The organism is Sphingomonas sp. Leaf230, assembly GCF_001421745.1.
Classification (GTDB): Bacteria; Pseudomonadota; Alphaproteobacteria; order Sphingomonadales; family Sphingomonadaceae; genus Sphingomonas.
Window position 1 is genome coordinate 285,295 of record NZ_LMKW01000001.1, and the last position, 56,807, is coordinate 342,101.

Consider the following 56,807-nt stretch of genomic DNA (forward strand, 5'->3'; position numbering starts at 1 on the left):
CGCGCCGACCGTTCCGAGCCAGCGCTTGGCGATGTCCTTCGCGAGCGCCGGTTCACCATTCCGCTCCAGCCCGGCGATCGCCACCCATTGCAACGGCGCCCAGCCATTGGGCTCGTCCCATTGCTGCCCCGTGTTCAGCGTCGTCGTCCGCAAGCCGCCCTCAGCCACCAGCGATTTGCGTACCGTCGCCGCGACCGCCTTCGCTTGCACCGGAGAGGCGAGGCCTACGAATAGCGGGTGCAGCATCGCCGCGTTGACGCTCGCGGTGGGCTGACGCGTCGACAGGTCCCAGTCAGCATAACGGGCGGTCGTCGCCTGCCAGAGATAGCGGTCGATCGCCGTCTTGCGCTTGGCCGCCAACGTCGTGAACGCATCCGCGCAGGGTGCGTCGTCGGCCACACGACAGCCGTCCGCGATGCGGCGTTCCATCGCCCACAACAGGCTGTTGAGATCGACGGGCACGATGTCGGTGGTGTGGACCGTCGCGAGCGACTGCGGATCACGCAGCCAGCGTGAACTGAAATCCCACCCGCTTTCCGCACCCGCCCGCAGGTTGCGCTGCGTGTCGGCAACGGGTCGGGGCGCCGCCTTTGCCGCGGTCGCAACGTCCTCGGCATAGGATTCGTCACGCGGCGTATCGCGGTCGTCGTAATAGCGGTTGAGCACGCTCCCGTCGGGCATCCGCACCACGCGCAGGCACGCGGGCTTGCCGTCGATGCAGCCCGTGCCCTTCATCCAGAACGCGTGCTCGACCCGCAGCGCCGCCAGTCGACGCTTCGCAACCACGGGGTCGGTGTTGGTCGAAAGGTCGAGCATCAGCGTATAATAAGGCGGCTGTGACCGGCTGAGATAATAGGTCCGCGTCCCGTTCGGGATATGCCCATACCGCTCGATCAGGCTGGTGAAATCCTCGAGCATCGACTCCACCAGCGGCTGCTGGCCATCGACCTTCAGCCCGAGCATCGTGAAATAGCTGTCCCAGTAATAGATTTCGCGGAAGCGCCCGCCGGGCACGACATAGGGAGCAGGGAGCGGCAGCGCGGAACTGCCGGCGACCGGCGCGACCGGCTGGCGCACGAGTTGCGGCCAGAGCGTCCGGACGTGCGTCCTGAGATCGCCCGAGCCGCGATCATTCTCCCCCGGCACCACGAAATTGGCGAGCACGAATGCTTTCAGCGCCGGGCCGGCAGGCTTGGTCCGCACATAGTCGGCCATGATCGCCTCCGCCGACCGCTTCGGCACCGCATCGACGAACGTCTTTCCGTCCGCGAACACATGGCCCTGCTGCACGGCCCGAAACAGCGGCCCGTAAACGTCGGCCGGAGACTGGACCGCTTTGAGTGAGGGGGCAGTCTGCGCCGGTGCCATCGCGGCGACCGAGGCCATAGCGGCAAAACGGCAAAGGGTCCTGATCACGTACGAATTCCCCGATCCGGTGGGCGACCCGAATGCAATGGAAGGATCGCCCGCACGAGGCAAGTGTCACGCGCCCCGTCCATTCCGGTTGGCGCAGGGCTTTGCACCACTCGTCGCTGGCAGCGCCCATCATCAGCAGGCTATGACGTACTGCATTCTCCAAGGCAGCCGATCCGAACCCATGAAAAATCTCCCCTCCCGTTTCCGACGTCTCGACGGTGCGCTCGCCGATCTTCCGCTCGAGGAGCCGATGCTGCTCACCGAACTCGACGGTTTCCTGACGGCCCTGGTGGTCGGGCCCGACACGATCCCGCAGGCCGAGTGGCTCCAGAGCATCTGGGGCTCGGACGACAGCGTCGACCCGCCGTTCGACGATCCCGCCGACGTCCAGTGGTTCGTCGATGCGGTGATGGCACGCTACGCCGAGATCGTTCGCGACCTGACCCGCGGCAAGCCTCAGCCGATCTTCGACACCGACGACCGCAATGGCGATGTCCTTTGGGAAGCCTGGATCGACGGTTTCGCCGAAGCGGTGGCGCTCAGGCCGGAAAGCTGGACGGCATTGGGTGACAGCACCGATCCCGATACCGCCGACGCCATGGCGCAGATCATGTCCCTGATCGCGATCGTCACCAACGAAACCGAGCTCGACAGCATCGAGGTCAACGCGCTCGACGCGCACGCTCCGGCGCAGATCGTCGCCGCCGTCCTGAAACTCCATGCCGCGCATACCCAGAACGCAGGCGCATCATCAGCGACGCCGCCCGCCGCGACGAAGGTCGGTAGAAACGATCCCTGCCCATGCGGTTCTGGAAAAAAATCCAAACGCTGCTGCGGATGAAAGTGCCGTCTGCCGGGCGTTGCGACACCATTAAAAAGCGGCAGCGGCATGCTGCGGAAAAGCTGGTGCCCCCGGCGAGATTTGAACACGCGGCCTACGGTTTAGGAAACCGTCGCTCTATCCGGCTGAGCTACGGGGGCATCGGCTGGCGCATTACGCCGGTCGGGTGGGACGATCAAGCTCTGGGCTAGCGTCCGGTCGCGCAGTGTAATGTTCGGGCGACGACGATATTCTCGGTACGGCGAACCCTCGACGAGGTTCGATCAAGGGGCGACGGGTATCGCTTACGATGCCCCGTCGCCGCTTGCCGTGCAGTGCGGGCGGTTAGGCCTTGACGTGCTGCGAGATGTACTTGTTCATCTCGAACATCGTGCACTTGTCACGCCCGAAGACCTTCTTCAGCTTCTCGTCAGCCAGAATCTCGCGCTTGTTCTCGGGGTTCTGAAGGTTGTGGGCCTTGATGTAGACCCACACCTTGCTGATCACTTCGCTGCGCGGCAGCTTGTCGTTGCCGACGATCTCGCCGAGCTCGGGAGAGGGCTGGACGGGGGCGTGGATGCCGCCGGTCTTGGGAGCTGTAGCCATAAGCATTCCTTCCTGTTGCGCGCGTGCGTTGGGCACTGCGCGCGTGGTCACGCCTTGGTGAGCGCGTCCGCCTTGTGCGCTGCCTTGCCGCCCTTGTCACTCCTTACGATGAACTGCGGCTCCTCCTTGGACGCCTTGACGGTGTGGCTCTTGATCTTCGTATCGGTGGTCTGCTTCTTCTCTACCGTGCCGTGCGCCTCGCCGCCGTGCGATTTCCAGGTGACCTCGTTGCCCTTCTTCGGATCCTTCATCGCGCCATCTCCTTGATTTGAAAGGATCAAGCGCGGCAACGCGGCATTGGTTGCATCGCGTATGGGTTGCAGACGCAGGGCACGGGGGCCATCAAGGCGGCAATCAAGGAGACCCACCCATGAAGACCCGCGCCGCCGTAGCCTTCGAGGCAAAAAAACCGCTCGAGATCGTCGAACTCGACCTCGAAGGGCCGAAATTCGGCGAAGTCCTCGTCGAAATCATGGCGACGGGCATCTGCCACACCGACGCGTACACGCTCGACGGGCTTGATTCGGAAGGGTTGTTTCCGAGCGTGCTCGGCCATGAGGGTGCCGGCATCGTCCGCGAAGTGGGCGCAGGCGTGACCAGCGTCGCGGTCGGCGATCACGTCATCCCGCTCTATACCCCCGAGTGTCGCCAGTGTAAGTCGTGCCTCAGCCAGAAGACCAATTTGTGCACCGCGATCCGCGCCACGCAGGGCAAGGGGCTGATGCCGGACGGGACGACGCGGTTCAGCTACAAGGGCCAGCCGATCTTCCATTACATGGGCTGCTCGACCTTCTCGAACTTCACCGTGCTGCCGGAGATCGCGGTCGCGAAGATCCGCGAGGACGCGCCGTTCGATACGTCGTGCTATGTCGGCTGCGGCGTCACGACCGGCGTCGGCGCGGTCGTCCACACGGCGAAGGTCCAGCCGGGCGACACGGTCGTCGTGTTCGGGCTCGGCGGGATCGGGCTGAACGTGATCCAGGGCGCGCGGCTTGCGGGCGCGGGGATGATCGTCGGCGTCGACATCAACCCCGACCGGGAGGAATGGGGGCGTCGCTTCGGCATGACGCACTTCGCCAATCCCAAGGATGTCGGTGACATCGTCCAGCACATCGTCGCGCTGACCGATGGCGGCGCGGATTATACCTTCGACGCGACCGGCAACACGACCGTGATGCGGCAGGCGCTCGAGGCGTGCCATCGCGGCTGGGGCACCTCGATCGTGATCGGCGTGGCCGAGGCGGGCAAGGAGATCTCCACGCGACCCTTCCAGCTCGTCACCGGGCGCAACTGGCGCGGCACCGCGTTCGGTGGCGCGCGCGGACGGACCGATACGCCGAAGATCGTCGACTGGTACATGAACGGGATGATCGAGATCGACCCGATGATCACGCACCGCCTGACGCTCGACGAGATCAACAGGGGCTTCGACCTGATGCACGCCGGCGAGAGCATCCGCTCCGTCGTGATCTACTGAGGACACACAGATGTTCAGTCATATCATGCTCGGCGCCGACGACATTGCGGCGTCGAAGGCGTTCTACGACGCGGCTTTGGGTGCGCTCGGCGTGCCCGAGGGCGTCGTCGATGAATGGGGGCGGGTGGTCTATGCGCACGCCGGCGGACGTTTCCTGCTGACGAAGCCGATCGACGGGCAGCCGGCGAGCCACGGCAACGGTAGCACGATGGGCTTCGTCGCCGCGTCGCCCAAGGCCGCCGATGCGTGGCACGCCGCGGGGCTCGCGAACGGCGGGACCGCGTGCGAGGACCCGCCCGGGATTCGCCAGGGTACCGCGGGTCGCACGCTGTATCTCGCCTATCTGCGAGATCCGGCGGGCAACAAGCTCTGCGCCGCGCATCGGGTCGCGTGATGGAAACCGTTTCCACCAGCAAGGCGTATGGCGGCACGCAGGGCGTCTACCGCCACGCGTCGACCGCAGTTGCGACCTAATGCCGCGATTTAAGTTTTTGCCAGTTGCGATGGGCAGTGGGTGGACTAGCGGGCATGTCGCTGTCGATGAGTACCATTCGTTCCCGAGCACGCGCGATCAGAATGGAAAACCATTGCATATTTGCCTAACCCAAGACGCTCAGAACTTTTCAGAGTTTTCACGTGAGATCGACATTTTGATTCAAGAGCTGGAGGCGGTCCGCCTCATAGGCAAACGCAAGTTTGAAAAGTTGGGCTGATGGAAACCGTATCCACCAGCAAGGCGTATGGCGGCACGCAGGGCGTCTACCGCCACGCCTCGACCGCGACCGGTACCGACATGACCTTCGCGGTCTATGTGCCGCCGCATGACGACGGCGCGCGGTTGCCGGTGCTGTGGTTCCTGTCGGGGCTCACCTGCACGCACGCCAACGTCATGGACAAGGGCGAGTATCGCCGCGCGTGTTCAGAACTTGGCGTGATCCTGGTCGCACCGGATACCTCGCCTCGTGGCGACGACGTGCCGGATGACGAGGCGTACGACTTCGGCAAGGGCGCAGGCTTCTACGTCGATGCGACTGAGCAGCCTTGGGCGAAGAATTTCCGGATGCGGACCTATGTCGAGGACGAACTGCCGGCGCTGATCGGCGCGGAATTTCCGATGGCGGATATGGCGCGGCAGGGGATCTTCGGACACTCGATGGGCGGTCATGGTGCGCTGACGATCGCGTTGCGCAATCCTGAGCGGTTCCGGAGCGTGTCGGCGTTCGCACCGATCGTGTCGCCGTTGCAGTGCCCCTGGGGTGACAAGGCGCTTGGCGGGTATCTCGGGCCGGACCGGACGGCGTGGCGGGCGTATGACGCGTGTGCGTTGATCGAAGATGGCGCGCGGGTGAAGGACATCCTGGTCGATCAGGGCGATGCAGACGGTTTCTTGGTCGAGCAGCTGAAGCCGGAGTTGCTGGCTGAGGCTTGCAAGGTTGCGGGGATCGACCTGACGCTACGGATGCAGCCGGGGTATGACCACAGCTACAACTTCATCTCGACTTTCATGGCGGATCATGTGGCGTGGCACGCCAAGCGCCTGAAGTGATCGTCTCTCCTCTCCGGTGAGGAGGGGCACCTGCTATCTTCCCCCCTCCCTGAAAGGGAGGGGCCGGGGGTGGGTAGGCTGCTTGGTATACACCGCGGCCGATCCAGACCGACCCACCCCCAACCCCTCCCTTTCAGGGAGGGGAGCAAGTCGATGGCTAGCCCTTCGAAAGCTCAAGTTTGTGCAGTAAGGCACCATACCCCGTTTCTGTCACGAAGCCGGGAGACCGGTTAGCGTCCCCGCCCTCACGAGGAGACAGGGCGCCCTGAAATCCTCCCCCGCAAGGGGGAGGTGGCTGGCACTTGCCAGACGGAGGGGGTGGCACGCGCCCACATCTGCTCCGTCTCCTCCCCTCCGTCACCTTCGGCGCCACCTCCCCCATGCGGGGGAGGATCGTTTGCGTCCCCCCTCAGAACTTGAACCCAGCCGCAATCCCATACCGCCGCGGGTCGATCGTAAAGATATTCGTGAACAGCCCCGACGACTGGTCGCCGACCGCCTGACCCGTGATCGAGTCATTGTTCGTCAAATTCTGCACGAAGCCGCGCAGGAACCAGCGGTCTTCGGCGCCGTTCAGCTGCACCTGCGCGTTGATCACCTCATAACCCCGCACGCGGTCGACCAGCTGGTTGAAGATCGATGCGGTGAAGCCGCCGGTGTAGTTAAGGTCCACGCGCGGCACGAACGACATGCCGTTGCCGAACGCGATGGTGTACTGAGCGCCTGCCGAGAATTTGTAGGTCGGTGCCTGGGGCAGCTTGCCGCCGCGGATGTTGACGCCGACGCCGTCGATAACACTGTACGGCAGCGCACCGGTCGGCACGCCGAACAGCGCACGCAAGGCGGCCGGGGGATTGGCTGCGGTGGAAGCCAGCACGGAACACAGGCTGTACGCGCCGGTAGTGTTGGTCGTCGGGATCGCCACGGGTGCGCGCAGGCCGAGACCTGAGTTCACCGCGCCGACATAGGTGTTCACCCCGACGATATTGCCCGCGGTGGTCGGCACGACCGCACAGTTGGCGGCGCTCTGCAGGTCCTTGATGATCACCGCGTCGGAGCGGCCGCCCGACGGATCGCGTGGATTGACCAGAAACTTGTCCGCCGACACCTCGCTGTGAAGGTAGCTCGCGTTCATGTTGACGACGAACGCCGGGATCGGGCTGAGGATCGCTTCCGCCTCGACGCCGTAGACATTGGCGTCGACATTGTCGTTGACCGCGGTCCGCGCGACGATCCGGCTCAGCTGCAACTGCTTGTACTTGTAGTAGAAGCCCGTGACGTTGAGCCGCAACGCGCCGTTACCGAAGGTATTCTTCGAACCGATCTCGAACGAGTCGATCTTCTCGGGCGTGAAGGTGGTCGGCACCGAGAAGGTCGCGGGCAAGGGCGGATTGATACCGCCCGACTTGTAGCCGCGCGAATAGGACGCGTAGATCAGATTGTCCGGCGAGATCTTGTAGTCGATCACCGCACGGCCGGTGAGCCGCGAGAAGCTGACCTTGTCGAGCGCATATTCCTGCACCCCGGCGCGCGTGGAGTCGAAGTCGGTGGTGGTGTAGTTCAGCCCCTGCGTCATGTTCGACGCGCCGATCGGGGTCAGCACGTTCAGCGTGATGTTGCGCGCCTTCACGTCCTTCTCGTCGTGGTTGTAGCGCAGGCCGAGCGTCAGCTTCAGCTTGTCGTTGAACTCGAAATAGGTCTCGCCGAAGATCCCGTAGGATTTCAGGCGGAAATCGTCGCCGTCGTTGCGGTAGAACGGCGTGGCGAGGAACGCGTTGCCGTTGACGCCCGGGATCGCCGCCGAGCTGGCCGCGCCGAGCACGCCCGATGCGTAATCAAGCCCGAACGCGTTGACAAAATAGTCGGTGTTCTGGCTGCGCGAGTCGACATAGATGCCGCCGAGCAGGAAGTTGAACATGCCATCGAACGAGCTGTCGATATGCGCTTCAGCGGAATATTGCCTGTTCACCTGGCGCGAGCGATCGACGTCGAGGCTCTGCGCGTAACAGCCGATGCCGTTGCCGCCGAACACGCCGACATTGTTCGTATCGGCGCCCGACTGGCATGCGCCGCCGGCGGGGCCATTGGGGATCAGTACGGAACGGACGCCATTGAGATAGCCGGTATTGACCAGCGCGCCGCCGGGCAGCGGGATCACCACGCCGGGCCGGCCGATCGCATTCAACGTGTTCAGGCCGACATTGCCCGCGAGGGGATTCTCGACCGCAAGGTTGAAGTCGGTCGTGCTGTCGACCGTGTTGCGTGAGAACCCGCCGGTGAAGTTGAACGAAACCGGACCGAAATCATGGAAGATCTTGGCGGTGTACTGCTCTTCCTCGGCGAAATAGGTCGGGTTTGAGTCGATCCGGACGGTGCGGACGTCGCCGGGATTGACCACCCCGGCATAGGTGTCGGTCGCATACAGGTTCTGCAGGCCGATCGCGGCAATCTCCGGATGCCCCAGCTGCGTGCCGGCGATCCCGAAATATTGGGTGGAGGCGAGCGTCGCGGCCAGCGTCGAGTTGCCGTTCGGCGTCTCGTTGGCGAGCCGATCGGGAAGGCAGCCCAGGATGCCGGTCGGATCGCGGTGGCAGAGCTGCTTCTGGATACGGCTGCGGTTGTCCTTCTCGCGGAAATAATAGCCGATCAGGTCGACGCGGGTATCGCTGGTCGGCTCCCACGACAACGTGCCACGGATCGAATACAGGTCGCGCCCGTCGATCTTCGAATTGTCATAGGTGTTCTTGGTATAGCCGTCGCGATTGAGATACGTGCCCGCGACGCGGATGCCGAGGGTGTCGGTGAAGGGCAGGTTGATCATCGCGCGCGCGCGCTTCGAATCATAATTGCCGTACTCGGCCTCGGCGGCGGCGTGGATGCCCGACAGGTCCGGCTTGGCGGTGATGAAGTTGACCACGCCCGACGTCGCGTTACGACCGAACAGCGTACCCTGCGGTCCGCGCAACACCTCGATCCGCTCCAGATCGAAGAACTCGCTTTCGAACAATCGCGTGGTGACGAGCGGCATGTCGTTGACGTGGATCGCGGTCGCCTGGTCGCAGGTCGCGCCGACGCACAGATCGCCGATGCCGCGGATCGTGAAGCTCGACGTGGTGAAATTGGTCTTGGTGAAGGTGACGTTGGGCAACGTCTGCTGGAGCGCACTCGGGTTAACGATCTGCTGCTTCGAGATCGTGTCCGCGGTAAAAGCGCTGACTGCAATCGGAACATCCTGCAAACGTTGCGATTGGCGTTGCGCGGTAACCACGATATCCTGCGACGCGTAGGCGCTGGCCGCGGTATCGGCGGGGGCGGTCTGCGTCGAAGTGCCGGGCGTGGACGGCGCGTCTTGCCCCGGTCCGTTGGTGGGGCCGACGTTTCCAGCCGATGTGGTGGCCGTCTGGGCCATTGCCGGCGCAATCGACAGGAGTATCATCGCCGAGGCGGCGAGCAATTCGAACTTGGCCATGTCAGTCCTCTCCCCGATCGTGCCGGTCTGTGCCGATTCACGATTTAGTTTTTCAGGTATGGCGAAGTAACGACGAAAACGATCTAGCGTCAACGCATTTTGAGCCCCGGATTACTGGGATTTACGGCGCGTTGCTGAAATGAAACAGTTGCAAAAGAGGACCCATGTTCCGATGTTTGGGTATGCTGACAAAGGGTGTTGCGATGCGGGATGAACTGAACGGGTCCGATGGGCGGCCGGTTGAAGACGATGTGCTTGGTCCCGACGGCAAGGTAATTGTGCCCGATGACGTAGCGTCGGCGATCCGTACGCTGATCCGCTGGGCGGGTGACGATCCGACCCGCGAGGGCCTGATCGATACGCCGCGTCGTGTTGCACGTGCGTGGAAGGAATATTGCGCGGGCTATGGCGACGATCCGGCGAAACATCTCGAACGCGTGTTCGAGGAAGTCGGCGGGTATGACGAGATCGTGCTGCTCAAGGACATCCCGTTCCAGTCGCATTGCGAGCATCACATGGCGCCGATCATCGGCAAGGCGCACATCGCGTACCTGCCGCGCGACCATGTCGTCGGCATCTCGAAGCTTGCGCGCGTGCTGCACGGCTTCGCACGGCGGTTGCAGGTGCAGGAGCGGCTGACCGCGGAAGTGGCGGACTGCATCTGGGACAACCTCAAGCCGCAGGGCGTCGCGGTGGTGATCGAGGCGAGCCATGCCTGCATGACCGCGCGCGGTGTCCGCACGCCGGGGGTGACGATGGTCACGAGCCGGATGATGGGCGTGTTCCGCGACGACGAGCGCAGCCGCAAGGAAGTGCTGGCCTTGATGGGGCGCGGCGTTTGATGCGAACCGTCCTGGTGACGGGCGGGGCGAAGCGGCTGGGTGCGGCGATCGTCCGGCGGCTGGCTGCGGACGGGCATGCCGTGGTCGTGCATCAGGGGCACTCGCCCGACGAAGCGGCGGCGTTAGTTGCGGAGATCGTCGACGGGGGAGGGCGTGCTGCTTCGATAGCGGGTGACCTGAGCGATCTGGGCACGATCGGTGACCTGTTCGCGGCGGCACGCTCGGCGATTGGCGGGCCGATCGACGGACTGGTGAACTGCGCGTCGAAGTTCGAATTCGACCGACCACCGACCGTCGATCCTGTGCTGTTCGCCGAACTTGGCGCGATCAATTGCGGGGCGCCGGTGCTGCTCGCGTCGGCGCTCGCGTCGCAGGACGACGTCGCGGACGGCGCGGTGGTCAATGTGCTCGACCAGAAGGTCGCGAACCTCAACCCGGACTTCTTCTCGTACAGCTGCGGCAAGATCGCGCTGGAGGGGGCGACGACGATGCTGGCACAGGCGCTCGGCCCACGCATCTCGGTCAACGCGATTTCGCCAGGGCTGACCTTGCCGAGCGGAGACCAGAGCGAGGAGGAGTTCGCGGCGGTAGCGAGCGACAATCTGCTCAGGCGGCCGGTCGGCGCCGAAGCGGTCGCGGATGCGGTCGCGTGGCTGCTGATCGCAAAAGGCGTGACGGGGCAGAATGTGTTCGTGGATTGCGGACAACGGTTTCTGACGCGAGACGGTGACGTGATGTTCGAGAGGCGAAATGGCTGAATTCACGACGATCCTGGACGGACTCGAGGTGATGATGCGGCTGGGCATCCACCCGCACGAAGTCGCGCCACAACGCGTGGTCGTCTCTGTCGAGATGACGGTCGTGTATCCAGGCCCGCTCGGCGACGATGCGATCGAGGAAGTGCTCGATTACGATTTCGTCCGCGCAGGCATCCTGGCGATGGTAGCGGAGCGCCCGTTCGCGCTGCAGGAGACGCTGTGCGAGGCGATTGCTGCGCTGTGCCTGAGTGACGAACGGGTGAGGCGGGTCGAGATCGAGACGATGAAGACCGACGTCTACCCTGACGCGGCCATCGGATGCCGCATCGTCCGGGAGCGCCAAATCTAGCGAGAGGTCGATCCAGCGTCCGGGAAAGATTTGTTTCCCCGCGAAGGCGGGGATCCAGACTGGGCTCCCGCCTTCGCGGGAGAACAAGAAGGGGTAAGGCGTCGTATGATTGCCGACCGGCCGCGCCCAGGGCAATAGTCCCACGACCGGACGCATTTGGTTTCACGGTCGGAAGGCGCCGATCCTAGAGCCGGTTCGTTCTCTCCCCACGAACCCGATCCGGAGACCAAAGTTGAAAATTCTCGTCGTTCTCACCTCGCATGCCGACCTCGGCGATACCGGCCGCAAGACCGGCTTCTGGCTCGAGGAACTCGCAGCGCCCTATTACGTGTTCAAGGACGCCGGCGTGGACATCACGCTCGCATCGCCGGCGGGTGGCCAGCCGCCGCTCGATCCAAGCAGCGCCAAGCCCGACGCACAGACCGACGCGACACGCCGGTTCGAGGCCGATGCCGAGGCGACCGCCGCACTCGCCGATACGCGCAAACTGTCGGAGATGCGGATCGCCGACTATGACGCAGTGTTCTATCCGGGCGGGCACGGACCGCTCTGGGACCTCGCCAACGATCCTACCTCGATCGCGTTGATCCAGGACACGCTCGGCGCAGGCAAGCCCGTCGCGCTGGTCTGTCACGCACCCGGCGTGCTGCGCGACGTAAAGGCCGCTGACGGTACGCCACTCGTGAAGGGCAAGACGGTCACCGGTTTCACCAACAGCGAAGAAGCCGCGGTTGGGCTCAGCGATGTCGTGCCGTTCCTGGTCGAGGACATGCTGCAACAGAAGGGCGGCACCTATTCGAAGACCACCGACTGGGGCGTGTACGTAGTCGAGGACGGCCTGCTGATCACCGGCCAGAACCCCGCCTCGTCGGCAAAGGCGGCACAGGCGTTGCTCGCGAAGCTGGCGTAAGGAGAAACGGCCACCGGTTCAGCCGGTGGCCGTCTTTTACGAGGTCAGGCGCGGTTGGCGGCGCTCAGGACCGCACGCACCGAGGCAGTGGCAATGTCGGTATCCATGCCGACGCCGAACACTGTCCGACCCTCGGCGGTCCGGCATTCGACATACGCCGCCGCCTGCGCATCCGCGCCGTGGCCGATCGCGTGCTCGTTGTAGTCCACCACGTCGAGCGTCGGCCCGGTCGACTCCGCGATCGCCGCGATCACGCCGGAGATCAGCCCGTTGCCGCGCCCGGAGATCGATCGCTCCTCGCCATCGATCGCCACCCGGCCGATGAAGACTCGCTGCCCCGAGGCGCCGCTCTCCTCGTAATCGCGCAGTTCCACCCGGTCGTCCGCCTGCGGCATGTACGTCCGCTCGAACAGGCTCCAGATATCCGCGGCGTTCAGCTCGCGGCTGGTCTCGTCGGCATAGGCCTGGACGTGGCGGCTGAAGTCGGCCTGCAACCGCTTGGGCAGCTTCAGCCCCTTGTCCTGCTCGATCACCCAGGCGACGCCGCCCTTGCCCGACTGCGAGTTGACGCGGATAACCGCCTCGTAGCTGCGGCCGAGATCGGCGGGGTCGATCGGCAGATACGGGACCTCCCACAGCGTGTCGTTCTTCGCCTCCTGCGCCGCGAAGCCCTTCTTGATCGCGTCCTGATGCGAGCCCGAGAAGGCGGTGAAGACCAGGTCGCCAGCATAGGGCGTGCGCGGGTGGACGGGGATGTTGGTGCAGTAATTGACCGTGTTCACGACCCCGTCGATGTCCGACAGGTCGAGCTTCGGATCGACGCCCTGCGTGTACATGTTGAGCGCGACGGTCACGAGATCGCAATTGCCGGTGCGCTCGCCATTGCCGAGCAGGCAGCCCTCGACGCGGTCCGCGCCCGCCATCATCCCGAGCTCCGCCGCCGCGACGCCGGTGCCGCGGTCGTTATGCGTGTGCAGCGATATCGCCACCGCCTCACGGTTGCGAATGTTGCGGCCGAACCATTCGATCTGGTCGGCATAGATGTTCGGCGTCGCGCACTCGACGGTCGCGGGCAGGTTGAAGATGATCGGATTGTCGGACGTTGGCATCAGCACGTCCATTACCGCCTCGCAAACTTCCAGCGAGAAATCGAGTTCGGCGGTCGAGAAGGTTTCCGGCGAATATTCGAACTGCCAGCGGACGTTAGGCTGTTTGGCGGCTTCGTCGCGCAGTACCTTGGCACCGTCGATCGCGATCTGCTTAACCTGCGCACGGTCCATGCCGAACACGATCTTGCGCCATGCCGGCGACACCGCGTTGTAGAGGTGGACGATCGCGGTCTTCGCACCGACGAGGCTGGCGAAGCTCGTCTCGATCAGGTCGCGGCGCGACTGGGTCAGCACCTGGATCGATACGTCGTCGGGGATACGTCCGGTCTTCACCAGCCCCGAGATGAAGTCGAACTCGGTCGCGCCCGCGCTCGGGAAGCCGACTTCGATCTCCTTCAGCCCGACCTTGCAGAGCAGGTCGAAGAACCGCGTCTTCTTCTCCGCGTCCATCGGATCGATCAGCGCTTGGTTGCCGTCGCGCAGATCGGTCGACAGCCAGCGCGGTGGTTTGACGATCGTCTTCGACGGCCATTGGCGGTCGGGCAGGTCGACTTGCGGGAAGGGTCGGTATTTGGTCGATGGGTCGCGCAGCATGGCCAGTCTCTCGTGTCGTCGGGAGCGTTCGGGTCAGCCCTTAGGCGCGAGGCGCGGGGCATGGCCACCGCGCAAACGATCGGCGCGCCTAAGGGCGCGTAAGTCGAAGCAGCAGGAGGCGGCCATACGTCATTAAAGTCGTCCTATCGCGCGGACACAGTCCGTGTCCAGCGCGATAGAAAATTCGACAGATTATTGCGCGGAGAAGGCGGCGTTGATCGTCAGGTCGACCTTGTCCGACACGACCGGAGCATAGGCACCGATATTGAAGTCGCTGCGCTTGATCGAGGTCGTCGCGCGGAAGCCGAAGTTCAGCTTCTTGTTCATAGGGTTTGCGCCCGCGCCGATGAAGGTCGCCTGCAGCACGACCGGCTTGGTGACGCCCTTGAGCGTGAGGTCGCCGGTAATCGTCGCCTTGTCGCCGGTCGCGACGACCTTGGTCGAGACGAACTTGGCGGTCGGATAGGTCGCGGTGTCGAAGAAGTCCTTCGACTTCAGATGGCCGGCGAACGGCGCTGCGGTGACCGAGAGCTGGTCGATTGCCAAGTTCACCTCGACCTTGGTCGCGTTCGGCTTGGCGGGATCGATCGTGATGCTGCCCCCCGATGCGCCGAGCTGCCCTTCGAGCATCGAGAAGCCCATGTGATTGACGGCCCACGTGACCTGCGTGTGGTTGGGATCGACCGCATAGGTGCCCGCGGTGACGCGTGCCTTGACGGGGGCGCCGGGGACGCCTGCGGTCTGTGCGAGAACGGGCGCGGCGGTGAGGGCGAGGATCGTGGCTAGGACTAGGCGCATGGGTATCTCCTGTTGAACGCGCGATGCTGGCCGACGGGAGGGGGCGCGTCAAACGACGTTATGCCAACGCTGTGTTTCGGAATTGGGTCGGGGGGCGTCGCGCTCGCGCTCCCGGTGGAGTGCACCACCAGCGCTCGTTCCCCCGCGGACGCGGGGGCCCAGCTAAACCACGATCACCGCCCGAGATCCTGGCCCCCCGCGTTCGCGGGAAAACGGGAGGGAGAACGGCCTTCACCTCACACTACCACCCCGGCGAAGGCCGGGGCCCAATTGGGGGACGTCGCTAACGGAAGACAGCGTTCCGTTACTCGAACCTTCCCAATTGGGCCCCGGCTTTCGCCGGGGTGGTGTGGAGTGCGCGGGAACGCCCGCCCGTCGGACCTGGCGAAGCCGTGCCCTGTGGGCAGGCTTCGTCGGGCCGGCCGCGCTCACGCGCTAACGCGCGCTCGTCAGTTCTTGGCCTTATCGACGAGAGCATTCTTCCCGATCCAAGGCATCATCCCACGCAGTTCCGACCCGATCTTCTCGATCGGATGCGCCAGCGCCTGCTTGCGCGCCGCCTTCAGCTCGGGCTGCCCCGCGCGGTTGTCGAGGATGAAGTTCTTCACGAACCGGCCCGACTGGATGTCGGCGAGGACGCGCTTCATCTCGGCCTTGGTCTCCGACGTGATGATCCGCGGGCCCGTCGTGATGTCGCCATACTCGGCGGTGTTCGAGATCGAATAGCGCATGTTGGCGATGCCGCCCTCATACAGCAGGTCGACGATCAGCTTGGTCTCGTGCAGGCACTCGAAATACGCCATCTCGGGGGCGTAGCCGGCTTCGACCAGCGTCTCGAACCCGGCCTGGATCAGGTGGGTGATGCCGCCGCACAGTACGGCCTGCTCGCCGAACAGGTCGGTCTCGCACTCCTCGCGGAAGTTGGTCTCGATAATCCCCGAGCGACCGCCGCCGACGCCGCTGGCATAAGCGAGCGCGATGTCATGCGCGTTGCCCGACTTGTCCTGGTCGATCGCGATCAGGCAGGGGACGCCGCCGCCGCGGACATATTCGCTGCGCACGGTATGACCGGGGCCCTTGGGCGCGATCATGATGACGTCGAGATCGGCGCGCGGCTCGATCAGGCCGAAATGCACGTTGAGGCCGTGCGCGAACGCAATCGTCGCGCCCTGCTTGAGGTTGTCATGCAGGTCGGCAGAGTAGATCGCCGCCTGATGCTCGTCGGGCGCGAGGATCATGACGATGTCGGCCCAGGCGGCAGCTTCCTTGTTCGACTTGACTGCAAAGCCGGCCTCGATCGCCTTCTTGGCGGTGGCCGAGCCTTCGCGCAGCGCGATCGCGACGTCCTTGACGCCCGAATCGCGGAGGTTTTGCGCGTGCGCATGGCCCTGCGAGCCGTAACCGACGATCGCGATCTTCTTGTCGGTGATGAGGTTCAGGTCGGCGTCGCGATCGTAATAGACACGCATTGGAATGGTCCTTTCGATAAGGGTGTCCCTCCGCAAAGGCGGAGGTCCAGGCTGGGCTCCCGCCTTCGGACGCCCTTCAAAGTATTACTTTGAAGGAAAGCCCTTCGCGGGAGAACAAAACTTTAAAAGCGGAGAAGTGTTAAGCCGGCTCTTTGCCGCGGGCGATCGCGACGATTCCGGTTCGGGCGACTTCGATCAGGCCGACTTCGCCCATGAGTTCGACGAACTTGTCGATCTTGTCGATCCCGCCGGTGACCTCGAACACGAAGCTCGACGTCGTCGCATCGACCACGCGCGCGCGGTAGACGTCGGCGAGGCGCAACGCCTCGATCCGGTGGTCGCCGGTGCCACGGACCTTCACCAGCGCCAGTTCGCGTTCGACGTGTGCGCCCTGTGCCGTCAGGTCGGTGACCTTGTGCACCGGCACCAGCCGGTCGAGCTGCGCCAGGATCTGCTCCATCGTCGCCGGCGACGCGCTGGTGACGATGGTGATCCGGCTGACCGACTTGTCCGCGGTGATCTCGCTCACCGTCAGGCTCTCGATATTATAGCCGCGCGCTGTGAACAGGCCGGCGATCCGGGCGAGGATGCCCGGTTCGTTATCGACGATGACGGCGAGCGTATGCCGCTCGGCCTTTTCCTGGGAAATGTGCATCTTAAACCAGCGCCTTCGCTTCGTCGTCCATCGTGCCGGACACTTCGTTCGCCTGCAGGATCATGTCGGTATGCGCCGCGCCCGACGGGATCATCGGGAAGCAATTCGTCAGCTGCGACACGCGGCAGTCGACGATCACCGGGCCGTCATACGCCAGCATTTCAGCGATGCCGCTGTCGAGCTGGTCGTGCATCTCGATCAGGATGCCCTTCCAGCCATACGCCTCGCCGAGCTTGACGAAATCGGGCAGCGAATCCGAATAGCTCTCCGCATAGCGGCTCTCGTAGGTGAGCTCCTGCCACTGGCGGACCATGCCCATATACCGGTTGTTGAGGATGAAGATCTTCACCGGCAACCGGTATTGCGACGCGGTCGCCAGCTCCTGGATGTTCATCTGGATCGACGCTTCGCCGGCGATGTCGATGACCAGCGCGTTCGGATTGCCGAGCTGCGCACCGATCGCGGCGGGCAGGCCATAGCCCATCGTGCCGAGACCACCGCTGGTCAGCCACTTGTTCGGCTTCTCGAACCCGAAATGCTGCGCCGCCCACATCTGGTGCTGGCCGACCTCGGTCGTGATGATCGGCGACCGCGCGTGCGTGGCGTCGAACAGCGCCCGGATCGCACGCTGCGGCATGATCTCGTTCGGGTCGTTCTCGGGGAAATCGAGACACTTCACCGCGCGCCAGCCGGCGATGCGACGCTGCCAGTCGGTCGTGTCGGGCTTCGGATGCTGGCGGCTCTTCCAGATCCGCACCATGTCCTCGAGCGCATGGCCGACATCCGCGATGATCCCAAGATCGACGCGCACGGTCTTGTTCACCGACGAGCGATCGATGTCGATATGCACCTTCCGCGAGTTCGGGCTGAACGCATCAAGCCGCCCGGTCACGCGGTCGTCGAAGCGCGAGCCGAGCGCGACGACGAGGTCGGCCTGGTTCATCGCCATGTTGGCCTCGTACGTGCCGTGCATCCCGAGCATGCCGAGCCACTGCGGGCCGGACGCGGGATAGGCGCCGAGACCCATCAGCGTCGACGTCACCGGCGCGCCGGTGATGCGGACGAGTTCGCACAGCAGCTGGCTCGCCGCCGGACCCGAGTTGATGATGCCGCCGCCGGTATACAGGATCGGGCGTTCGGCCGCGGCGAGCATGTCGACGAGCTGCTCGATCTGCGACTGGTCGGCCTTCACCTGCGGGCGATAAGTCTTGTGCTGGATCGGCCCCGGCTTCTTGTACCGAGCCGTCGCGACCTGCACGTCCTTGGGAATGTCCACGACCACCGGCCCCGGACGACCCGAGGTGGCGATGTGGAACGCCTCGTGGATCACGTCGCCAAGCTTGGCGGGATCCTTCACGAGGTAGTTGTGCTTCGAGCAATGGCGCGTGATGCCGACGGTATCGGCCTCCTGGAACGCGTCGGTGCCGATCAGCGCGGTCGGCACCTGGCCGGTGATCACGACCATCGGGATCGAATCCATCAGCGCGTCGGTGATCCCGGTGACCGCGTTGGTCGCGCCCGGACCCGAGGTAACGAGCACCACGCCGGGCTTGCCGGTCGAGCGCGCGTAACCCTCGGCCGCATGCGTCGCAGCCTGTTCGTGGCGCACGAGGATGTGCTTGATCCGACCGCCGTTCGAATTGTGGCGAAACAGCGCGTCGTAGATCGGCAGCACGGCGCCACCCGGATAGCCGAAGACGACCTCCACGCCGAGATCGCACAGCGCCTCGATCAGGATATCGGCTCCACTCTTCTCGGTCATTTCATATCATCCTTTGCGAGAACGCTGCCTTTAGCGTCTCGTGGTGGGGCCGGCTACCGATATAAAAGATGCGTGTCAAACATCATCTGAGCAATATAGTTTCAAATTGCTGCAGGCGCGTTGGGAGATCGATGGCTTCGCTGCGGGCCCAGTCGGGCGGCTGCTGATGTCGAAGCCACGTATATTGGCGCTTGGCATAGCGCCGTGTGGCGAGCGATCCGGCGGCGATGGTGTCGGGTTTCGAGGTTTCGCCGCGAACGAGCGCGGCGATCTCGGGCACACCGATCGCGCGGCGGATCGGCGCGTCCTGCGGGATGTCGGTGCGGGCGAGCAGCGCAGTGATTTCCTCGCGGCTGGTATCGGCCATCTCGGCGAAGCGCTGGTCGATGCGCGCGTTGAGCCAGTCGCGGTCGGGGATCAGGATCAGCGCGCGGACGCCGATCGTATCGCCGATCCCGCCGATCTTTTCCGTCTGCCAGTCGGCAAGCGTCCGGCCGGTACCGCGGACGACTTCTAGCGCTCGGGCGACGCGGGTTGTGTCGGCTGCGTTGAGCTTGGCGGCGGCTTGTGGGTCAAGTTGCGCGAGCGCGGCGTGCGCTTCGGCGACGGGGAGGGCGCGGACTTGCTCGCGAAGGGCCGGGTCGATCTCGGGAACAGGCGCGATGCCGTCGAGCAAGGTGCGGATATAGAGCCCGGTCCCGCCAACCAGGATCGGCAGCTTCCCCTCCGCAAGCGTGTCTCGGATCGCCAGCGTTGCCTCGGCGGCCCAGCGCGCGGTGGAGTAGGTGGCGTCGGCGGCGTCGACATGGCCGAACAGGCAGTGCGGAGCACTAGCCTCCTCTTCGCTCGACGGGCGAGCGGTGACGATACGGAGGTCGGCATAGACCTGCGCGGAGTCGGCGTTGATGATCACGCCGTCGTGGGCGTTGGCGACGGCAAGCGCGAGCGCGGACTTGCCGCTAGCGGTCGGCCCTGCGATGAGCGCCACCTTCGGGAGCGCGCCCGTTGATTGGGAGATGGGTATGTTCACGGCAACGCTTATAGCCTCGGGCACGCTGACCGCAGGCGATATTTCGACCGCGATGGACCGCCTGCGCGACGCCGGGTGCGCGCCCGGCGCGAGTGGCTGGATCGACGTGGGCGACGCCGCCGACCTGATCTTCGGGATGGCGCCGGACGCGGCTCGGGTCGCGCTGGAGGGTGCGTTCGTCGATACCGACGTGGTCGTTCAATCGAGCGTGACGCGTACCAAGACGCTGCTGGTCGCCGACATGGACTCGACGATGATCACCGTCGAATGCATCGACGAACTCGCCGACTACGCCGGCATCAAGCCGCAGATCGCCGAAATCACCGAACGCGCGATGCGCGGCGAACTGGATTTCGAGGCAGCACTCGATGCCCGCGTGGCGCTGCTGGAGGGGTTGGCCGAGAGCGACATCGAACGCTGTCTTGCCGAACGCGTCAAGATCATGCCCGGCGCGAAGGCTCTCGTGCGGACGATGCGGTCGCGGGGCGCTCTGGCGGTGCTGGTTTCGGGTGGCTTCACGCGGTTCGCGGAGCCGGTAGCGAAGGAGATCGGCTTCGACCGCGCGATCGCCAACGTGCTGGAGATCGAGAGTGGCGTGCTGACGGGGACGGTGACCAAGCCGATCGTCGGCTCGGACACTAAGCTCACGACGCTACGGGCCGCGATCACCGAGCGGGGGATTGCGGTGGAGGAATCGCTCGCGGTCGGTGACGGCGCGAACGACCTGGCGATGATCGAGGCGGCCGGGCTGGGGGTAGCGTATCACGCTAAGCCTATCGTCGCGGTGGCTGCGGCTGCGCGGATCGATCATGGGGATCTGACGGCGCTTCTCTATGCGCAGGGTATCGCGAAGCAGCACTGGGTGCTGGACTAGCCGCCCTTGCGATCCTCCCCCGCCAGGGGGAGGTGGCGCCGAAGGAGACGGAGGGGGAGGACACCGAACGCTGGTTTCCCTTACCTCCCCCTCCGTCTGGCAAGGGCCAGCCACCTCCCCCTGGCGGGGGAGGATGCAAATCGCTTTACCCCTTCGCCAACGGCGTACCGCTCGCGTTGCACACATACGTCGCGAGTTCCTCACGCAACGGCAAACCCTTGATCGGTCGCAACGGGCCATCATGCGCCACGTTGGTCTCGACCAGCGCGCGGTTCGGACCAACGCCCAGCACATGGAACAGCCGCTTGCCGCAATCCGTCTCGGTGCGCGCATAGGCGACCTTGCCATCATGCTCCTGCCGCAGGATCGCGATGATCGTGCCGCTTGCCGCCTTCCGCTCCCGCAACAGGAAGTGGCGTGACGTCGGATCGGAGGGGGTCGGGATCAATCGCCCCTTCACCGTCAGTTGCTCAGGCTTGGGTACCGCTACTTCGGTCTCGGCCAGATTGCGCAACGACACGCCGTTATCCACCATCGCGTCGGTAGTATTAGTCGCAGGCTGCTCGCCAGAACACGCGGCCAACAGCGTCGCGCCGGCAACTGCCAGCGCCAAGGTCTTCGAAATCATGCATCTAGCTCCCGGTCGATGTCGAAACGAAACGACCGGTCCGGCTATTTGATCCCTGCCGCACACGATCGCTCATCCGCCGGGCAAAGGCACGATCGCTCAGCGCGCCTTCTTGTCAGCCACCCGGTCCGTCCGCGCGACGGACTTCGGAGGGACGGCAGGGTCGCAGATGCGACGCGTCGGCTGGCACGCAATCCCGACCGTAGAACACCCTTTGACGCTAGGCGCGGTAGGACACGCGCGGCATTGCTGCTTGATCTCGGTGCAAGTCGATGGCGCTGACAACAACGCCAGGGTCAGGAAGAACATTCGCACATCCTCGTCATGAGTATCGCCGCAGACCCGCACATCCGCTCAGGGCGCGACGATCACGCACGCCACGCCAGACGCCGAGCAAGCCCGCGTCGCATCCGCCTTCGAAGCAAAACCACCCGCCTGAAGCCGCGTTACGCCGCCCGCCTTCGCGTAGAAGGGCTGTGCACCGCGCAGCTTGCCGCGAACCTTGTTCCACTGCGTCTCGGCATTGCCCTGATCGCGGAACGCGCCAAGCTGGACGCGCCAATTGCCCGTCGCACGCACCGGCGCGGGCTTGGCCGCAACAGCTTTTGCTGGAGCAGGTTTTGCCGGCACAGGCTTGGGCGGCTTCACCTGCGCCTGCCTGACCGGTGCCGGCTCGCGCGTCGGCGTCGGTGTCGGTTCCCGCGTAGGGGCCGGTTCGCGTGTCGGCCCGGGAACGCGCGCAGGAAGCGAACTCGGCGGCAGCTTCGACGGACGCGGCGCGCTGGCGGTACGCGGCGGCGCCACCGGCGTTTGCCCGACCGTAGCACGCGAAGGCCCCGGCGGCGGGGATTGCAACGCATATTGCTGCGCCAGCGCGGTGCCCTTCTCGCGGTCGGTGGGCGAGATATACTGGTCCATCTGCGCGAGCGTCTGCGAGGCCGACTGCAAGCCCGACGCCGACGCGCGCGTCATCAGCGCATAGGCTCGCGGGAAATCGCGCGGTATGCCGTCGCCGTTGAACAACATCGTCCCGAGCACCAGCTGCGCCCGCGGTTCACCATGCGCGACCGATTTCTGCAGCCACGGCAGCGCATCCGTCTTTTTTCCGGCCTGGAACAACGCGAGCCCGTAATTGTCGGCGGCCTGCACATGCCCCTGCATCGCCGCCTTCCGGAACCAGCTCTCGGCCAGCACCGGATCCAGCGGTACGCCGCGCCCCAGCTTGTACGCCTGCGCCAGGTTGAACTGCGCGTCCGCATCGCCCGCCACCGCCAGCGGGCGCCACTCGGTGATCGCACGCGGATAATCGCCCTTCGCCCAGGCATCGACGCCGGCCTTCACATCGGCAAACGCAGGGACGGCGGCCAGCATTCCGCTCAACGCGATCGCACCCACCAAAAGCTTACGCCGAACCGTCATCGCCATCCCTCATACCGTCTCGCCGCCACCATGCCGCCGTTCGTCGCGCAAGGCAAAGGGCGACCGTTCCCGATGCCCAACATCGCGCGTCGGTAAGTCATTATGAAGTCGCGTTAACCGCTTCTTTAAACCGACATGGCACTCCGTACGCGAATACCGGGAGTGGGAACTATGTGCGGTCTAGCGTTTGCCATGAAACAGGGATTGCCCCGATGACCACGCGCGCTCTCCTCCTCGGCGGCATCTCCGCCCTCCTGCTCGGCGGCACGATGGTCGGCTGTGCCGCGAACGGGGGCGGCATCGCCTCGGCCAGTGATCGCAACGCGGCGCTCGCGGCAAAGGGCGCGGCTGGCACTGCGGGGCAGGCGCAGGCGGCACTCGCGCGCAACGATGGTCTTATCGCGATCGGCTATGCGGAGCGTGCGGTGGCACTGATGCCGCAGCAGGCGGACTACCGGATGCTGCTCGGCCAGAGCTATCTCAAGGGCGGGCGGTTCGCCTCGGCTTCGCACGCGTTCGCCGACGCGCTGCAACTGTCGCCGACCAACGGCAGGGCGGCGCTCGACCTCGCGCTGTCGCAGATCGCGACCGGAGACTGGCAGTCGGCGCGCCACAGCCTCGAAGCAAACGCCGCGATCATCCCGGCGGTCGATCGTGGCCTTGCCCTGTCGCTCGCGGGCGATACCGCGGGCGGGATAGCGGTCCTGATCGAAGCCGCCCGTTCGCCCGCTTCCAATGCGAAGATACGCCAGAACCTCGCGCTGAGCTTCGCGCTGGCGGGACGCTGGCAGGAGGCCCGCGTGGTCGCGGCGGCAGACATGGCACCAGCAGACGTTGACGCCCGGCTCGAGCAATGGGCTTTGTTTGCGCAGCCGGCCAAGGCATCCGACCAAGTGGCGAGCCTGCTCGGCGTTCGCGCAGTGGCGGATGTAGGACAGCCAGTCGCGCTGGCGTTGAACGCGCCTTCGCTGGAGACACCGGGTGTTCCGGAACAGGCCTTGGCGGCAGCGGATCCGGTCATCGCGCCGACCGAAGCTGCGCCTGTGCAGCTCGCTTCGGTATCAGCAGCTGGCGTCTCGAGAATCGCGTTCGGACCGCGACAGGAAGTCGTCCAGGCGTTGCCGACGATGATGCTCCGTCCGGCCGGCGGCTCGATCAAGCTCGCGTCCGCGCCCGTCTCATCGGGTCGCGCCATGGCGACCGCGGCGTATCAGGTAAAGGCACCCGCGACCGGCAACTGGTACGTCCAACTCGGCGCCTTCGAGAGCGCGGGGGTCGCAAGGGACGGCTGGGCCCGCGCCGCACGCCGATTCGCGGTGCTCGCCAGTTATTCGCCGAACGGCATGACGTTCAAGGCGAAGGGCGAGGATGTCTACCGCCTCTCGGTCGGCGGGTTCAGCAAGTCGGCGGCGAATGCGATGTGCCGCCAGTATCACGCCAAGGGCGGCGCCTGTTTCGTCCGCCAAGGCGCGGGCGACGTCATGGCGCAGTGGTTGCGCAAGCCCGGCATGCAGATGGCGTCGCGGTAAGGGCCGTCTAAAGGTCTTGCTTGCCCGTTCTCAGGGTACCACCCCGGCGGAGGCCGGGGCCCAGTTGGGAAACTTCGCTAATTGAAGGCGGCCCTTCGTTGCGCCGGCCTTGCCAATTGGGCCCCGGCCTCCGCCGGGGTGGCGAGGATATGCGGCCCTTACAGAACCTCGCGCCCACCCTTCCACAACCGCAACACGCGCCCCTGAACCGGCAAGCCATCGAACGGCGTATTCCCCGCCTCTGCCAGAAACGCCTCCCCGACGATCTGCCAAGGTGCCAGCGGGTCGAACAGCATCAGGTCGGCCGGCTTGCCGACCTCCAGAGTCCCCGTATCCAGCCCCAGCACCCGCGCCGGATTGCTGGCGAGCAGCGCGAACAGCCGCTCCAGCGTCAGCAGTTCGTCACGCACCAGCATCAGCGCGAGCGGCAACAGCGTCTCCGCACCCGCCATCCCACTGCTCGAATCGGTAAACGGCAGCCGCTTCTCCTCGGGCCCCCGCGGCTCATGTCCCGAACACAGCACGTCGATCGTTCCATCGGCGATCGCATCGAGCGCCGCCCGCCGGTCGCTCTCCGCACGCAAAGGCGGCGACAGCAGCGCGAACGACCGGAAATCACTGACCGCGATCTCCGACAGATGCAGATGCGCCGGCGTGATCCCACACGTGACGGCAACGCCACGACGTTTAGCCGCCCGGATCAGGTCGAACCCGGCCGCCGTCGTAACCTGGCGAATATGGATCCGAGCCCCAGTATCCTCGGCAAGCATCAGGTCACGCGCGATCGCCAGCGCTTCGGCAACAGCCGGTGCGGCAGGCAGGCCGAGCCGCGTCGCCGTCTCGCCCTCGGTCGCAACTGCGCCTGCGGTCAGCCCGCCATCCTCGGCATGCGCGATCACCGTCACGTCGAGATCGCGCGCATAGGCGAGCACCCGCCGCATTACGCCACTATCGCCAATCCAGTGCTTGCCCGTCCCGACCGCCTTCGCACCAGCCGAAAGACAGATCGCCATCTCGGCAAGATCACGGCCTTCGAGCCCGCGCGTGGCGGCGGCGATCGGGTGGATCCAGAGGTCGGGCTTGCCGATCAACGCGGCGCGCTGGACGATACCGGGGTCGTCCAGCACCGGCGACTGGTCGGGCATCAAGCCGATCCGCACGATCCCGCCGGCACGAAACGCAGCACGATCGACCTTAGCCACGCCGAGATCGACGATCCCGGGCGCGACCGTCTTGCCGCCACAGTCGACGATGTCCGCATCGGCCGGAATATCGACGATCCCGGTCGCGACGATCACGCCGTCGCGAACCAGCAGATTGCCCTTCGACACGCCGCCGACGGGGCAGGCGAGCGTCGCGTTGGTGAGTGCGAGGATCATACCCACCCCTCCACGCCGCGCGCTCTTCGCGTCAGTACATCGAGGCAGGCCATCCGGACGGCCACCCCCATCTCGACCTGCTCGGTAATCGCCGACCGCACATGATCCGCCACCGCGGAGTCGATCTCCACACCCCGGTTCATCGGCCCAGGATGCATTACCAGCGCGTCGGGCGCCGCCTTCGCCAACCGGTCGAGCGTCAGGCCGTAGCGCATACGGTATTCGCGCGTGGAGGGCACATAAGCCCCATCCATCCGCTCGTTCTGGAGCCGGAGCATCATCACCACGTCCGCACCCTCCAGCGCCTTGTCGAAATCGGTAAACGCACGCACGCCCATCCGCTCGATCATCGGGGGCATCAGCGTCGAGGGCGCGCAAACGCGGACCTCGGCTGCAAGCGCGGTGAGCGCCAGGATGTTGGACCGCGCGACACGGCTGTGCAGCAGATCCCCGCAGATCACGACGCGCTGCCCCGCGATCGAGCCCTTCCGCCGCCGGATCGTCAGCGCATCGAGCAACGCCTGCGTCGGATGCTCGTGCCGTCCATCGCCCGCGTTCAGCACCGGACAATCGACCTTGTCCGCGATCAACCGCACCGCGCCGCTCGACATATGCCGGATCACGATCACGTCCGCGCGCATCGCGTTCAACGTCATTGCCGTATCGATCAGCGTCTCGCCCTTCTTCACGCTCGACTGCGCCGCGTGCATGTTGACGACATCCGCCCCCAGCCGCTTCCCCGCGATCTCGAACGACAGCAAAGTCCGTGTCGAATTCTCGAAAAACGCGTTGATCTGGGTAAGCCCCGCAAGCCGCTTGTCCGGCGTTGCATGAGTCCGGTTCGCCTCGACCCACGTCTCCGCCTCGTCGAGCAGGAACGCGATCTCGTGTGGCTGGAGCCCGTCGATACCGGTGAGATGCCGGTGCGGGAAGACGGCGCCGCCTTCGATGAGGGCGGCGGGGCGGTGATCTGAGGTTCGCATTAAAAGCGCGGGATAGTGTCCGCGGGGGCAGGGGGCAAGCGTCGCGCGACGCCTCGCTGCATCCGCATGGTTAACCGCATTTTAGCGCGGGCGTGGGATGGCGATGGCGAACGGGGGGAATATGCAGGACGCAGCGGCACGGACGATGGTGCGATGGTGGGAAACGCGGTGGTTCGCGCTGGCCCTTGTCCTGGCGTCCGCGGTGCCGTTGCTATGGCCGGCGCTGCCCCCGCTCGGCGACCTGCCCGGCCATATGGGGCGCTGGCATATCGCCATGGCACTGCCGACCTCGCCCGATCTCCAGCGCTATTACGCATATCACTGGGCGCTGATCCCCAACCTGGGCATGGACCTGCTCGTACCGGCGTTGTCGCACCTGTTCCCCTTCGAGGTCGCGACCAAGCTGGCGGTGATCGCGATCCCGATGCTGACCGCCACCGGACTGTTATGGGCCGCGCGCGAGGCGCATGGGCGCATACCGCCGACCGCGATGTTCGCGTTGCCGCTCGCCTATGCGTGGCCCTTCCAGTTCGGCTTCGTCAATTTCGCGCTGTCTCAGGCGCTGGCGTTCTGCGCACTGGCACTGTGGATCCGGCTAGGGCGACAGGATCGCCTGATCATACGCGCGCTGCTCTTCGTACCCATCGCATGCATAATATGGATTTCGCACAGCTTCGGCTGGGGGCTGCTGGGGCTCATAGCGGCAGGCGCGGACATCGCGCGGCTTCGCACGACCGGCCGTGGCTGGCCGGCGGCGCTCGTCGGTGCGGCGATCCAATGTCTGTCGATGACGGTCCCGCTCCTCGTCATGCTGGCGTCTATCGGGGCCGGGACGGGCGCGGCAGCGGGCGGGCTCGGTGGCGAGGGCTGGTTCGACGCACCGGTAAAGCTGGTATGGCTCGTTTCGCTGTTCCGCGACCACTGGCCATGGTTCGATCTTATCTCGCTGCTGCCGTTGATCGCCGTGCTGTATGCCGGAATGCGGAGCGCTCGCCTCGGGTTCTCGCCGCTGCTGGGCATACCCGCGCTGTTGTGTCTCGCAGCGTTCGTCGTCCTTCCGCGATTGCTGATGGGGGGCGCCTATGTCGACATGCGGATGGCACCTGCCGCAGTGATGCTGGGATTGATCGCGATCGCGCCGCGCGATTCGCGAATGGCACGCACGCTGGCCGTGATGGCCACCGCATTCCTGGTCCTGCGCCTGGCAGGCACGACGCTGAGCTTTGTCGAGCGCTCCAGCGAACAACAACGCGAACTGGCGGCTGTTGCAGCCATCCCGCACGGCGCTGCAGTACTCTCGTTAGTCGAGTTGCCCTGTGGAGGCGCGTGGGACGACCTGCGGCGCAATCACCTTCCAGCCCTCGCGATCGTCCGACGCGACGCATTCACCAACGAGCAATGGGCGATCGAAGGTCAGCAATCGCTGCACATCCGCTACCCGATCGCCGCACCCTATACCGGGGACCCGACCCAAAGCGTCTTTCCGTCGATCTGTTCGACCGCCGGCTCCAACTTCGCCAAGGCGATCGCACGGTTTCCCCGTGCCGCGTTCACGCACGTCTGGACGATCGGCTTCCCGCCAGGGGCTGCAAAGGCCGCCGACCTGCGCGTCATATGGACCGACGGCCAGTCCACCCTCTACCGGGTGGCGCGCTAGATCTGCGCCGTCACCAGCGCGTCGATCGCACCCTGGAGAATATAGGCGGCGGCCATCTTGTCGACGAGTTCGGCGCGTTTGGCGCGGCTGGCGTCCTGTTCGATCAGCGTGCGGGTGACGGCAACGGTCGACCAGCGCTCGTCCTGGAGCAGGATCGGCAGGCCCATGTCCTTGAGGTTCTGCGCGAACGCCCGCGTCGACTGCGACCGCGGGCTTTCGCTGCCATCGAGGTTGATCGGCAGGCCGATGACGAGCCCGACGACCGCCTGCGCCTTGATGATCTCGGCGAGCGCAGCCTTGTCCTTCTGGAACTTGGTACGCCGGATCAGGAGCGCGGGGCTCGCGAACGACCAGCCGGCGTCGCAAAGCGCAGTGCCGATCGTCTTGGTGCCGACGTCGAGGCCGATCAGCCGGCCGCCGTTCGGGAGAGCCTCGCGGAACTGCGCGGCGTAGAGCGTGATCATTTGAAAGCCTTCAGGCGGCGGTTGGCGTCGGCGCGGATGTTCGCCCAGAACAGGCTGTAGTCGTAGACGTGATAATTGTTACCGGGCAGCACGTACGGCCCGAGGTTCGGGCCCTCGCCGATCAGCAGGAAGCCGCGGTCGGCACAGCGTGCGGGCACGCTGCCGATCGCCATCGTCGCGGTCTTGAGGTCGGCGGACGGGACGAGCGTGCCGAGATTGGCGGTGGCGGGCGCAGTCGCGTCGGCGGTGCCGGTCAGCGGGTTGGTGCAGACCATCGGCGTGGCCTTGCGCGGCTGGCCGTTGAACCCTGTGGTCTGGTCGTACGCGTCGACGATCAGCGAGGGATCGGCGGGTTCGGCAAAGCTCTCCCATGACAGGATGCAACCCGTCTGGTCCGCGGCGCGGCATTCGGGGAGGCCCATGCGCGGCAGGTCGGTCGCGCGCGATACGGGCCAGCCGACGACATAAGCTGCGACGATCCGTGCTTTCAGCTTCGGATCGGTGGCGATGAGGTCACGGAGGAGGCGGGTGAGATGGAGCGCGCCTTGGCTATGGCCGGCGAGAATGATCGGGCGGGTCGGGCCGGCTTCCTTGAGGAAGCGGTCGAACGCGGCGGAGACGTCGCCGTATGCCAGGGCAAGCGCGCGTTCGCTGTCCGCGACGCTGGTTAGGAAGGCGCCGAACGTCGCCTGGCGGTAGCGTGGCGCCCAGATGTCACCGGCCTCGTTGAACGCGCTCGCCTGGCCGCGCAGGAAAAGTTCCGCTCGCGCATTGGTCTCGGGGTCGTCGATCGGCGCGTTCCAATGGTCGCGGTTGATGTACGAGGTCGGGTGGATGAAGAAGATCGCTGCGCCCGTGCCGCGTTCGCCAGGCGTGTAGCCAGGTGGCGTCCAGAGCGCAGGGTTGCCGGGCGCATCGGGGCGGGCGAGCCACATGATTTTTCGCGCGTAGATGTTGCGCGGGGCTTCGCGCTGCGCCTGGAAAGTCTCGCTTGGCACCATCACCGCGCGCATCAGCTGCGTGCCGAACAGGCGGTAGGCGAGCAGGGCGGCGATCGCGAGGACGATCATCGCGGCGACGAAATAGAGAAACTTGCGGGCCAAGCGGGACCTTCCGTGCAGGCAGTCCCGCTCCCGTGCCGTATGCGGGGGAAGGTTGCAACGGCTCCCTCACGATGGTCGAACTCGAACGATCCTCCCCCGCCAGGGGGAGGTGGCTGGCCCTTGCCAGACGAAGGGGGAGGTAAGGGTAACGGCCGTTCCGTGTCCTCCCCCTCCGTCGCTTCGCGCCACCTCCCCCTGGCGGGCCCCGCCGCGCCGGGTGCTAGCCGCAGCCCATGTCCGTAGATACTGCAACCGTGAAGCGGATCGCGAGCCTTGCGCGCATCGCGATCACCGACGAGGACGCCGCCCGCATGGCGCCGGAACTCGGAAACATCCTTGGCTGGATCGAGATGCTCGAAGAGGTCGATACGACCGGTATCGAGCCGATGACCGCGGTCATCCCCAACACGCTGCGGCTGCGCGATGACGTCGTCAACGCCGACCCGCTGACCGGCGGCGGAATCCGTGAGCAGGTCTTGGCCAATGCCCCGGTGGCAGAGCATGGCTTCTTCGCCGTGCCGAAGGTGATCGAATAATGAGCGAACTTACCGATCTGGGCATTGCAGGCATCCGCGACGGCGTCCGCGATGGCTCCTTCAAAGCCCGCGAAGTCGCCGATGCATTCATCGTAAAGGTGAGCCAGGCCAAGGCGTTGAACGCGTTTCTTGTCGAGACGCCCGAACACGCGATCGCCGCCGCCACTGCTGCCGACACCGCGCGCGAGGCCGGCGAGACGCTCAAGCCGCTGGCCGGCGTGCCGATCGGCATGAAGGACCTGTTCTGCACGAAGGGCGTCACGACGACCGCGGCGAGCCACATCCTCGAAGGCTTCACGCCGACCTACGAGTCGACCGTCTCGCAGAATTTGTGGGACGCGGGCGCGGGGATGCTCGGCAAGCTGAACATGGACCAGTTCGCGATGGGCTCGTCGAACGAGACGTCGGCGTTCGGTAACGTGATCTCGCCGTGGAAGCGCAACGATGGCGGTAATGCCTCGCTGGCACCAGGCGGCTCGTCGGGCGGTTCGTCGTCGGCAGTTGCCGCACGGCTCTGCCCCGGCGCGACCGGCACCGACACCGGCGGCTCGATCCGCCAGCCCGCAGCGTTCACCGGCATCAGCGGCATCAAACCGACATACGGCCGTTGCTCGCGCTGGGGGACGATCGCGTTCGCGTCGTCGCTCGACCAGGCCGGGCCGATGGCGCGCGACGTCAAGGACTGCGCGATCCTGCTCGAGGCGATGGCCGGGTTCGATGCGAAAGACGGCACCTCGTTGCAGCTCGACGTGCCAAAATGGGAAGCGGGTTTGTCCGGCAATCTCAACGGCCTGCGCGTCGGTATTCCCAAGGAATATCGCGTCGACGGGATGCCAGAGGAGATCGAGGCGCTTTGGCAGCAGGGCATCGCCTGGATGAAGGATGCCGGCGCGACGATCGTCGAGGTCTCGCTCCCGCACACCAAATACGCGCTGCCCGCTTATTACATCATCGCGCCCGCCGAAGCGTCGTCGAACCTCGCGCGCTATGACGGCGTCCGCTACGGGATCCGCGACCTGCCGACCGGTGCCGGCTTGCAGGATATGTACGCCGCAACGCGCGCGGATGGCTTCGGTCCCGAGGTGAAGCGCCGCATCATGATCGGCACCTACGTGCTGTCGGCCGGTTTCTACGACGCGTATTACACGCAGGCGCAGAAAGTCCGGACGCTTATCGCGCGCGATTTCGAACGGGCGTGGGAGACGTGCGACGTGCTGCTGACCCCGACCGCACCGTCGGCGGCGTTTGCGCTCGGCGAGAAGTCGGCGGATCCGATCGCGATGTATCTGAACGACGTCTTCACCGTGCCGTCTTCGCTTGCAGGTCTGCCGGCGATGTCGGTGCCGGGTGGCCTCGACAAGCAAGGTCTGCCGCTCGGGCTGCAGATCATCGGCAAGCCGCTCGACGAGCAAGGCGTGCTGAACGCAGGGCTCGCGATCGAACAACGCGCGGGGTTCGTCGCGCGGCCGGATGTTTGGTGGTAAATCTACTGGACTGGTTGGGCGCGATTGGGGACTTGTCCCGATTCTTGCCTGGTTTTGTTCCGGGTCGAGAAGACGACCTGCCTGCCCGGCGAAGAGTAAAGATCGAGCGGCCGGTCAAGGCAGCAGCTGAGAAAAAGCTCAGCTTGTTCCGGCGCTCAAGCGGTAGGTTGAAAGACAATGACTGAATCGAACTATCGTATCCAGGGCGAAACCGGTGAGTGGGAGGTCGTGGTCGGCCTCGAAGTGCACGCGCAGGTGACGTCGAACGCCAAGCTCTTCTCGGGCGCAGCGACCGCGTTCGGCGCGGAGCCCAACACGCAGGTGTCGCTGGTCGATGCGGCGATGCCGGGCATGCTGCCGGTGCCGAACCGCGAGTGCATCCGCCAGGCGGTCCGCACCGGGATGGCGATCGAGGCGCAGATCAATAAATGGTCGCGGTTCGACCGGAAGAACTATTTCTACGCTGATCTGCCGCAGGGCTATCAGATCAGCCAGCTCTATCATCCGATCGTCGGTGAAGGCGCGATCGACATCAGCCTCGACGAGAAGAATCCGGATGCCGCGGGCAAGCGGATCGGCGTCGAGCGCATCCATGTCGAGCAGGATGCGGGCAAGCTGATGCACGACCAGCATCCCACCCAGTCCTATGTCGACCTCAACCGGTCGGGCGTCGCGCTGATGGAGATCGTGTCGAAGCCCGATCTCGCTTCGCCAGCGGAAACAGGAGCTTACCTGCGGAAGTTGCGATCGATCCTGCGCTATGTCGGATCGTGCGACGGCAACATGGAAGAGGGCTCGATGCGCGCCGACGTCAACGTCAGCGTACGCAAGCCCGGCGACGAGCTCGGCACGCGGACCGAGACGAAGAACGTCAATTCGGTACGCTTCGTGATGGCGGTGGTCGAGCAGGAGGCCAAGCGCCAGGTCGAGGTGCTCGAGGCCGGCGGCAAGATCCAGCAGGAAACGCGGCTCTATGATCCCGATCGCAACGAGACGCGGTCGATGCGGTCGAAGGAAGACGCGCATGATTATCGCTACTTCCCCGATCCCGATCTGTTGCCGCTGGTGCTCGACGATGCGTTCCTGGCCGAGTGTCGCGCGTCGCTGCCCGAGCTGCCGGACGCGAAGCGCGCGCGGTACGAGGCGCTCGGGATTACCGCGTATCAGGCGACGGTGCTGACCGCCGAGGTCGAGGCGGCGCGGTGGTTCGATGCGTTGCTCGACGCGGGCGTGAAGCCGGCGGCGGCGGCGAACTGGACGACGTCGGAGCTGTTTGGCGCGCTCAACCGGACCGGCAAGGACATCGAAAACTCGCCGGTGTCCCCGGCACAGGCAGCGGAATTGCTGGGGCTGATCGCGGACGGCACGCTGTCGGGGAGTCTCGCCAAGCAAGTGTTCGAGGTAATGCTCGAGACCGGCGACGGCGCGGCGAAGGTGGTCGAGGATCGGGGTCTCAAGCAGACCAGCGATACCGGGGCGATCGAGGCGGTGATTGCTGAGGTGATGGCGGCGAACGCTGACAAGGTCGCGGATTATCGCGGTGGCAAGGACAAGCTGTTCGGCTTCTTCGTGGGCCAGACGATGAAGGCGATGGGGGGGAAGGCTAACCCTGCCGTGGTGAACGAGGTTCTGAAGGGGATGCTTGGGAAGTCGGTGGCTTCGTAAAGCTGCTGACTTCCTCTCTCTCTCTCTCTCTCCCTCTCTCTCCCGCACCTGCTGGTCTCCCGCCCTGCCTGTTCTCCCGCGAAGGCGGGAGTCCAGGGTAAAGAAACGCAGCGCTGCTTGATTCCTGGGCCCCGCGTTCGCGAGGGAACTAGCAGAAGTGTAGTTCGCCCGCCCTCGACAGACACCACCCCGGCGAAGGCCGGGGCCCAATTGGGGGACGGTGATAACGATGGCCAGCGCTTCGTTATTGCAACCCTTCCAATTGGGCCCCGGCCTTCGCCGGGGTGGTTGTGTACGGAGGCGGCCTTACCCGTCGACCTTCTGCGGATGATGCGGCACGAGGATTAGCGTGTTCTCCTCCACCCGCCACGACGCGAGGCGCGACAGGAAGTTCATCCCCAGCACGTTCGTCTCGCCAAACGCCGGCGACACCACCACCTGCAAATCTCGCGCAACGATCGCGCCAAGACGCAGCGAGGCGATCGTCCCCGTCTTCGCAGCGATAGACCCGTTGGCCGTCTGCAAAACGATCGGCACCACGCCAACCCGCGCCTCAACCCCGGCAGCTTCCGCAGTCTTCTGCGAAATCGCGGTAATTGTCGCGCCGCTGTCGATCAGCAGCCGTTGGCTCACCCCGTCGATCGTTGCCCGCGCCCAGAAGTGCCCATCCGGCGACATCCGGATACGGACCTCGCCGCCGACCACCTGCTGGTCCTCGATCTTCAGGAACCGCGCGATCTTGCCGACATAGGGATCGAACTGGCGCCGCTGGTCGACCGCGATGAACAGCAGTCCGACGAGGACAAGCGTCATCGCTAGATTGACGAGCGTGCGAATGATGGGGATGCGCTGCGCTACGATCAGCAGCAATACGGCGAGCCCGAGCGCGATATAGACGCTCTGGTGCTCGGCGAAGGTGGGTATCGTGGGGATTATCGGGTCCTGATTGGCGGAGGTGGCACCATAAAGATAGCCATCCCCGCCTGTATGGTTGCTGACGCAAGCTTACTGCGCGTCGTTGTCCTGGTTCTTCACGACGCCACCGGTACCACCGACGCCATCGGGCATGCCGGTATCCGTGAACGTCTCGGGCTCGTCGCCGCCTTCGCCACGCTCGACCGCGTCGGAGCGCGACTCTACCGCCTGTTCGATGTCGCTGCGGGTGTCCTCGTCACGATCCTCGGGGAGCGTTTCGGGGTTCGTGCCGGAATGCGTATCGCTCATGCTCAAAACTCCGGCTGGACGGGTGCGGGATCGTTCGACGGCGTTCCAGGGGCAGGCACGTCGATGTCGGGCGCGGGCGGATTGAACTCCGGCGGCGGCGCGGTCGGCTCGACGGGCGACGTCGGGGTCGGGAATTCTGCCGGGGGTTGGGTGGCCATGATGTCTCTCCTTCGAGGTGTTCAACGCCCGTAATCACCGGGAGTTGCCTATCTGCTTGCCCCCGCATGCAACGTTGGTATAGACGCGCCCGCTACGGCGATGTCCTGTGCGGGCGTGGCGGAACTGGTAGACGCGCTTGGTTTAGGTCCAAGTATCGCAAGATGTGGGGGTTCGAGTCCCTTCGCCCGCACCAGCCCGCCGCGCAGGCGAGGCGACCGCCCGAAGAATTATCCTGAATGCTCTTTTAGACAAAGGCCGGACATGCAGACTGTCGAGACGTTGAACGAGGGCCTCAAGCGCGCCTTTACGCTCACCATCACCGCGAAGGATATCGATGCCAAGGTCGATGTCGAGCTGAAGCGCCTCGCGCCGCAGATGAAGATGCCGGGCTTCCGTCCGGGCAAGGTGCCGGCGAACCTCATCCGCAAGATGCACGGCCCGGCGCTGACCCAGGACGCGCTGAACGCGGCGATCCAGGAGGGCGTCCAGACGCTCGTCGCCGAGAAGCAGCTTCGCCCCGCGATGCAGCCTTCGGTCGAGCTGGAAGACGGCTATGACCTCGGCAAGGACGCCGTGGTCAAGGTCGAGATGGAGGTCCTCCCGCAGGTCCCCGCACCCGCGATCGACGGCATCAAGCTCGAGCGCCTGACCGTGCCGGTCGCCGACGACGCGGTCACCGAGCAGCTCCAGAAGTTCGCCGACCAGCAGAAGAAGTGGGACGACGCGGCTGACGATTACGTCGCGGCAATGGGCGATCTCGTCACCGTCGATTTCGTCGGCAAGACCGCCGACGGCGTCGCGTTCGAGGGTGGCACCGGCACCGACATGGGCGTCGAGCTCGGTTCGGGTCGTCTCATCCCAGGCTTCGAGGATCAGCTCGTCGGCTTGAAGACCGGCGACGACAAGGTCCTCAACGTGACCTTCCCCGAGGAGTATCAGGAGAAGTCGCTCGCCGGTCAGCCCGCGACGTTCGACATCACCGTCAAGTCGGTGAAGACCGCGGGCGAGAGCAAGATCGACGAGGATCTGGCCAAGTCGCTCGGTCTCGAGAGCCTCGAGCAGCTCACCGGCTTGCTCAAGGGTCAGATCGAGCAGGAGCATAACGGTCTCACGCGCACGCACATGAAGCGCAAGCTGCTCGATCAGCTCGCCGAGGGTCACGACTTCGAGGTTCCGCCGTCGATGGTCGAAGCCGAGTTCAACCAGATCTGGTCGCAGCTCCAGCACGAAGCCACGCACGAGGCCGACCCCGAGGCTGCGATGGCCGAGATGGAAGGCGAGCGCGACGATTACCGCAAGATCGCCGAGCGTCGCGTGCGTCTGGGCCTGCTCCTGTCCGAAATCGGCCAGGCGAACGGCGTCGAGGTTTCGAACCAGGAAATGCAGCGTCTGCTGGCACAGGCGGCACAGCAGTATCCGGCCGAGCAGCGCCAGCAGTTCATGCAGTACATCCAGCAGGAGCCGATGGCAGCCGCCCAGCTGCGTGCGCCGCTGTACGAGGATAAGGTCGTCGATTTCCTGTTCGAGAAGGCCGAGATCACCGACCGCGAGACGACGCGGGAGGAGCTGGAAGCAGCGATCGAGAGCGAGGACGGTTTCGCGAGCGGCACGCACGTCCACAACCATGACGATCATGACCATGAGGGTCATGACCACAAGCCGAAGAAGAAGGCTGCCGCCAAGAAGAAGGCAGCACCGGCCGACGACGCGGCTGCTTCGGACGACGCCGTGACGGAAGAAGCGCCTGCTTCGGACGCGACGGAAGAGGCCAAGCCTGCGAAGAAGGCACCTGCCAAGAAGAAGGCGGCTCCTGTCGAAGCCGAGACGGCCGTGACGGAATCGTCGCCGGTTGCTGCGGAAAACGCGGAAGGCACCGAGGCTGCCGACGCACCGGCGAAGAAGCCGCGCGCGAAGAAGGCCGCGACCAAGACCGAGGCGTAACGCACCTTCGGGCGCCTCAGTAATTGAGGCGCTCCACCCCACCGGGTCACCTCCCCGGCGGAGGCCGGGGCCCAATTGGAAAGGTAGCTGTAACGGCGCGCAATGCTTCGTTATGGACCTTTCCCAATTGGGCCCCGGCCTCCGCCGGGGAAGTGCGTTTTCAGGGTGGTTCGGTGGCCGATAATACCGTTTTAAACTTCGCTGGGCAGGGCAGGCCATGACCGAACCGAGAATCGCCGTCCTGCTCCCGTGCTACAACGAGGAAGCCGCGATCGTGCAGACGATCGCCGGCTTCCGCGACGCGCTGCCCGGCGCCACCATCTACGTCTACGACAACAACAGCGCCGACCGCACGATCGAGGTCGCGCGCGCCGCCGGCGCCATCGTCCGAACCGAGCGCATCCAGGGCAAGGGCGCGGTCGTCCGCCGCATGTTCGCCGACATCGACGCCGATATCTACGTCATGGCCGACGGCGACGCGACCTACGACGCAGCCTCCGCGCCCGCGCTAGTGAAGCGCGTATTCGACGAGCAACTCGACATGGTCGTCGGCTCGCGCATCAGCCAGGTCCAGGAAAGCTACCGCCGCGGCCACCGGTTCGGCAACGCGCTCCTCACCGGCATGCTCGCCCGCCTGTTCGGCCGGAGCTTCACCGACATCCTGTCCGGCTACCGGGTCTTTTCGCGCCGGTTCGTGAAGAGCTTCCCGTCGCTTTCGGCCGGGTTCGAGATCGAGACCGAGATCAGCGTCCACGCGCTCGAACTCAAGATGCCGATCGGCGAGGTGGAGACACCCTATTACGCGCGTCCCGAAGGCTCCGAATCGAAGCTCAGCACCTACGGCGACGGCTGGCGCATCCTCCGCACGATCATGACGCTCTACCGGATCGAGCGCCCGCTCTGGTTCTTCGGCGCGATCGGCAGCGTGTTCGGCCTGCTCGCGCTGATCCTCGGCATCCCGCTGGTGCTGACGTACATCGAGATCCACCAGGTCCCGCGCTTCCCGACCGCGATCCTGATCACCGGCCTCGGCATCTTCGCCGCGCTCAACGTCTTCACCGGCCTGATCCTGGACACGGTCGTTCGCGGCCGTCGCGAAGTCCGCCGCCTCGCTTACCTCGCATACCCCGCCCCAGGCATCTGACTCTCGGTTCTTGTTATCCTCCCCCGCTAGGGGGAGGTGGCTGGCCCTTGCCAGACGGAGGGGGAGGCGGCGATACCCACGGTTTCGTGTCCTCCCCCTCCGTCGCCTTCGGCGCCACCTCCCCCTGGCGGGGGAGGATCGTTCCAGCCTCTCTAGCCACCTAGTGCGAGGGCAGGCAGGGCTTGAACTCCCCTCTCGGACCGCCGATGTTAGCGGTTCACTGGGGCATAAGAGAGATTTCCATGCACAATCCGTTCGAGACCGGCGATTTCGCGAGCCCGTTGGCCAGCGCCGGGCTCGGCCTGCAGCAGACGCACGCAGGCCTGGTTCCCATCGTCATCGAGCAGTCGAACCGCGGCGAGCGTTCGTTCGACATCTTCTCGCGCCTGCTCCGCGAGCGCATCATCTTCGTGACCGGCGGCGTCGAGGACGGCATGGCCTCGCTGATCACCGCACAGCTGCTCTTCCTCGAGTCCGAGAACCCGAAGAAGGACATCTTCATGTACATCAACTCGCCGGGCGGTGTCGTGACGGCGGGCATGGCGATCCACGATACGATGCGGTACATCCGTCCGCGCGTCGGCACCGTCTGCATCGGCCAGGCCGCGTCGATGGGCAGCTTCCTGCTCGCGAGCGGCGAGCCCGGCATGCGCGTCGCGATGACCAACGCACGCATCATGATCCATCAGCCATCGGGTGGTGCACAGGGCATGGCCAGCGACATCGAGATCCAGGCACGCGAGATCCTGCGTATTCGCAAGCGCATGAACGAACTGTATTCGCAGTATACCGGCCAGCCGATCGAAGAGATCGAGCGCCGGATGGACCGCGATACGTTCCTCGAAGCGAACGAAGCAAAGGATTTCGGTCTGATCGACGAGGTGTTCGACAAGCGTCCGGCGGTATCCGAGGATGCCCCAAAGCCTGCCTGATACTCGCTTGAACGACGCTGGCATGGGGTGAATCGTAAACCCCGCCGGTTTATTTGATTGTAGGAACTCCGGGGTGCGTTACGGTAGCGGCCCCGGAAACGGCACGTGCACCGACATGCGCGAGAGGTGATTGAATGACGAAGCTGAGCGGTGGCGACTCGAAGAGCACCCTCTATTGCTCGTTCTGCGGGAAGTCGCAGCACGAGGTCCGCAAGTTGATCGCCGGGCCGACGGTCTTCATCTGCGACGAGTGCGTCGAGCTATGCAACGACATCATCCGTGAGGAGACGAAGTCTGCGCTGGTGTCCAAGAAGGACGGCGGCGTGCCGACTCCGCAGGAGATCTGCGACGTCCTCGACGATTACGTAATCGGCCAGAAGCGCGCCAAGCGCGTGCTGTCGGTGGCGGTGCATAATCACTACAAGCGGCTAAACCACGGCGCCAAGGGTGCCGATGTGGAGCTGTCCAAGTCGAACATCCTGCTCGTCGGGCCGACCGGTTGCGGCAAGACTCTGCTCGCGCAGACGCTTGCCCGCATTCTCGACGTGCCGTTCACGATGGCCGATGCGACGACGCTGACCGAAGCCGGTTACGTCGGCGAGGACGTCGAGAACATCATCCTCAAGCTGCTCCAGGCGTCGGACTATAACGTCGAGCGGGCGCAGCGCGGGATCGTCTATATCGACGAGATCGACAAGATTTCGCGCAAGGCCGAGAACCCCTCGATCACCCGCGACGTGTCGGGCGAGGGCGTGCAGCAGGCGTTGCTCAAGCTGATGGAAGGCACCACTGCGTCGGTGCCGCCACAGGGTGGGCGTAAGCATCCGCAGCAGGAATTCCTGCAGGTAGATACGACGAATATCCTGTTCATCTGCGGCGGTGCGTTCTCGGGTCTCGAGAAGATCATCGGCGATCGCCTTCAGGGCAAGTCGATCGGTTTCGGCGCGTATGTCGCCGGGCCGGACGAGCGCAAGACGGGCGAGACGCTGAAGTCAGTCGAGCCCGAGGATCTGCTGAAGTTCGGGCTTATCCCCGAGTTCGTCGGCCGTCTGCCGGTAATTGCGACGCTCGAGGATCTCGATGTCGACGCGCTGGTGAAGATCCTGAAGGAGCCGAAGAACGCGCTGGTCAAGCAGTACCAGAAGCTCTTCGAGATGGAGGACGTCGCGCTCGGCTTCACCGACGACGCGCTGGTCTCGGTCGCCAAGAAGGGCATCGAACGCAAGACCGGTGCCCGCGGGCTTCGCTCGATCCTGGAGAGCATCCTGCTCGACACGATGTTCGACCTGCCCGGCATGGATGGTGTCGACGAGGTGATGATCGACAAGGACGTGATCGAAGGCCGCAAGGAACCGATCCGCGTCTATGCCGAGAAGAAGAAGACTGGCGACGCTGCGTAGGGCGGGACTGGTTTGAGATACGGGAGAGGGCGTCGAGCGATCGGCGCCCTTTGTCGTTTGGGGCATACGCGCCCGAAAACCCCCGTCCGTCATCCTGACGAAAGTCAGGATCCAGAGCCACGAAGACCAGCCCGCCGTAACCCCGGATCCTGACTTTCGTCAGGACGACAGGCGGGCATCGGCCGGGCGGAGGTCACTTTGATCCTCCCCAGCAACGGGAGGTGGCAGCGCAGGGCGCTGACGGAGGGGTGACCCGCTCTCGATAGGTCATCACCCGTCCGTCGCTTCGCGCCACCTCCCCTTACAAGGGGAGGTCAAAGGCTTCGAACCTGGTCGATCGCTCCGTCGCTACCCATCGTCTTAGGCAGAGCGACGGCGGCCCTTTAGCTACACCTGCAAAATCAAAAGCCGAACTCGCTCCAGATCTTTCGGACGCCCGAACAGCCTGAGCATCTCCACCAATTCCCCTCGGTCGGGCACATAAACCACACGTCCATCCACCAGTGCAGGAACGCGCGTCAGAGGCCGCACTTCTGTCCACCCCAAGTCCGTCACGACATGAAAATCAGCCATGATCTCGACGACCAACGGCGGAATCGTCCACCGCCCGAACAGCGTCGACCGGAACGTCGCACTCGCGCCATCCTTGATCGGCACGACGCCGAGCGTGTCTATCAGTCGCCGAGCATCCCCCACGCTGACCAACACATCGACATCGCCGACCTCGATCGGCGTCACGCCATGAAGCGCCACCGCCGCGCTGGAAATGACCCACCACGGGTCCTGCGCCCCCTCCAAGGCGTCGGCGGTCATGACGAGCGTCTGGCGAAGATCGGCGGACAGCATCGCCGCAACCTAGCCGATCCTTACCGCTCCGCAATCGCCCCGACTCGGACCCTTATCGGCCCTCACGCATTCGTTGACCAAGTGGAACGAGGGAGCATGCATGACGATCGAAGTGGCCGACCGACCGAGTGAAGAAATCGTGGAGACGATGCCCGACCGCCTCGCGCTCCCGATCTGGACGCTGATCGCGCCGGGCCTGGGGCTACTCGCCGTCCTCGTCGGCCTCGCCAAGATGGGCACGCTCGGCACCGCGGCGGCCGTCATCGTCCTGATCGGGAGCGTCCTTGCCGCGGTCCATCACGCAGAAGTGATCGCGCACAAGGTCGGCGAGCCGTTCGGTACGCTCGTCCTAGCGATCGCGGTCACCGTGATCGAGGTTTCGCTGATCGTCTCGCTGATGCTCTCCAACGCCGGCGACGCGACCACGCTCGCGCGCGACACGGTGTTCGCGGCAATCATGATCATCCTCAATTTCATCATCGGCATCTGCCTGCTCGCGGGCGCGGTGCGGCATCATGAGCAGCGGTTCACGTTGAAGGGCATGACCGCGGCGCTAGGCGTGCTCGCGGCGATGGCGGTGCTGTCGCTGATCCTGCCCAACTATACGTCGTCGACACAGGGCCCGACCTACGCGGCATCGCAATTGATGTTCGTCGCGGTCGTGTCGCTGATCCTCTACGGTACGTTCGTGCTGGTGCAGACGGTACGCCACCGCGATTATTTCCTGCCGTCGACCGACGACAAGGACGATCACGCTGCGCCGCCATCGGGCCGCGCCACGGGTATCGCCTTCGCCGCGTTGCTGGTCGCGCTGGTGTCGGTGGTGCTGCTTGCGAAGACGCTGTCGCCGACGATCGAGGCCGCGGTGCTCGGTGCCGGCCTGCCGCTGACCGTGGTCGGCGTGGTGATCGCCGCGCTGGTGCTCGCGCCTGAAAGCTTGGCTGCCTACAAGTCGGCGCGGCGCAACCGGTTGCAGACCAGCCTCAACCTTGCGCTCGGCTCCGCGCTGGCGACGATCGGGCTGACGATCCCGAGCGTGGCGATCGTGTCGCTGGTGCTCGACCTGCCGATCGCGCTCGGCATCGATGCGAAGAGCATGACGCTGTTGGCTCTATCATTGTTCGTGGCGACGCTGTCGCTCGGCACAGGGCGGACGACGGTGTTGCAGGGCGTCGTCCACCTCGTGATCTTCGCTGCCTATCTGTTCACGACGGTGGTGCCGTAAACTCAGGGGCCCTGCGTCGACAGGAATGCGATGACGTCGGCGCGGTCCTTTGGGTCGAGCAGGCCCGCAAACGCCATCGTCGTGCCGGGCACCATCTTGCGCGGGTTGGTGAGCCAGGCGTCCATGCGCTTGGCGTCCCACTTGCCGCCGAGCGACTTCAACCCAGCGGTGTACGAGAAGCGTGGGCGTCGCTCGCCGATCGGGCCGCCCATAACGCCGTAGAGGTTCGGCCCATCGGTATCGCCCGCATATTGCCCGATCGTGTGGCAGGCGGTGCAGCGGCGGAAGACGCGTTCGCCGCTGGCGATCTGGCTGGTCGTGCCGGCGTCGGGGCTCGAACCACAGCCGGCGAGCGCCAGCGCCAGCAGGGGCCACCGCGGCAGGCTCATCGTTTCTGGCGCGCAGCCAAGGCGAGACCGGCGGCGATCTGCACGACGGCGTAGAGGCGACGGCGGCCGGGCCGGTCGACGAAGGGCTTCACCAGTTTCTCGGTGCCAAGCGCATCGTCCTTCCAGAGATCGACGTGGCGGCGGGGTTGGAGGAGACCAATCAAGCCGTCCCCGACCATGAAGATCGCAGCCATCTCTGCCGCGCGAGAAGGCCACGGCCCGTTCTCCTGCGAACGCAGGAGGCCAGGAGTCGGGGGCGTCGTCTCTTTGTACCCTGGGCCCCCGCTTTCGCGGGGGAACGGTGGAGAGGTCATTGGGGCTTGGCCTTCGCAGTTTGTGCGGCTTTCCAGGCGGCAACGTCTTCCAGTGCCACACTACGCCGCAGGACCAGCGCATCCGGATCGATCACGACATGCGCGCCCGCCGGGACCGACAAGCTCGCCTTCCCCCCAGTCATCGGCAACATCCGCGTCTTGCCGTCGACCTGCACCTGCACCGGCAGCGGGAAGGGGCCGTTCCCCGGCACCTTCCAGGTCAAACCTAGCGTATTCCCCGTCCGCGTCTCGACCAGTTCGGGCAGCGCCGCCTGCCGGAGATACACGTCGAAGAACCACGCATAGTCCTTCCCCGTCACCTTTCGGACGAGCCCCTCATATTCCTTGGTCGACCCGAACCGCGGCGCGAAATTGCCCGGTTTCGGATCCGCGCGCCCATACACCGCCAGCCGCGTGACGTCGAAGAACGCCTTGTCGCCGATGAGCGCCCGGAGCGTGTGGAGCATCCACGAGCCCTTGTAGTAGATGTCCTGCCCCGCACCGCCCTTGTCGAGTTCGTACACCTCCTCCTCGGTGGTGATGCGCTGCTGCGTGATCGGCTTGAGGTTCATGATCGAGGTGCGCTCGGTCTGCATCATCGCTGCATAGCGCGCACGGCCCTCACGCCACTGGCCATAGAGCGGCTGCATGTAGGTGCCATACCCCTCATGCAGCCAGTAATCGTCCCAGTTCGCGGCGGTCAGCTGATTGCCGAACCACTCATGCGCGAATTCGTGCTGGAACAACCAGTCGAATCCCTCCGGCGCCTTGGCGTATTCGTTGCCGTACGCGTTGACCGTCTGGTGCTCCATGCCCTTGTGCGGCGTCTCGACCACGCCGAGCTTTTCGTCGCCGAACGGGTAGGGGCCGATCATGCTCTCGAAGAAATCAAGCGTCGGCGCGAACTCGGCGAACAGCTTTTCCGCCTGCGCCTTTTCGCCCGGCAGATACCAGTAAAACATCGGGATGCTGTTGCCGAAGCGGCTTTTGTACGTGCCGCTGATCTCCTCATACGGCCCGACGTTCAGCGCGATGCCGTAGGTGTTGGGATGCTTGGCGCGCCAGTTCCACGTCGTCCGACCGTCCGCCAGCGTATCGACGCCGAGCAGCACGCCGTTCGATGGCGCCTTCAGCCCCTTCGGCACGGTAATGTGCAGCGTCACCAGCGCGGGCTCACCGGTCGGGAAGTCGAGGCACGGCCAGAACAGGTCGCAACCATAGCCCTCCGCGGTCGTCGCGAACCAGGTGCGGCCGTCGGGCGTCTTCGACCAGACCATGCCGTCGTCCCACGGCGCCTTCACCGCGACGTGCGGCGTGCCGCCATAGGTGATCTTCGCGGTGACCTTGCCGCCCGCCGCGACCGGCTGGGGCAGCGTGATCGTCAGCCGACCCTCGGGATTACTCCACGCCGAGGGGGCGAGCGGCACGCCGTCGATCGCGATCGCGCTGACCGGAAGATTGCGGTCGAGATCGATCGGCAGGCGGTTGAGGGGGGCCTTCGCCGTAAAGACCAGCGTAGCCACGCCGTTCAAGCTCTCCGTCTCGGGCAGCACTTCGAACGCCAGGTCCGCGCTGTCGAACTGGAGTGCGGTCTGCTCGGGTGTCAGTACGCCACCAGACCGCTGCGTCTGCGCGGTGATCGCGGGCTCGCCCTTCTTCGGGAGCGGGGCGGCGGCGAGAAGCGCGGTGGCGCTGGCGGCGAGTAACAGGCGCGAAATCATGCCGCGTTCTCGCGCCTGGGCGGCTCGCGCACAAGTGCGATCCGATACCGCCCGTTCTCCTGCGAACGCAGGAGCCCAGGATCGCGAATACCGCCGCCCGTTACCCTGGACTCCTGCGTTCGCAGGAGAACGGCTGGCGCTTGGGCAACGCGCTAAAACCCCTAACCACCGCCAACCAATTGATGGACGGTTCATCCTCACCATATAAGCTGTAGATTATGCCCCCATGCAGGCACCCACCGGAGCGTTCATGACCCAGTACCCCGTCCTTCCCCTTCGCGACATCGTCGTGTTCCCGCACATGATCGTGCCGCTGTTCGTCGGCCGCGATAAGTCCGTTGCCGCGCTCGAAGCGGCGATGGCGGCGGACAAGGAGATCTATCTCGTCGCGCAGGTCGATCCGGCCGAGGACGATCCTTCGCGCGACGATCTGTATTCGATGGGCGTCACCGCGACCGTGCTCCAGCTTCTGAAGCTCCCCGATGGCACCGTCCGCGTGCTGGTCGAGGGCAAGGGCCGTGCGACTCTGGAAACGCTCGACGAAAGCGGCGACTTCCTCACCGCAACAGTCGAGCCGGTCGCCGATGCCGAGGTCGAGGGGCCGGAGCTCATCGCGCTGATGCGCTCGGTGGTCGACCAGTTCGAAAACTACGCCAAGCTCAACCGCAAGCTCTCGTCGGAAACGTCGGTGCAGCTGTCCGAGATCGAGGACGCGTCGAAGCTCTCCGACGCGGTGATCGCGAACGTCCAGATCAAGGTGGCCGAGAAGCAGGCGATCCTGCTCGAGACCAACCCGTCGAAGCGCCTCGAAATGGCGTTCGCGGCGATGGAGGGCGAGCTGGGCGTTCTTCAGGTCGAGAAGAAGATCAAGAGCCGCGTCAAGCGCCAGATGGAGAAGACGCAGCGCGAATATTACCTCAATGAGCAGTTGAAGGCGATCCAGCGCGAACTCGGGAACGAGGACGGTGAGGGCGAAGGCGACGAGATCGCCGAGCTGACGCAGAAGATCGCGACGCTCAAGATGAGCAAGGAGGCGCGCGGCAAGGCGACGTCGGAGTTGAAGAAGCTCAAGACGATGGCGCCGATGAGCGCCGAGGCGACTGTCGTGCGCAATTATCTCGACGTGCTGCTCGGGCTGCCGTGGGGCAAGAAGTCGAAGATCAAGAAGGACATCGCCGCCGCGCAGGTGACGCTGGACGAGGATCATTACGCGCTCGAGAAGGTGAAGGACCGGATCGTCGAGTATCTCGCGGTGCAGGCGCGCACCAACAAGCTGAAGGGGCCGATCCTGTGCCTCGTCGGCCCTCCGGGTGTCGGCAAGACCTCGCTCGGCAAGTCGATCGCCAAGGCGACCGGGCGCGAGTTCATCCGCCAGTCGCTCGGCGGCGTGCGTGACGAAGCCGAGATTCGCGGGCATCGCCGCACCTATATCGGCTCGCTGCCGGGCAAGATCGTGACGAACCTCAAAAAGGCCGGCACGTCGAACCCGTTGTTCCTGCTCGACGAGATCGACAAGCTCGGCCAGGATTTCCGTGGCGATCCCGCGTCGGCGCTGCTGGAGGTCCTCGATCCGGAGCAGAACGGCAAGTTCCAGGATCATTACCTGGAGGTCGATATCGACCTGTCGGACGTGATGTTCGTCTGCACCGCGAACTCGCTGAACCTGCCCCAGGCGCTGCTCGACCGGATGGAGATCATCCGTCTGGAGGGCTATACCGAGGACGAGAAGGTTGAGATCGCCGAGCGTCATCTGGTCGAGAAGCAGATCGAGGCGCACGGGTTGAAGCCGGGCGAGTTCACGCTGACGCAGGAGGGGCTTCGTACGCTCATCCAGCAGTACACGCGGGAGGCCGGCGTGCGTACGCTGGAGCGCGAGATCGCCAAGCTGTGTCGCAAGGCGCTGCGCCAGATCCTCGAGAACAAGACCACCAGCGTCACGATCACGCCCGAGAACATCGGCGAATATGCTGGCGTGCAAAAGTACCGCCACGGGCTCGGCGAGACCGAAAACCAGATCGGTGCGGTCACCGGGCTTGCCTGGACGGAAGTCGGCGGTGAGTTGCTGACGATCGAGAGCGTGACGGTCGCGGGCAAGGGGCAGGCCAAGCTCACCGGTACGCTCGGTGACGTGATGAAGGAGTCGATCGAGACCGCGTTTAGCTATGTGAAGGCCCGCGCGCCGAGCTACGGGATCAAGCCGAGCCTGTTCGCGCGCAAGGATATTCATATCCATCTGCCCGAGGGTGCGGTGCCGAAGGACGGTCCGTCGGCGGGCATCGGCATGGTCACCTCGATCGTCTCGACGCTGACCGGCGTGCCGATCCGGCGCGAGGTGGCGATGACCGGCGAGGTTACGCTGCGTGGTCGCGTGCTGCCGATCGGTGGCCTCAAGGAGAAGCTGCTCGCGGCGCTCCGTGGTGGGATCGAGACGGTGCTGATCCCGGCCGAGAACGAGAAGGACCTCGCGGAAATCCCGGCGAACATCAAGGCGGGGCTGAAGATCATCCCCGTTTCGCACGTCGACGAGGTGCTTCGTCTGGCGCTGACCGAGCCGCTCGAAGCGATCGAGTGGACCGATGCGGACGAGCTGGCAGCACTGCCACCGGCACCGATCGCGCCGGTCGGGGGTGGCCTTCACCACTGATCCATGTTTGGATCGTAAGCGACAATACGGCGGTTTCGTTTGACAGCAGACGGGGCCGTCGCATTATTGCGCGCTGATTGCGGTCGCGAGTCCATCTCGGCCGATTCGAGTTTTCCCGGGGGATTATATGAACAAGCAGGAGCTGATCGCGACGGTTGCCGACACGTCCGGGCTGGTAAAAGCCGACGCGGTCAAGGCGGTCGAGGCGGTGTTCGATGCGATCGAGGCATCGTTGAAGAAGGGCGACGAGGTTCGCCTGGTCGGTTTCGGCACGTTCTCGATCTCGAAGCGCAAGGCGTCGACCGGCCGTAACCCCCGCACCGGCGAGCCGATGACGATCAAGGCCTCGACCCAGCCGAAGTTCAAGGCTGGCAAGGGCCTGAAGGACGCGGTCAACTAGGACCGGTGTTGATAGGGCTGGACAGGTGGACGGGGTCTGCCTAAAGGCCCGCTTCCGAACGAGTTTCGGGCGCGTAGCTCAGTGGTAGAGCACACCCTTCACACGGGTGGGGTCGCTGGTTCAATCCCAGCCGCGCCCACCAGATTTACGCCGGTCCCTTCGCATGAAGGGGCCGGCGTTGCTGTTTCTGGCGCTGCAGTCTGGTCTGCGTTCCCCCCTCCCTGGAAGGGAGGGGCCGGGGGTGGGTTGGTTTCCGTATTGCCGAACGGTCGCGGCACGAGTGAGCCTACCCACCCCCAACCCCTCCCTTTCAGGGAGGGGCGCAGATCAGGGGATTGCCTACTCGACACCCCAACATGACAGCTTCTTCATTAGGCTGGTTCGTTCGATCGAACTAAACGCTCCCCGTGGTCCAGTCCCGACTCCTAGACATCGCGATCAGCGAATTCGGCAGCAAGGGGCTGGAGGGGGCAAGCACGCGTGCGATCGCTGCGGCAGCGGGCACGGCGATGTCGTCGATCACCTATCACTACGGCGGTAAGGACGGGCTGTACCTCGCCGCGGCGGATCGGATCGCCGAGCGCATGTCCGCGATGATGACCGAGCCGTTCGACGTACCCGCCGGGATCGTCGAGGACGCCGCTGCAGCCCGCACCCGGATCCTTCGGATTTTCGCGCGGCTCGCAGACAAGATGGCGAGCGACGAGAACGCCGACTGGACGCTGTTCATCCTGCGCGAGCAGATGAAACCCGGTGCGGCGTTCGAGCGAATCTATGGCGGCGTGATGGGGCAGATGATCGAGACGCTTGCCGATCTCGTCGCCACCGCGACCGGCTGTACCAGCGCGCGTGTCGCTCGGATCACGACGATCACATTGATGGGGCAGGTCCTCGCGCTGCGATCGAGCCGCGCCACCTTCCTCAAACTGCTTGGGCGCGATGCGCTCGGGGCCGACGACATCCACGATATCAAGGCGCGGATCGACGCCAATATCGACGCCATCCTCGATTCGATGCGTGCTGAAGAACAGGGCCAGGCATGACCGACCAGACGAACCACTCCGACGCCAACCACGACGACGAGGATCGCAAGTCCGATCCGAACGGCGAGGATCAGCAGTCCGACACCGAACAGCAGGACGAGTCCGACGATGACAAGGACGACGACAAGAAGCCGTCGGTCTTCAAGAAGCCGCTGTTCTGGATCATCCTCGTCATCGTCGTCGGCGGGCTGATCATCGGCGGCGTGCTCTACTGGCTGCACGCGCGGCAGTTCGAATCGACCGACGACGCGTTCGTCGACACGCACATCGTCCGTCTTGCGCCACAGGTTGCGGGCACGCTGGTGCAGGTCGCCGACATCGACAACCGCCACGTCGAGGCAGGACGCCTCCTTGCGGTCATCAAGGCATCCGGCCGCGACGCGCAGGTCGCCGAGGCGCAGGCAAACGAATCGCAGGCGCGCGCGCAGTTCGCGCAGGCACAGGCGCAGGTCACCGCTGCCGAAGCGCAACGCCAGCAGGCGGCCGCCCAAGCACGCGTGCCGATGGCGGCGGCGGTAAAGGCGCAGCAGGATCTCGCGCGCTACGAGGCGTTGCTGCGGCTCGATCCGAGCGCGGTTGCCGGTCAACAGCTCGATCAGGCGCGCGCCACCGCTCGCCAGACCGCCGCCGATGCCGCCGCCGCCCGCGAGCAGATCGACACCGCCACCGCGCAGATCAGCGTCGCCAGGAAGCAGGTCGGCGCGGCCAAGTCGGTGATCGACGCCCGTCGTGCGCAGGTCGACCAGGCAAACGTCACGATTGGCGATCTCCGCCTGACCGCGCCGGTCGCGGGGCAAGTCGTCAACCGCTCGGTCAACGTCGGCTCCTATGTCGCGCCCGGCACGCAGCTGATGGCGATCGTCCCCGACACAATGTGGGTGACGGCCAACTTCAAGGAAACGCAACTTACCCTGATGAAGATCGGCCAGCCCGTCGAGATCCATGTCGACGCGTATCCCGGCGTCGACTTCAAGGGGCATGTCGACTCGATCCAGCGCGGCGCCGGCCAGGCGTTCGCCTTGCTGCCTCCGCAGAACGCGACCGGCAACTATGTGAAGGTGGTCCAGCGCGTGCCGGTGCGGATCGTGTTCGACGCCAAGAACGGCCCCGATCCGAAGCGCTATCCGATCGGTCCCGGCATGTCGGTGGTGCCTACCGTCAAGGTGCGCTGAGGTGGCCAAGGCTCCTGCTAAGGCTGATGCGGGCGGCGGTCATACGTGGTCGCCGAGCCGGTCGGCGGCGGGCAAGTACAGCCCGTGGCTGATCGTCGCGATCATCTCGATTCCGACCTTCATGGAGGTGCTCGACACCTCGATCGCCAACGTTGCGCTCGATCATATCTCGGGCGGGCTGTCGATCACCACCGATCAGGCGACCTGGGTGCTGACCAGCTACCTCGTCGCCAACGCGATCGTCATCCCGATCTCGGGCTGGTTGTCGGACGCGATCGGCCGGAAGCGGTATTTCCTGCTGTCCATCGCGCTGTTCACGCTCGCCTCGCTGATGTGTGGCCTTGCGCCCAATATCGCTACGCTCGTCGTCGCACGCGTATTGCAAGGCATAGGCGGCGGCGGTCTGGCGCCGGTCGAGCAGTCGATCCTCGCCGACACCTTCCCGCCGAAACAACGTGGGATGGCGTTCGCCGCCTTCGCGATCGTCGTCGTCGTCGGCCCCGTGCTCGGGCCGACGCTGGGCGGCTACATCGTCGAATATTCCAGCTGGCACTGGGTCTTCCTGATCAACGTGCCGGTCGGCATCGCCGCATGGTTCCTGGTCGAGACGTTCGTCGACGAGCCGGACCAGGTGAAGAAGGACCGCGACGAGCGCTTCAAGAACGGCCTGACGATCGACTATGTCGGCGTCGCGCTGGTCGCACTCGGGCTCGGCTTCCTCGAACTCACCTTCGATCGCGGTGAGCGCGAGGATTGGTTTTCGAGCGGTTTCATCGTCATGTCGGCGATCATCGCCGCGGTGTCGCTGGTCACGCTCGTCATCTGGGAGCTGAACCACAAGGACCCGGTGATCGACCTCAAGCTGCTGAAGAACCGCAACTTCGCGCTGACGATCGGCGTGATGGGCGTCACCGGTATGATCCTGTTCGGCACGACGCAGCTCATTCCGCAGATGCTGCAACAGGTGCTCGGCTACAGCTCGCTCGATGCCGGCCTCGCGCTGACCGCCGGCGGTCTCGCGACGCTCGTCATGGTGCCGTTCGCCGGGCGGCTGAGCGGGCTGGTCGACGTTCGCTTCCTGCTGTTCCCGGCGTTGCTGGTGCAGGCGTTCGCGCTGTGGAACATGAGCCACCTGACCGCCGACATCGCGTTCTCCGATGCGGCGTTCGCCCGGCTGTTCCAGGCGATGGCCCTGCCGTTCCTGTTCGTGCCGATTAACGCGATCGCCTATGTCGGGCTCAAGCAGACGCAGACCGCGCAGGCGTCGAGCCTGCTCAACGTCTCGCGAAACCTGGGCGGGACGATCGGCATCTGTTTCGCGCAGACTCAACTTGCGGGCGGATTGCAGCGGCACCAGTCGGAACTGACGCAGACGCTCAATCCGCTCGATCCGAACTATAACGACTGGATGCAGAAGGCGACGAGCGTGTTCGGCGGGCAGGGCGATGCGACGACGCCGTTGGCCGTTCTCTACAGCCAGATGCAGCGCCAAGCGACGATGCTCGCGTTCCTCGACGTGTTCCGCGCGATGATGGTGGTCGTGCTGGTCGTCGCGCCACTAGTTCTATTCATGCGCTCCGGCAAGACCGGTGGCGCCCCCTCGGGAGGGATGCATTGATGCGTGCGCGGTTCATGGTGGTTGCGGTCGCGGCCCTGCTCGCGGGGTGCACCGTCGGCCCAAATTACGTCGCCCCCGAGATGGCGGTGCCGCCGGCGTTCGTCGGCCCGCAAGCGAGCGTTGGTACTTCGGTTGACCCCGCCCGCTGGTGGTCCGCGTTCGGCGATCCACAGCTGGACGGCCTCGTCGAGCGCGCGTTGAAGGGCAATCCCGACATCGCCATCGCCGCGTCGCGCGTGCGCCAGGCGCGGTTACAGGAGATCGTCGCACGCTCGCAAGGGTTGCCGAGCGTCAACGCCAGCGCCAGCCCGAGCCACATCGAGTTCAGCAAGAACGCCGGCCTCTCGTCGATCGCACGCGCGTTCAGCGGTGGCACGGGTGCAGGGGGCACCGGTTCGACCGGCGGCATCGCTCTCCCCGGCAGCGGGATCACGACCTATTCCGTCGGCTTCGATGCAAGCTGGGAGCTAGACCTGTTCGGCGGAGTCCGGCGCAGCACCGAAGGCGCGCGGGCGCGGACGGAAGCTGCGGTCTGGTCGAAACGCGACGCCGCAGTGACTTTAGCCGCGGAAGTCGCGCAGGCGTATTTCGCGCTGCGGCTCGATCAGGCGCAGATCGTGACGATCGAGGGCGAAATCGTCCGCCAGCGTCGTGCGCTCGAGATCGCCGGCAACACGGCCAAGGTCGGTCTCGTCCCGCCGATCGACGTAACCCGCCAGCGCGCGTCGATCACCTCGACCGAAGCACGCGCCGAACCGGTGCGCGCCGATGTCGACGTACGCATGCACGCGCTGGCGATCCTGCTGGGCGAGCCACCCGCGACGCTGATGTCCGAACTCGCAGCGCCGTCGGTAGCACCGCTCGGCGTACCGTCGATCCCGGCCGGGTTGCCTTCTGAATTGTTGCGCCGTCGCCCCGACATTCGCGCGGCCGAACGCGATCTCGCTGCCTCGACGGCGGATATCGGCGTTGCGGTGGCGGATATGTATCCGAAGTTCAGCCTTACGGGCATGAGCCAGCTGATCTCGACCGCGCTCGGCAATCTGTTCTCGGGTGACAGCCTCCAATTGACCGCGAGCGGCGCGGCGCAGTTCCCCTTGCTCGACTGGGGCCGGCGTAAATCGACCGTGAAGTCGCGCGAGGAAGACCGCGAGCAGGCGTATCTGCGTTACCGCTCGACGGTGTTGCAGGCGTTGCGCGACGTCGAGGATCCGCTCGCACAGATCGCAGCCGAACGACGCCGGAACGCGGCGTTGCAGCGGGCCGTGGTCGATGCACAGAGCAGCGCGAAGGCGGCGGAGTCGCAGTACCGGACCGGCTTCGTGGCGCAGACGACGCTGCTGAACGCGGAGACGGACGTGCTGACCGCGCGCGAACAGCTGGTGTCGAGCGATGCGCAGTTGCGGCAGCTGACGGTCGCGTTGTTCAAGGCGCTTGGTGGGGGGTGGGAGCGGGCGGAGTAGGGGGCGCGTGCTTCAACACGTCCGTCACCCGAACCCACTTGTTCTCCCGCGAAGGCGGGAGCCCAGACTGGGCTCCCGCCTTCGCGGGAGAACAAGCTAGTTACAGAACCGCACCTGTCCGGCGCCCACCCCGGCGAAGGCCGGGGCCCAGTTGGGGGACGTTGCCAACTATGGACCGCGCTTCGTTACCTCGACCTCGCCAACTGGGCCCCGGCCTTCGCCGGGGTGGTGGTCTCTTTTGGAGACCGTTGCTCCAAGGGTAGTGGGTATTTAAAATGGGCGGCCAAACGACCGCCCCAAAATCACTTCTTCTTGTTCTTCCGCGCCGCATACTTGGCGTCACGAATCGCCTTCTTCTCGGCGTCGGTCAATTCGACCTTAGCCTCGGCCTCGCGCTTCTTAGCAGCAGCAGCCTCAGCTTCAGCCTTTTTCGCAGCCTTGGCCTCATCCTCTGCGGCACGCTTGGCAGCGCGCTTCTCGCGCTCGGCCAATTCCTTGGCCTCGCGCGCGGCAAGGCGCTCGGCGACGACGGCTTCGTCGATCGGCGGCTTGGCACGCAGCGCTTCTAGCGCCTTCTGCTTGGCGGCGGCTGCGCTGCTCGTACGGTCCTGGAAGCTGGGGTCCTTGAAAGAGGCCATTGTCGTCGAATAATCCTGTAATATTGGTCTGACCGTCCGCACGCAGGAATGCGTGGGCAGTGACTCTGGCAGCGCCTGTAAATCATCGCGCGCCGGATCGGAAGAGATGTGTTCGATAGCGCGGTTTTCAACCCCATGGGCCTGCAGCGCCCCGATCGACAGTCATCGAACCGTCATATCATAGTCATGCAAGCGTAACCGAAATCGCATCGCGGCGTCATCTGGCCAGCCTAACCGCCATGTCACGGTCGGCAGGGGGGAGCCTGGGTCGATCCGAACAATCAACGGTACGACTCGGGAGTCCTTTGCATGACCAGCTTTACTCGCCTCGGCACGATCCTGCTGACCGGCACGGCCTGCCTCGCACTCACCGCATGCGGCGGTGCCGACGACGTCGCTTCGCCGGGCGCAGGCACGGTGATCATCACCCCGCCAGCCACGCCGACCCCGACGCCGTCCACGCCGACGCCGACCCCATCGGCGATCACGGCCGCTCAGTTCGCCTCGACCTCGGGCGGCCGCTCGGACGGCACGATCACGATCAGCGCCGACGAGCAGCTTGCGATCGTCAACGCCGGCACCAACAACAACGTCAGCGGCACCAACGTCCTGACCGGCGTGTACCCGACCGCCGCGACCTCCGCCACGACCGCGACCGACCCGTCGTCGATCAACCCGTTCTTCGCCAGCACCAACTTCGTCGGCGCGCTCAACGGCCCGACCGACACCGCGTTCCAGGGCTGGACCTGCGCCTCCACGTCGGCCGAGTTCGGCGGCAGCACGACCGCGCGCTGCACTGCGGTTCCTGCCGTCGGCGCTGGCGGTTCGGCCGCAGCGTGCCCGACCGGCACGATCGACGACGGCCTGGTCCAGACGTTCCGCGCCTGCCGTTTGCCGACCAACATCACGTCCAGCCTGACGCTGCCGAAGATCGCTGGCGTGTTCTACCGCCTGCGTGGCCAGACCGAAGTCGGCGCCGATGTCGGCACGACCGGTGCCGATACCGGCGTGACGCTGACGATCGCACCGGGCGTCGTCGTCGCCGCGGACTCGACCGAAGTCACCGCCGATCTCCTGCTCGTCAATCGCGGGTCGAAGATCAGCGCCGTCGGTACGCGCGACGCGCCGATCATCTTCACGTCGCAGCAGAACCTGACCGCCAACGGCGTCAGCGATGCGACGCAGGGCCAGTGGGGCGGGATCATCCTGCTCGGCCGCGCCCCCGTCGCGGTCTGCGCCACGGGTACCGGTCCGAACAACGCCGGCGGCACGAGCACGACCTGCCAGCAGGCGATCGAAGGCGTCACCGGTCGCTTCTACGGTGGCCCGACGGCAGCCGACAACAGCGGCACGATGCAGTATGTCCAGATCCGCTACAGCGGCATCGCGATCAGCGACGGCAACGAGCTCCAGGGCCTGACGCTCGGCGGCACCGGTTCGGGCACGACGATCGATCACGTCCAGAGCCACAATTCGGCCGATGACGGCATCGAGATCTTCGGCGGCACCACGAACATCAAGTATTTCGCGGTCACCGGCGCAGACGACGACGGCTATGATATCGACAACGGGTATCGCGGCTTCATGCAGTTCATCATCGCCGCACAGCGCCTGCTGGGTGCGACCGCCGACTCGTTCTCGACCGAGATCGACTCGAACGGTGCCGAGGATCTGCTGCCCCGTACGTTCGGTCAGTATTCGAACTTTACGTTCGTGCAGACCGCGCTCGCGCCGGCCGCTATCCGCCAACGCGGTGGTTCGGACATGCGCTTCATCAACGGCATCGTGAAGTCGCCGGCGACCGTCGCCTGCCTCAACCTGATCGCGCAGGAAACCAGCCAGGCCGATCGCTCGACGATCCGCGCGGCCGATGCCTCGAAGCAGGACCAGGGCCCGCCGATCTTCACCTCGGTCTACTTCAACTGCAACGGCCGGTAACGCTTCCGGTCGGCTCTCCGCAGTCGATGATGTGAGCAGCGATGCCGGGGTGGTTCCAAAGACCGCCCCGGCATTCGCCCATAGACCCCCTGATCTGGATATTCGGCCATGCAAACGCGCTTCGGCTATGCCACCTTACTTCTCCTGACCTCGCAGCTGGTCGCGCCGGCCGTGCTCGCCCAGACCGGCGGCGCTGCACCGGCTCCTGCCGCATCGCCGCCCGCATCGACGACACCGACCGGGCCGACCTCGACGCCGGTGGACACGTCCGCGCCACAAGCCGCCGGAGCGCAGGCCGAAGTGTCGGCTCCTGGCTTCGACGCCAATGGCGGCGAGGACATCGTCGTCGTCGGCCGCAACATCCCGAATTTCGTCCGCGCGACCCCGCAGGTCGTCTCGATCCTGTCGACCGAGGACATCGCGCGCACCGGCGAAGGCGACATCGCCGGCGCGCTGTCGCGCGTCACCGGTCTCAGCATCGTCGGTAACGGCTTCGTCTACGTCCGCGGTCTCGGCGATCGCTACTCGTCGTCGCTGCTCAACGGCTCGCCACTGCCAAGCCCCGAGCCGCTCCGCCGTTCGGTCCCGCTCGACATCTTCCCGACCACGATCGTCGGCTCCGCGCTGGTCCAGAAGACCTATTCGGTGAACTATCCCGGCGAGTTCGGCGGCGGCGTGATCAACCTCACGACCAAGGCGATCCCGGACAAGAACTTCCTGTCGTTCGGCGGCTCGGTCTCGGCCGACACCGCGACCACCAGCGAACTCGGCTACACCTATTATGGCGGCGATGCCGACTGGATCGGCTTCGACGACGGCACGCGCAAGGTGCCGAGCTTCATCAAGAACGCGCCGAGCGGCACCGGCAACATCTCTGCCGCGCAGGCTGCGACGCTCAGCAACGCCTCGACTTCGCTGCTCCAGCGCAACAACCAGCTCCCCGCCAATTTCTCGGGCGAGATCAGCGGCGGCTCGGTGTTCGACATCGGTTCGGGCCGGCTCGGCGTGATCGCATCGGTCAGCGCGAGCAACACCTTCCGCACCCGCAGCATCACGCAGCAGGATTCGGTCACCAACGAAGGTCTGCTCCGCAACGATTTCCAGACTTTGCTGACCGACAACCGGATCGTCGCCAACGCGCTGATCGGCGTCGGCTACGAGTTCGGCGAGAACAGCATCAAGCTGACCAACGTCTATATCCACGACACGCTGAAGCAGGCGCGTGGGTCGGCGGCGACCACCTACAACAACTCGAGCGGCCTGCG

General features: G+C 65.2%; 51 protein-coding genes and 3 tRNA genes (2 of these 54 only partly in view). 29 read left to right on the top strand and 25 right to left on the bottom strand.

The genetic code is table 11. The features are described 5' to 3' along the window. Positions 1 to 1,386, bottom strand: the 5' portion of a protein-coding gene (gene treF / locus ASE82_RS01310; protein ID WP_056057883.1) for an alpha,alpha-trehalase TreF. The gene continues 162 nt to the left of window position 1, outside the view; 1,386 of the gene's 1,548 nt are visible here — the first part of the coding sequence; the start codon lies at positions 1,384 to 1,386; its stop codon lies off the left edge, out of view. Positions 1,387 to 1,504: 118 nt separating this feature from the next. Between treF and ASE82_RS01315 the strand changes: the two genes are divergently transcribed. Then, complete coding sequence (locus ASE82_RS01315) at positions 1,505 to 2,257, top strand: UPF0149 family protein (RefSeq protein WP_235524359.1); 753 nt, start codon at positions 1,505 to 1,507, stop codon at positions 2,255 to 2,257. 63 nt (positions 2,258 to 2,320) lie between these two features. Here ASE82_RS01315 and ASE82_RS01320 read toward each other — a convergent pair. From ASE82_RS01320 to ASE82_RS01330, 3 genes are all read right to left on the bottom strand, one after another. Next, positions 2,321 to 2,397 (bottom strand) — tRNA-Arg (locus tag ASE82_RS01320). Between the two features lie 184 nt (positions 2,398 to 2,581). Next, entirely contained in the window at positions 2,582 to 2,842 is a 261-nt protein-coding gene (locus ASE82_RS01325; protein WP_031394799.1) for an SWIB/MDM2 domain-containing protein, read from the bottom strand. Positions 2,843 to 2,889: 47 nt separating this feature from the next. Continuing rightward, positions 2,890 to 3,093 carry a DUF2945 domain-containing protein gene (locus tag ASE82_RS01330; protein WP_056057888.1) on the bottom strand — a complete coding sequence of 68 codons (204 nt, stop codon included), beginning with the start codon at positions 3,091 to 3,093 and terminating at the stop codon, positions 2,890 to 2,892. Between the two features lie 119 nt (positions 3,094 to 3,212). Between ASE82_RS01330 and ASE82_RS01335 the strand changes: the two genes are divergently transcribed. From ASE82_RS01335 to fghA, 3 genes are all read left to right on the top strand, one after another. Then, positions 3,213 to 4,319 carry an S-(hydroxymethyl)glutathione dehydrogenase/class III alcohol dehydrogenase gene (locus ASE82_RS01335; RefSeq protein WP_056057891.1) on the top strand — a complete coding sequence of 369 codons (1,107 nt, stop codon included), beginning with the start codon at positions 3,213 to 3,215 and terminating at the stop codon, positions 4,317 to 4,319. 10 nt (positions 4,320 to 4,329) lie between these two features. After that, positions 4,330 to 4,713 carry a VOC family protein gene (locus tag ASE82_RS01340; protein WP_056057894.1) on the top strand — a complete coding sequence of 128 codons (384 nt, stop codon included), beginning with the start codon at positions 4,330 to 4,332 and terminating at the stop codon, positions 4,711 to 4,713. Between the two features lie 318 nt (positions 4,714 to 5,031). Further along, complete coding sequence (gene fghA, locus ASE82_RS01345) at positions 5,032 to 5,865, top strand: S-formylglutathione hydrolase (RefSeq protein ID WP_056057897.1); 834 nt, start codon at positions 5,032 to 5,034, stop codon at positions 5,863 to 5,865. A gap of 409 nt (positions 5,866 to 6,274) precedes the next feature. On the opposite strand, the gene ASE82_RS01350 is transcribed toward fghA, so the two are convergent. Further along, complete coding sequence (locus ASE82_RS01350) at positions 6,275 to 9,334, bottom strand: TonB-dependent receptor (RefSeq protein ID WP_056057900.1); 3,060 nt, start codon at positions 9,332 to 9,334, stop codon at positions 6,275 to 6,277. A 203-nt stretch (positions 9,335 to 9,537) separates the two neighbouring features. Here ASE82_RS01350 and folE point away from each other — a divergent pair, with 203 nt between their 5' ends. The 4 genes from folE (at position 9,538) to ASE82_RS01370 (ending at position 12,193) form a co-directional block, all read left to right on the top strand. Then, positions 9,538 to 10,176 (top strand): GTP cyclohydrolase I FolE, encoded by a 639-nt coding sequence (gene folE, locus ASE82_RS01355; RefSeq protein WP_056059505.1) that lies wholly within the window; start codon positions 9,538 to 9,540, stop codon positions 10,174 to 10,176. Further along, positions 10,176 to 10,934, top strand: coding sequence for an SDR family NAD(P)-dependent oxidoreductase (locus ASE82_RS01360; protein WP_056057902.1), 759 nt, complete (start codon positions 10,176 to 10,178; stop codon positions 10,932 to 10,934). The genes folE and ASE82_RS01360 overlap by 1 nt, the downstream gene beginning before the upstream one ends. Then, positions 10,927 to 11,283, top strand: coding sequence for a dihydroneopterin aldolase (locus tag ASE82_RS01365; RefSeq protein WP_056057906.1), 357 nt, complete (start codon positions 10,927 to 10,929; stop codon positions 11,281 to 11,283). The genes ASE82_RS01360 and ASE82_RS01365 overlap by 8 nt, the downstream gene beginning before the upstream one ends. 232 nt (positions 11,284 to 11,515) lie before the next feature. Continuing rightward, complete coding sequence (locus ASE82_RS01370) at positions 11,516 to 12,193, top strand: type 1 glutamine amidotransferase domain-containing protein (RefSeq protein ID WP_056057909.1); 678 nt, start codon at positions 11,516 to 11,518, stop codon at positions 12,191 to 12,193. Between the two features lie 44 nt (positions 12,194 to 12,237). On the opposite strand, the gene leuA is transcribed toward ASE82_RS01370, so the two are convergent. The 6 genes from leuA to miaA form a co-directional block, all read right to left on the bottom strand. Further along, positions 12,238 to 13,896: a 2-isopropylmalate synthase gene (gene leuA / locus ASE82_RS01375; RefSeq protein ID WP_056057912.1), complete on the bottom strand. Its 1,659-nt coding sequence runs from the start codon at positions 13,894 to 13,896 to the stop codon at positions 12,238 to 12,240. Positions 13,897 to 14,088: 192 nt separating this feature from the next. Further along, positions 14,089 to 14,694, bottom strand: coding sequence for a YceI family protein (locus ASE82_RS01380; RefSeq protein ID WP_056057915.1), 606 nt, complete (start codon positions 14,692 to 14,694; stop codon positions 14,089 to 14,091). A gap of 449 nt (positions 14,695 to 15,143) precedes the next feature. After that, complete coding sequence (ilvC, locus tag ASE82_RS01385; RefSeq protein WP_056057918.1) at positions 15,144 to 16,163, bottom strand: ketol-acid reductoisomerase; 1,020 nt, start codon at positions 16,161 to 16,163, stop codon at positions 15,144 to 15,146. Between the two features lie 139 nt (positions 16,164 to 16,302). Beyond that, positions 16,303 to 16,818 carry an acetolactate synthase small subunit gene (gene ilvN / locus ASE82_RS01390; protein ID WP_056057922.1) on the bottom strand — a complete coding sequence of 172 codons (516 nt, stop codon included), beginning with the start codon at positions 16,816 to 16,818 and terminating at the stop codon, positions 16,303 to 16,305. A 1-nt stretch (position 16,819) separates the two neighbouring features. Beyond that, a complete protein-coding gene (gene ilvB / locus ASE82_RS01395; RefSeq protein WP_056057926.1) occupies positions 16,820 to 18,580 on the bottom strand; it encodes a biosynthetic-type acetolactate synthase large subunit in 1,761 nt (586 codons plus the stop codon). A gap of 82 nt (positions 18,581 to 18,662) precedes the next feature. Next, positions 18,663 to 19,610: a tRNA (adenosine(37)-N6)-dimethylallyltransferase MiaA gene (gene miaA, locus ASE82_RS01400; RefSeq protein WP_056057929.1), complete on the bottom strand. Its 948-nt coding sequence runs from the start codon at positions 19,608 to 19,610 to the stop codon at positions 18,663 to 18,665. Here miaA and serB point away from each other — a divergent pair. Then, entirely contained in the window at positions 19,603 to 20,484 is an 882-nt protein-coding gene (gene serB / locus ASE82_RS01405) for a phosphoserine phosphatase SerB (protein WP_056057933.1), read from the top strand. The genes miaA and serB overlap by 8 nt on opposite strands. Positions 20,485 to 20,629: 145 nt before the next feature. Here the strand turns inward: serB and ASE82_RS01410 are convergent, their stop codons facing one another. Beyond that, positions 20,630 to 21,112, bottom strand: a complete 483-nt coding sequence (locus tag ASE82_RS01410; RefSeq protein ID WP_056057935.1) for a hypothetical protein — start codon at positions 21,110 to 21,112, stop codon at positions 20,630 to 20,632. Positions 21,113 to 21,466: 354 nt separating this feature from the next. Continuing rightward, positions 21,467 to 22,531 (bottom strand): SPOR domain-containing protein, encoded by a 1,065-nt coding sequence (locus ASE82_RS01415; protein ID WP_056059507.1) that lies wholly within the window; start codon positions 22,529 to 22,531, stop codon positions 21,467 to 21,469. 212 nt (positions 22,532 to 22,743) lie between these two features. Between ASE82_RS01415 and ASE82_RS01420 the strand changes: the two genes are divergently transcribed. Then, positions 22,744 to 24,060, top strand: a complete 1,317-nt coding sequence (locus ASE82_RS01420; protein WP_056057938.1) for a tetratricopeptide repeat protein — start codon at positions 22,744 to 22,746, stop codon at positions 24,058 to 24,060. A 158-nt stretch (positions 24,061 to 24,218) separates the two neighbouring features. On the opposite strand, the gene ASE82_RS01425 is transcribed toward ASE82_RS01420, so the two are convergent. Next, positions 24,219 to 25,439, bottom strand: coding sequence for a dihydroorotase (locus ASE82_RS01425; protein ID WP_056057940.1), 1,221 nt, complete (start codon positions 25,437 to 25,439; stop codon positions 24,219 to 24,221). Continuing rightward, on the bottom strand, positions 25,436 to 26,422 hold the full coding sequence (locus ASE82_RS01430; protein ID WP_056057943.1) for an aspartate carbamoyltransferase catalytic subunit: 987 nt from the start codon (positions 26,420 to 26,422) through the stop codon (positions 25,436 to 25,438). Before ASE82_RS01430 ends, ASE82_RS01425 begins: the two co-directional genes overlap by 4 nt. Positions 26,423 to 26,543: 121 nt before the next feature. Here ASE82_RS01430 and ASE82_RS01435 point away from each other — a divergent pair, with 121 nt between their 5' ends. Next, entirely contained in the window at positions 26,544 to 28,079 is a 1,536-nt protein-coding gene (locus tag ASE82_RS01435; protein WP_156348722.1) for a hypothetical protein, read from the top strand. Here ASE82_RS01435 and ruvX read toward each other — a convergent pair. Together ruvX and ASE82_RS01445 are read right to left on the bottom strand one after the other, a co-directional pair. Further along, positions 28,076 to 28,543 (bottom strand): Holliday junction resolvase RuvX, encoded by a 468-nt coding sequence (gene ruvX, locus ASE82_RS01440; RefSeq protein WP_056057946.1) that lies wholly within the window; start codon positions 28,541 to 28,543, stop codon positions 28,076 to 28,078. The genes ASE82_RS01435 and ruvX overlap by 4 nt on opposite strands. Further along, positions 28,540 to 29,646 carry a DUF3089 domain-containing protein gene (locus ASE82_RS01445; RefSeq protein WP_056057948.1) on the bottom strand — a complete coding sequence of 369 codons (1,107 nt, stop codon included), beginning with the start codon at positions 29,644 to 29,646 and terminating at the stop codon, positions 28,540 to 28,542. The genes ruvX and ASE82_RS01445 overlap by 4 nt, the downstream gene beginning before the upstream one ends. Before the next feature lie 233 nt (positions 29,647 to 29,879). On the opposite strand from ASE82_RS01445, the gene gatC reads away from it, so the two are divergent. The 3 genes from gatC (at position 29,880) to gatB (ending at position 33,331) form a co-directional block, all read left to right on the top strand. Beyond that, positions 29,880 to 30,182 carry an Asp-tRNA(Asn)/Glu-tRNA(Gln) amidotransferase subunit GatC gene (gene gatC / locus ASE82_RS01450; RefSeq protein ID WP_056048145.1) on the top strand — a complete coding sequence of 101 codons (303 nt, stop codon included), beginning with the start codon at positions 29,880 to 29,882 and terminating at the stop codon, positions 30,180 to 30,182. Then, positions 30,182 to 31,666, top strand: a complete 1,485-nt coding sequence (gatA, locus tag ASE82_RS01455) for an Asp-tRNA(Asn)/Glu-tRNA(Gln) amidotransferase subunit GatA (RefSeq protein ID WP_056057953.1) — start codon at positions 30,182 to 30,184, stop codon at positions 31,664 to 31,666. Before gatC ends, gatA begins: the two co-directional genes overlap by 1 nt. 177 nt (positions 31,667 to 31,843) lie before the next feature. Beyond that, positions 31,844 to 33,331 carry an Asp-tRNA(Asn)/Glu-tRNA(Gln) amidotransferase subunit GatB gene (gene gatB, locus ASE82_RS01460; protein ID WP_056057957.1) on the top strand — a complete coding sequence of 496 codons (1,488 nt, stop codon included), beginning with the start codon at positions 31,844 to 31,846 and terminating at the stop codon, positions 33,329 to 33,331. Positions 33,332 to 33,637: 306 nt separating this feature from the next. Here the strand turns inward: gatB and ASE82_RS01465 are convergent, their stop codons facing one another. From ASE82_RS01465 to ASE82_RS19760, 3 genes are all read right to left on the bottom strand, one after another. Then, positions 33,638 to 34,201, bottom strand: a complete 564-nt coding sequence (locus ASE82_RS01465) for a retropepsin-like aspartic protease family protein (protein WP_235524367.1) — start codon at positions 34,199 to 34,201, stop codon at positions 33,638 to 33,640. Positions 34,202 to 34,336: 135 nt separating this feature from the next. Then, positions 34,337 to 34,555 carry a hypothetical protein gene (locus ASE82_RS01470; RefSeq protein ID WP_056057964.1) on the bottom strand — a complete coding sequence of 73 codons (219 nt, stop codon included), beginning with the start codon at positions 34,553 to 34,555 and terminating at the stop codon, positions 34,337 to 34,339. 2 nt (positions 34,556 to 34,557) lie between these two features. Beyond that, complete coding sequence (locus tag ASE82_RS19760; protein WP_168371595.1) at positions 34,558 to 34,713, bottom strand: hypothetical protein; 156 nt, start codon at positions 34,711 to 34,713, stop codon at positions 34,558 to 34,560. Positions 34,714 to 34,822: 109 nt separating this feature from the next. On the opposite strand from ASE82_RS19760, the gene ASE82_RS01475 reads away from it, so the two are divergent. The 5 genes from ASE82_RS01475 to clpX all read left to right on the top strand — a co-directional run bounded on the left by ASE82_RS01475 (position 34,823) and on the right by clpX (position 40,131). Continuing rightward, a tRNA-Leu gene (locus ASE82_RS01475) sits at positions 34,823 to 34,907 on the top strand. 68 nt (positions 34,908 to 34,975) lie between these two features. Further along, positions 34,976 to 36,655, top strand: a complete 1,680-nt coding sequence (gene tig / locus ASE82_RS01480; RefSeq protein ID WP_056057967.1) for a trigger factor — start codon at positions 34,976 to 34,978, stop codon at positions 36,653 to 36,655. A gap of 217 nt (positions 36,656 to 36,872) precedes the next feature. After that, positions 36,873 to 37,799: a glycosyltransferase family 2 protein gene (locus ASE82_RS01485; protein ID WP_056057971.1), complete on the top strand. Its 927-nt coding sequence runs from the start codon at positions 36,873 to 36,875 to the stop codon at positions 37,797 to 37,799. 242 nt (positions 37,800 to 38,041) lie between these two features. Beyond that, positions 38,042 to 38,731, top strand: coding sequence for an ATP-dependent Clp protease proteolytic subunit (locus tag ASE82_RS01490; protein ID WP_056057974.1), 690 nt, complete (start codon positions 38,042 to 38,044; stop codon positions 38,729 to 38,731). Positions 38,732 to 38,865: 134 nt separating this feature from the next. Continuing rightward, a complete protein-coding gene (gene clpX / locus ASE82_RS01495; protein ID WP_056048170.1) occupies positions 38,866 to 40,131 on the top strand; it encodes an ATP-dependent Clp protease ATP-binding subunit ClpX in 1,266 nt (421 codons plus the stop codon). A 387-nt stretch (positions 40,132 to 40,518) separates the two neighbouring features. On the opposite strand, the gene ASE82_RS01500 is transcribed toward clpX, so the two are convergent. Next, the gene (locus tag ASE82_RS01500; protein ID WP_056057980.1) at positions 40,519 to 40,977 is read right to left on the bottom strand and encodes a hypothetical protein; all 459 of its coding nucleotides are present in this window, start codon (positions 40,975 to 40,977) and stop codon (positions 40,519 to 40,521) included. Between the two features lie 100 nt (positions 40,978 to 41,077). Between ASE82_RS01500 and ASE82_RS01505 the strand changes: the two genes are divergently transcribed. After that, positions 41,078 to 42,202 carry a calcium:proton antiporter gene (locus ASE82_RS01505; protein ID WP_056057982.1) on the top strand — a complete coding sequence of 375 codons (1,125 nt, stop codon included), beginning with the start codon at positions 41,078 to 41,080 and terminating at the stop codon, positions 42,200 to 42,202. A 2-nt stretch (positions 42,203 to 42,204) separates the two neighbouring features. Here the strand turns inward: ASE82_RS01505 and ASE82_RS01510 are convergent, their stop codons facing one another. The 3 genes from ASE82_RS01510 to ASE82_RS01520 form a co-directional block, all read right to left on the bottom strand. Further along, positions 42,205 to 42,591 (bottom strand): c-type cytochrome, encoded by a 387-nt coding sequence (locus tag ASE82_RS01510; RefSeq protein WP_082440967.1) that lies wholly within the window; start codon positions 42,589 to 42,591, stop codon positions 42,205 to 42,207. Then, the gene (locus ASE82_RS01515; RefSeq protein WP_056057985.1) at positions 42,588 to 42,785 is read right to left on the bottom strand and encodes a hypothetical protein; all 198 of its coding nucleotides are present in this window, start codon (positions 42,783 to 42,785) and stop codon (positions 42,588 to 42,590) included. Before ASE82_RS01515 ends, ASE82_RS01510 begins: the two co-directional genes overlap by 4 nt. Positions 42,786 to 42,901: 116 nt before the next feature. Beyond that, positions 42,902 to 44,626: a M1 family metallopeptidase gene (locus tag ASE82_RS01520; RefSeq protein ID WP_056057988.1), complete on the bottom strand. Its 1,725-nt coding sequence runs from the start codon at positions 44,624 to 44,626 to the stop codon at positions 42,902 to 42,904. A gap of 250 nt (positions 44,627 to 44,876) precedes the next feature. Between ASE82_RS01520 and lon the strand changes: the two genes are divergently transcribed. From lon to ASE82_RS01555, 7 genes are all read left to right on the top strand, one after another. Beyond that, complete coding sequence (gene lon / locus ASE82_RS01525) at positions 44,877 to 47,270, top strand: endopeptidase La (protein WP_056057990.1); 2,394 nt, start codon at positions 44,877 to 44,879, stop codon at positions 47,268 to 47,270. Positions 47,271 to 47,373: 103 nt separating this feature from the next. Beyond that, positions 47,374 to 47,670: an HU family DNA-binding protein gene (locus ASE82_RS01530; RefSeq protein WP_268795398.1), complete on the top strand. Its 297-nt coding sequence runs from the start codon at positions 47,374 to 47,376 to the stop codon at positions 47,668 to 47,670. A 67-nt stretch (positions 47,671 to 47,737) separates the two neighbouring features. Beyond that, positions 47,738 to 47,812: transfer RNA gene (locus ASE82_RS01535), tRNA-Val, on the top strand. Positions 47,813 to 48,077: 265 nt separating this feature from the next. Then, positions 48,078 to 48,713 carry a CerR family C-terminal domain-containing protein gene (locus tag ASE82_RS01540; protein ID WP_056057992.1) on the top strand — a complete coding sequence of 212 codons (636 nt, stop codon included), beginning with the start codon at positions 48,078 to 48,080 and terminating at the stop codon, positions 48,711 to 48,713. Then, positions 48,710 to 49,885, top strand: coding sequence for an HlyD family secretion protein (locus ASE82_RS01545; protein WP_056057995.1), 1,176 nt, complete (start codon positions 48,710 to 48,712; stop codon positions 49,883 to 49,885). Before ASE82_RS01540 ends, ASE82_RS01545 begins: the two co-directional genes overlap by 4 nt. Position 49,886: 1 nt before the next feature. Beyond that, positions 49,887 to 51,503, top strand: coding sequence for a DHA2 family efflux MFS transporter permease subunit (locus ASE82_RS01550; protein ID WP_056057998.1), 1,617 nt, complete (start codon positions 49,887 to 49,889; stop codon positions 51,501 to 51,503). After that, positions 51,503 to 52,966: an efflux transporter outer membrane subunit gene (locus ASE82_RS01555; RefSeq protein ID WP_056058001.1), complete on the top strand. Its 1,464-nt coding sequence runs from the start codon at positions 51,503 to 51,505 to the stop codon at positions 52,964 to 52,966. The genes ASE82_RS01550 and ASE82_RS01555 overlap by 1 nt, the downstream gene beginning before the upstream one ends. A 302-nt stretch (positions 52,967 to 53,268) precedes the next feature. Here ASE82_RS01555 and ASE82_RS01560 read toward each other — a convergent pair whose 3' ends face one another. Beyond that, entirely contained in the window at positions 53,269 to 53,604 is a 336-nt protein-coding gene (locus ASE82_RS01560; RefSeq protein ID WP_056058003.1) for a DUF6481 family protein, read from the bottom strand. Between the two features lie 309 nt (positions 53,605 to 53,913). Here ASE82_RS01560 and ASE82_RS01565 point away from each other — a divergent pair, with 309 nt between their 5' ends. Further along, a complete protein-coding gene (locus ASE82_RS01565) occupies positions 53,914 to 55,542 on the top strand; it encodes a hypothetical protein (RefSeq protein ID WP_056058006.1) in 1,629 nt (542 codons plus the stop codon). 108 nt (positions 55,543 to 55,650) lie between these two features. Continuing rightward, positions 55,651 to 56,807, top strand: partial view of a TonB-dependent receptor domain-containing protein gene (locus tag ASE82_RS01570; RefSeq protein ID WP_056058009.1) — the 5' end (the start) only. The gene runs 1,636 nt beyond the window's last position; 1,157 of the gene's 2,793 nt are visible here — the first part of the coding sequence; its start codon is at positions 55,651 to 55,653; the stop codon falls past the right edge of the window.

Bases quoted from the DNA above. Each gene is read 5' to 3' on its own strand.
- ASE82_RS01325 (WP_031394799.1), bottom strand. From the start codon at position 2,842: ATGGCTACAGCTCCCAAGACCGGCGGCATCCACGCCCCCGTCCAGCCC.
- ASE82_RS01330 (WP_056057888.1), bottom strand. From the start codon at position 3,093: ATGAAGGATCCGAAGAAGGGCAACGAGGTCACCTGGAAATCGCACGGC.
- ASE82_RS01335 (WP_056057891.1), top strand. From the start codon at position 3,213: ATGAAGACCCGCGCCGCCGTAGCCTTCGAGGCAAAAAAACCGCTCGAG.
- ASE82_RS01340 (WP_056057894.1), top strand. From the start codon at position 4,330: ATGTTCAGTCATATCATGCTCGGCGCCGACGACATTGCGGCGTCGAAG.
- fghA (WP_056057897.1), top strand. From the start codon at position 5,032: ATGGAAACCGTATCCACCAGCAAGGCGTATGGCGGCACGCAGGGCGTC.
- ASE82_RS01350 (WP_056057900.1), bottom strand. From the start codon at position 9,334: ATGGCCAAGTTCGAATTGCTCGCCGCCTCGGCGATGATACTCCTGTCG.
- folE (WP_056059505.1), top strand. From the start codon at position 9,538: ATGCGGGATGAACTGAACGGGTCCGATGGGCGGCCGGTTGAAGACGAT.
- ASE82_RS01360 (WP_056057902.1), top strand. From the start codon at position 10,176: ATGCGAACCGTCCTGGTGACGGGCGGGGCGAAGCGGCTGGGTGCGGCG.
- ASE82_RS01365 (WP_056057906.1), top strand. From the start codon at position 10,927: ATGGCTGAATTCACGACGATCCTGGACGGACTCGAGGTGATGATGCGG.
- leuA (WP_056057912.1), bottom strand. From the start codon at position 13,896: ATGCTGCGCGACCCATCGACCAAATACCGACCCTTCCCGCAAGTCGAC.
- ASE82_RS01380 (WP_056057915.1), bottom strand. From the start codon at position 14,694: ATGCGCCTAGTCCTAGCCACGATCCTCGCCCTCACCGCCGCGCCCGTT.
- ilvC (WP_056057918.1), bottom strand. From the start codon at position 16,163: ATGCGTGTCTATTACGATCGCGACGCCGACCTGAACCTCATCACCGAC.
- ilvN (WP_056057922.1), bottom strand. From the start codon at position 16,818: ATGCACATTTCCCAGGAAAAGGCCGAGCGGCATACGCTCGCCGTCATC.
- ilvB (WP_056057926.1), bottom strand. From the start codon at position 18,580: ATGACCGAGAAGAGTGGAGCCGATATCCTGATCGAGGCGCTGTGCGAT.
- serB (WP_056057933.1), top strand. From the start codon at position 19,603: ATGTTCACGGCAACGCTTATAGCCTCGGGCACGCTGACCGCAGGCGAT.
- ASE82_RS01410 (WP_056057935.1), bottom strand. From the start codon at position 21,112: ATGATTTCGAAGACCTTGGCGCTGGCAGTTGCCGGCGCGACGCTGTTG.
- ASE82_RS01415 (WP_056059507.1), bottom strand. From the start codon at position 22,531: ATGACGGTTCGGCGTAAGCTTTTGGTGGGTGCGATCGCGTTGAGCGGA.
- ASE82_RS01420 (WP_056057938.1), top strand. From the start codon at position 22,744: ATGACCACGCGCGCTCTCCTCCTCGGCGGCATCTCCGCCCTCCTGCTC.
- ASE82_RS01425 (WP_056057940.1), bottom strand. From the start codon at position 25,439: ATGATCCTCGCACTCACCAACGCGACGCTCGCCTGCCCCGTCGGCGGC.
- ASE82_RS01430 (WP_056057943.1), bottom strand. From the start codon at position 26,422: ATGCGAACCTCAGATCACCGCCCCGCCGCCCTCATCGAAGGCGGCGCC.
- ASE82_RS01435 (WP_156348722.1), top strand. From the start codon at position 26,544: ATGCAGGACGCAGCGGCACGGACGATGGTGCGATGGTGGGAAACGCGG.
- ruvX (WP_056057946.1), bottom strand. From the start codon at position 28,543: ATGATCACGCTCTACGCCGCGCAGTTCCGCGAGGCTCTCCCGAACGGC.
- gatC (WP_056048145.1), top strand. From the start codon at position 29,880: ATGTCCGTAGATACTGCAACCGTGAAGCGGATCGCGAGCCTTGCGCGC.
- gatA (WP_056057953.1), top strand. From the start codon at position 30,182: ATGAGCGAACTTACCGATCTGGGCATTGCAGGCATCCGCGACGGCGTC.
- gatB (WP_056057957.1), top strand. From the start codon at position 31,844: ATGACTGAATCGAACTATCGTATCCAGGGCGAAACCGGTGAGTGGGAG.
- ASE82_RS01470 (WP_056057964.1), bottom strand. From the start codon at position 34,555: ATGAGCGATACGCATTCCGGCACGAACCCCGAAACGCTCCCCGAGGAT.
- ASE82_RS19760 (WP_168371595.1), bottom strand. From the start codon at position 34,713: ATGGCCACCCAACCCCCGGCAGAATTCCCGACCCCGACGTCGCCCGTC.
- tig (WP_056057967.1), top strand. From the start codon at position 34,976: ATGCAGACTGTCGAGACGTTGAACGAGGGCCTCAAGCGCGCCTTTACG.
- ASE82_RS01485 (WP_056057971.1), top strand. From the start codon at position 36,873: ATGACCGAACCGAGAATCGCCGTCCTGCTCCCGTGCTACAACGAGGAA.
- ASE82_RS01490 (WP_056057974.1), top strand. From the start codon at position 38,042: ATGCACAATCCGTTCGAGACCGGCGATTTCGCGAGCCCGTTGGCCAGC.
- clpX (WP_056048170.1), top strand. From the start codon at position 38,866: ATGACGAAGCTGAGCGGTGGCGACTCGAAGAGCACCCTCTATTGCTCG.
- ASE82_RS01500 (WP_056057980.1), bottom strand. From the start codon at position 40,977: ATGCTGTCCGCCGATCTTCGCCAGACGCTCGTCATGACCGCCGACGCC.
- ASE82_RS01505 (WP_056057982.1), top strand. From the start codon at position 41,078: ATGACGATCGAAGTGGCCGACCGACCGAGTGAAGAAATCGTGGAGACG.
- ASE82_RS01510 (WP_082440967.1), bottom strand. From the start codon at position 42,591: ATGAGCCTGCCGCGGTGGCCCCTGCTGGCGCTGGCGCTCGCCGGCTGT.
- ASE82_RS01515 (WP_056057985.1), bottom strand. From the start codon at position 42,785: ATGGCTGCGATCTTCATGGTCGGGGACGGCTTGATTGGTCTCCTCCAA.
- ASE82_RS01520 (WP_056057988.1), bottom strand. From the start codon at position 44,626: ATGATTTCGCGCCTGTTACTCGCCGCCAGCGCCACCGCGCTTCTCGCC.
- lon (WP_056057990.1), top strand. From the start codon at position 44,877: ATGACCCAGTACCCCGTCCTTCCCCTTCGCGACATCGTCGTGTTCCCG.
- ASE82_RS01545 (WP_056057995.1), top strand. From the start codon at position 48,710: ATGACCGACCAGACGAACCACTCCGACGCCAACCACGACGACGAGGAT.
- ASE82_RS01555 (WP_056058001.1), top strand. From the start codon at position 51,503: ATGCGTGCGCGGTTCATGGTGGTTGCGGTCGCGGCCCTGCTCGCGGGG.
- ASE82_RS01560 (WP_056058003.1), bottom strand. From the start codon at position 53,604: ATGGCCTCTTTCAAGGACCCCAGCTTCCAGGACCGTACGAGCAGCGCA.
- ASE82_RS01565 (WP_056058006.1), top strand. From the start codon at position 53,914: ATGACCAGCTTTACTCGCCTCGGCACGATCCTGCTGACCGGCACGGCC.